Source organism: Nesterenkonia marinintestina (assembly GCF_025420485.1).
GTDB classification, from domain to species: domain Bacteria; phylum Actinomycetota; class Actinomycetes; order Actinomycetales; family Micrococcaceae; genus Nesterenkonia; species Nesterenkonia marinintestina.
In genome coordinates, this window is sequence record NZ_JAOEFD010000013.1 from 1 (window position 1) to 57,671 (window position 57,671).

Below are 57,671 nucleotides of genomic sequence, written 5' to 3' on the forward strand. Positions count from 1 at the left end.
GCTAGGTTGCCGCAGGCGGCACTGCCGGGACTCGATCCGGCGCATTCACCGCGCTGACCCTCAGCGGTGTGCCTCACCACGGAGAGCCGATCCGGGTTATAGGTCATGAACGTGTTGCTGGGTGGGTCTGGTTCTCGGTACTGGGGCGGCTGGATGAGGTTCGGCATACTCTGAGGCGTATATCCCTGAAGGGGCACGTGATCTATACCGGAGCCTAGACCGGAGGAGCGGCTCTGAGAGTAAAAAATGAGGGCCGCTGATCCAGGAAGAATCCTGGTCAGCGGCCCTCTCTCGTTGCGGGGGCAAGATTTGAACTTGCGACCTCCGGGTTATGAGCCCGGCGAGCTACCGAACTGCTCCACCCCGCGTCGGCCTGATCAACTTTACCGGGCGATGACCGCCGCACAAAATCCTGGGGTCGCCGGCGGCACGTGATCTTCGGCATAGGTCATGGCGCACACCGGAACGGCCCCGACGACGACGGCGGCCGTCGGTCCCCGACAGGGACCGACGACCGCCGTCTCATCGCTCTCTACGGAGGGCTCAGTCCTCGGAGTCGTCTCCTTCGAGCTCCTCCTCCGCAGCCACGGCGTCCTCGACGGCCCGCAGCAGCTCGGCCTGCGCGTCACCGTAGGCCTCGTAGTCGCCCTCGTCGAGCGCGTCCTGCGAGTCCTGCATGGCCTGGCTGGCGCGGCTGAGCGCGTCGTTCAGGCGCTGCTGGGCGTCGCCGTCCGGGGCGGGGGTCTCCTCGTCCTCCGCCTCCTCATCCTCCGTCTCGTCGACGTCCTCCTCCTCGACGCCGGGGTCCTCGTCCTCAGGAGTCGTGGCCGGCTCCTCGCCGTCCTCGACGTCCTCGAGGTCGTCCTCCACGGCGGCGCCCTCGACGCCGGCGCCCTCGGCGACCTCGGCCCCGGAATCGCCTCCGAAGACCTGGTCGAGCGCCTCGGAGAGGCTGTCGGCGAAGCCGATCTCCTCACCGTAGGAGACCAGCACCTTCCGCAGGAGCGGGTAGGCGGTGTCACCGGTGGACTGGACGTACACCGGCTGCACGTAGAGGATGCCGTCACCGGCGGGCAGGGTGATCATATTGCCGTTGATGACGTCGGAGGCACCCTGACGCAGCAGGTTCAGCGACTGCGAGATCTCCGAGTTGGAGTCGAAGTTCGCCTGGGTCTGGCCCGGCCCGGGCACCGCGGTGTCACGCGGCAGCTCGAGCAGCCGCAGCGAACCGTAGTCCTCGGCCTTCTCCCCGTCCTCACCGGTGCCGGCGTCGCCGTCGGCGGCGAGGAACCCGTAGAGCACGTTGCGGGTCTGGGTGTCCTCGGTGACCTGCGGGATGAACGTCGAGGTCAGGGAGAACGAAGGCTCCTCCTCCTCGGGCAGCTGCAGCGTCATGTAGTACGGCGGCTGCGCGAGGTCCTCACCGTCGACCGTCGGGTCGTCGGGCACCGACCAGGCGTCGTTGTTCTCGTAGAACGCCCCGGAGTCGGTGACGTGGTACCGGCCCAGCAGCTCACGCTGCACGCGGAACATGTCCTCCGGGTAGCGGACGTGGTCCATCAGTTCGGCACTCATCTCCGAGTACGGCTCCACCGAGTCCGGGAACACGTTCTGCCAGGACTGCAGGACCGGGTCCTCGTCGTCCCATGCGTAGAGCGTGACCGAGCCGTCGTAGGCGTCGACGGTGGCCTTCACCGAGTTGCGGATGTAGTTGATCTGACCCGACAGCACGTCCCCGCCCTCGGTGAGGGCGTCGGTGGTCGCCGACTCCAGCTGCTGCTGCATCGAGTACGGGAAGGCGTCGGAGGTGGTGTAGCCCTCCACGATCCACTGGACCCGCCCGTCGACGATCGCCGGGTAGATGTTCTGGTCCACCTCCAGGAACGGCGCGACCTTCTGCACGCGCTCCCGCGGGTGGCGGTCGTAGAGGATCTGCGACTCTTCGTTCATGTCCCCGGAGAGCAGGATCTCCGCGGACTGGAACTGGATCGCGTAGATCAGCCGGTGGAACATGCTGCCCACGTCGGGACCGCCGTCACCGCTGAAGGTGTAGGTGGCGTCGTCCTCGCTCTGCGAGGAGGCCGGACGGTCCAGCTCCCGCGGGGTCGCGTCCTCGGGGGCGCCGACGATCGAGTACTGGGGCGCATTCTCACCGAAGTAGATGCGCGGCTCGTAGTCCTCGTCGGAGGCCAGATCACCCTGGGTCGGGATGTTCTGCAGGGTGAAGTCCGGACGGCCGTCGGCCGAGACCGACGAGGCGTTGGCGGCGACGAGCCCGTAGCCGTGGGTGTAGATCAGGTGCTGGTTCACCCAGGACTGGTCCTGGGAGACGTTGACCTCACGGGCGGCGATGACGGTGTCCTCGACCTCGCCGTCGATCTCGTAGCGGTCGAAGCTCAGGGTCTCCGGGAACGCGTAGTACTGACGGAACTGCTGCAGCTGACCGAAGGCCGCAGAGACCAGGTTCGGGTCCAGCAGTCGGATGTTCTCGGTGTTCGCGGTGTCCCCGGCCAGCGCGCCCTCGGTGACGTCGACCTCGGCGTCGTAGTCGGTGCGGTCGAGGTCGTCGATGCCGTAGGCGAAGCGCGTGTTCTCCATGTTGCGCTGGATGTACTCGTCCTCGAGCGTCTGCTCGGAGGGCTGGACCTGGTACTCCTGCACCAGGTAGGGCACCAGGGCCCCGCCGACCAGCGCGGTGACCACCAGCACGGCGGCACCGATGAGCGAGAACCGCCACCGTGCGGTCACCGCGGTGACGATGAAGACCGCCGAGACCAGCACTGCGGCCACGGCGAGGATCGTCTGGGCGGGGATCACGGCGTGGACGTCGGTGTAGAGGGCACCGGCCCAGTTGCCGCCCTGGCTCTGCAGGGTGGCGTAGCGGTCGAGCCACCAGTTCACACCCTGCAGCAGCACGAACAGCGCCGCGGTGACGGCGATGTGCCAGCGGGCGGCCTTCTCGACGACGAAGCGTCCCGAGGGTTCGATGCGGATCGCACCGTAGAGGTAGTGGCAGACGATGCCGGCGATCCCGGCCACCAGGACCGCCGAGACGATGAACCCGTTGAGGAACGCCAGGAACGGCAGGGTGAAGACGTAGAAGGCGTAGTCCAGGCCGAACTCCGGGTCGGCCTGGCCGAAGGGCTCCTGGTTGAAGAACAGCAGCACCGTCTCCCAGCCCCCGGCCGCGGCGGTCCCGGCGAAGAGGCCCAGCAGCGCGGGCAGGCCGAGCATCAGCAGGCGACGCATGGAGGTGATGGTGCTCTGGTACCGCTGCACCGATTCGTTCAGCTGCCGGTCCAGGGTCTGAGGCCGGTTCCGGAAGGCCACCCACAGGCTCAGCCACACCAGGGCGCCCATGATGAGGAAGGCCACGGCGCCGACGCCCCAGCGGCTCAGCCGCTCGGTCCAGAAGATCTCCGAGTAGCCGATCTGGTTGTACCACTGGATCTCGGCGTAGAAGCCGGAGAACAGGACGAAGGCGCCGATCAGTGCGGCGATGATGACGATGGTGATGACGAGCGCCGACGGGCGGCGCGGACCCTGCCGGTCGGTGCGCTGACCGGTTCCGCCGTCGCCGCCGGAACCGTCGGACCCGTCACCGCCGGATCCGCTGCTGCGGTCCGAGTTCCCGGAGCCGAACAGGCCGGAGCCGCCGAAGGGGTTCTGGGAACCGAATCCCTGGGAGAAGCTCACGTATACCCTCTCTTCGCCTCGACCGCGTCCCACTGACGGCGGAGCTCGGTGCGAGTGTGCTGCTGTGCGAATGTGCTGCTGTGCAAGTGATGCGTATTCGGTTGTCTCGGTCGTGGGCGGGTGCTCGGTCCGGCGTCCGGTCCGCAGGCCCGCGCTCTGCTCAGTCTCCGCAGGTCTCGAGGCCCCGGAGGTGGTCCTGGTCGTCGTCCCTGACGGCTTCGACGACCCCGCGGGCCTCGGAGACCGTCTCGACGCCGTAGACGTCGATGTCGTCGGGGATGCGCCCGTCCAGCTCCGCGCAGTTGTCGCGCGGGGCCAGGAAGTGCGCGGCCCCCTGCTCCCGGGAGGCGTCGACCTTCTGGGCGATGCCGCCGATCGGACCCACGGTCCCGTCGGGATCCACGGTGCCGGTGCCGGCCCACTCCTCGCCTCCGGTCATGGAGTCCTCCGTGAGGGTGTCCACGAGCCCGAGGCCGAACATCAGACCGGCGCTGGGGCCGCCGACGTTCTCAAGCCGGATCTCGACGTCGACGGGGAAGTCGAAGGACCCCTGGAGCATGATGCCCAGATAGTACTCGCCGTCAGCCTCCTGGTAGGTGGGGATCTCGACCTCGAGCTCCTCACCGTCCCGGACCACGGTCAATCCTACCGATTCCCCGGCGGCCTCGTTGACCACGCTCCGAAGGCCCTCGAGGCCGGTGATGGGCTCGCCGTCGGCCTCGAGGACCTGGTCACCGCGCTGCAGAAGCTCGTCCACATGCTCGTCCAGGGCCTCGGGGGTGAAGTCCACGACCATCAGCTGCTGCTCGAAGTCGATGTCGAGCTCGTCCAGGGCGGCGGCCACGGCCAGGTCCTGGGAGCTGGTCATCGCCGCGGTGTTCAGCTCCTCCACCTGGTCGGCGGTGGTGCCCGACGGGTAGATCAGCTCCTGCGGGGTCATGTCCACCGTCGGGGAGAACCAGCCGCGCACCACGTCGGGGACCCGCACCGTGGAGGTGGGGGCGCCGTTGACGTAGACGGTGGTCAGGTTCAGCGCGCCGTCGGTCTCATAGGTCTCACGGCCGTCCACGGTGATGATGGGGTCGCCCTCGGCCTCGCCGGTGGTGTTGAACAGCGGGCCCGGGGCTTCGGTGATGTAGGCGCTGGGCGCCAGCAGCGAAGCCATGGCCAGGATGAGCGCGCCGGCCCCGGAGGCCAGCCGCAGCGTGCGCCGCAGCGTCCAGGGGGCGGCGTCTGTCCCTGCGAGGAGGTCCTGCTCACGGGGCTCCTCAGGGAGCCCGTGGGCAGGCGCGTCGGCCCTCGGCGGGGAGGGCTGGGCGTGTGGCTGGTGCGGCTCCGTCATGGTGATCGGGGACCATTGTCGCACCCGAAACTGGACGCACAGCCGCCGTGTCGCCGTGATGTCGCGGTGATGTCGCACCGAGGTCTCGGTGCGTCCACCCAGCGCGAACTGGAGCCCCGCACAGGGACGCGGCCCTCGCCTGCCCAGTAGTCTGGAGTCTCCGAGACCACGCCGGATCGGTGCCGGAGCGGCGCCGGAGGCGAGCCGCCAGACGCCAGGGAGACATTGCGATGAACGCCGAGAACTCCGACCGCCGCGACGACGAGGGCCAGGATCCGATGGAGGAGATGTTCCGCCGGCTCTTCGGTCAGGGCGACGAGGCCTCCGGATCCGACGGCGGCTCCGACGGCTCTTCGGACAGAGGCCCCTCGATGGGCTTCACCGGCCGTCCCGGCTCGGGAGGCCAGGGCGGACAGTCCGGCCAGAACGGGCAGGGCGGATTCCCGGGGATGCCCGAAGGGTTCGACCCCGCTCAGATGGGTCTGCCGCCGATGGACCCGCAGATGATGCAGCAGATCATGGGTCAGGTGCAGGCCATGTTCACTGCGATGCAGAGCTCCTCCGACGAGGACCGGCAGGGCCCGGTGAACTGGACGATGGCGAAGCAGGCCGCCCGGCAGGCCGCCGCCGGCGACGACCCGTCGGTCTCCCCCGCCGAGTCCCGCGAGATCGACGAGGCGCTGCGCCTGGCCGACATGTGGCTGGACTCGGCCACCAGCTTCGAGTCCACCGGCCAGCTGGGACGCGCCTGGTCGCGCGCCCAGTGGGTCGAGGAGACCTTCGAGGCCTGGAAGCAGCTGACCGAACCGGTGGCCGGTTCGGTCTCCGAAGCGCTGTCGAAGGCGATGAAGGACCAGCTCGGCGACGGCGAGGGCCTCGGCGCCGGGCTCCCCCCTGAGCTGCAGTCGATGATGGGCGGCGCCGGCGCGGACCAGCTGACGGGGATGCTCGAGCAGATGGGCGGTATGGCCTTCGGCATGCAGCTGGGCCAGGCCGTCGGCGAGCTCGCCAAGGAGGTCCACTCCTCCTCCGACATCGGTCTGCCCCTGGCGGGCAAGAGCACCATGGCCCTGCTGCCGAAGAACATCGCCGAGTTCGGCCGCGGACTTCAGGTCGACCGCCGAGAGGTCATGCTCTTCCTGGCGCTGCGTGAGGCCGCACGGATGCGCCTGTTCGCCCAGTCCCCGTGGCTGGAGGGCGATCTGTTCACTGCGGTGGCGCAGTACGCCGCGGGGATCCACATCGACATGGGCCGCATCGAGGAGGCCGCCTCGCAGGTGGACCCGTCCAACCCCGAGTCGATGCAGAAGGTGATGCAGGAGGGGCTGTTCACCCCTGAGCGGACGCCGATGCAGGACGCGGCGCTGCGCCGCATCGAGACCACCCTCGCGCTGGTCGAGGGATGGGTCGACGACGTCGTCTCCCAGGCCGCCGAGCATCTGGAGTCGCTGGGCGCGCTGCGCGAGACCATGAATCGCCGCCGCGCCACCGGCGGCCCGGCCGAGCACGCCTTCGCCGGGCTCGTGGGCCTGGAGCTGCGGCCCCGTCGTCTGCGTGACGCCGCCGCCCTGTGGGCCCACCTGCGGGAGACCCTCGGCGTCTCAGGACGCGACGAGGTCTGGTCGCACCCGGACGTGCAGCCGGAGGAGCAGGACCTCGACGACCCGCAGGGCTTCCAGGCCCGCCGCGCGGAGCGCCAGGCCGAGTCGGAGAAGTTCGAGGAGGAGCTGCAGAAGCTCCTCGACGGCGGCTACGACGGTTCCGACGGGGGCGACGGCTCCGACGGTTCCGGCGGCGACGGCTCGGACGCCTCCGGCGGCTCTGAGGGCGAGGGCCCCCGCAGCTGAGGCGATACGACGCAGGTGCACCCCGGGTGACGCCCCAGAGGCTGTTCGGTGATGCGCCCCTGCTCGTCGACGCTGAGCATCGCATCGGCGACGGCGGGTCGGAGGTGACCGGCGAGCAGCAGGTGGATCTGCCGCGCCGCGACGGCGGCGACGATCCCCCGCCCGGCCCACGGCACTACGTCCTCCGGCGGCCCGTCGGCCTCAGGAGGGCTTCCAGTCACATCTGTCTCGGGCGTCGACGGTCCTGTCCGAGGGTTCCGCGGCTGATCGGCCACGTGCAGCTCCAGGCATTGTGTGCAGGGTCCGCGTCCCGGGGCGAGCAGCGGTCCGATGCGGCCGCCGCCGTGGTCGCTGCGGCTGATCGGCAGCACGGCTGAGGCGACGCCCAGGGCCTCCTCGAACCGCACCAGGTCCTCGTCGGCGAGCCGATGCGCGGACGGATCGCACATGACATGGACGTCGATGTCGGAGGCCGTGCCGTCCGGCGGGCTGACGAACACCGGCGTCTCAGGCCGTCGGCGGGTGAGGATCTCGCGCATCGCGTGGGCCCGGTTCCGGCCGCGGTGCACGGTGCCGCCGAGTCCGGCGAGGTCCGCGTCCGGTCCGACGGCTTCGACGGGGTGCGGGTCGTCCAGCACGAGTGTGCCGAGTCCGACGCCCGCGAGCTGGTCGGCCAGATGCGCTCCGACCTCGTCCAGACCGTCGATGCGGACCCGCGCCAGACTCAGGCGGGCACGGTGCTCCAGATCCGGGTGGAGGTCCACCAGTCGGTGACGCCAGAGCGTCCGGACCGTCTCGGGGGCCTGCGCGGCGGGCACGCCGCATCGCAGCGCCTCCAGCGCCGCCCGGCTCTCGGCGACCGGACCGTGGAGCAGGACCGAGGAGTCCCCGCGGCGCAGCCGCACCGTGCCGGCGTCGACGTCGGCGACGTGGACGTCCTGGCTCAGCCGGTAGGTGCGCAGGGTGGGGTCGGGCGTCGGCGTCTCGGTCTCACGCGTCAGAGTGCTGTCCATGCCGGCCATCCTGGCAGGGCCGTCGGACTGCGGCCGTTCGTTCTCCACAGGCCGGCACCCGTCCACAGGTGATCGCGGGCTCCGGGGCGGAGAGCCCGCCGGCGGGTCTAGAATCGGCCCGTCGGGGACAGCAGGAGCAGGACTTCCCGAGGATCGGAGCGTGATGCAGCACCAGGAGCAGCTCGAGGTCGACGGTGAGCCGGTCATCGTGATCCGTTCGTCGCGGCGACGCCGGACGGTGACCGCGGACCGGATCGACGGCGTCCTGCGTCTGCGGGTTCCGCTGCGGATGAGCGCGCGCGAGGTCTCCCGCCACACCCGCGACTTCCGGGCCAAGCATCGGCGGCGCAGCGCCCGGAACACCCGAAGCGATGCCCAGCTGCTGGCTCGTGCGGCGCGGTTGGACGCCGAACTGTTCGAGGGCAGGGCCCGCCCGGTCTCCGTCCGGTGGACCGACCGGCAGACCACCCGGTGGGGGTCCACGACCTCGGCGGACGGGTCCATCCGGCTCTCCTCGCGGATGAAGGCGATGCCGCAGTGGGTCCAGGACTCGGTGCTGGTCCATGAGCTGGCGCATCTGCTGGAGCCGGGCCACGGTCCGGACTTCCGAGCGCTGGTGGGACGCTGGCCGCACACGGCGGAGGCCGATGCGTATTTGGCCGGGGTCAGCTTCGGGTGGAACAACCCCCGGCTGCGGGACTGATCGGTCCGTCGAGACCCAGGAGCTCGGCGCCGTTGTGCCAGAGCACCCGGCGCATCCATCCGTCGCCGAGCCGCAGCCGGTGCAGAGCGCGCAGCTGCTCGGCATAGGGGTAGGGGATGTTGGGGAAGTCGCTGCCGAGCAGCACCTTGCGGCCCAGTCCGGGCAGCCTCTCCCGGTAGCCCTCCGGTATCGGGGCGAAGGACTCGGTGAAGTCGGTGAACACCATCGTCGTGTCCAGGCAGACGTGCTCGTACCGCTCGGCGAGGTCGGCGAACACGTGATACTCGGGCATCCCCATGTGCGCGATGATCAGGGGCAGCCTCGGGTGCCGCTCGAGCACCTCCTGCACCGGTCCGACGCCGGTGTGACGACCGCGCAGCGGTGCCGATCCCGCGTGCAGCACGGTGGGGATTCCTGCCTCGGCCAGCTGGGCCCACACCGGTGCGAGCAGCTCGTCGGTCGGTGACCAGCCGCCGATCTGTACGTGGGCCTTGAACAGGCGCGCACCGGCCGCGATCTGTTCGGCGACGTCGTCGACGGCCTGCGGTTCGGGGTGGAATGTGCCGGTGAGGACGACGTCGTCGTGTGCGGCGGCGAACTCTCGGGTCCAGGCGTTGAGCCAGGAGGCCATCCCCGGCCTGTGCGGGTAGTTCAGCGGCACCGCTGCGGCCGCTCCGAGCTCACGCAGCGTCTGCAGCCGTTCGGCCTCGGAGGTCCGGTAGGTCACCGGCCAGGCGATGCCGTAGTGCTCCTCGGCCCGGTCGAAGTACGCCCAGACCTTGTCCAACACCTGCTGGGGCATGAAGTGGGTGTGCACGTCGGCAAGTGCCGGGATGCCCAGCTCCTCGAGGTATCGGGGCACGTCGGCGTCGTCGGACGGCGCATCGACCATGTGGGGCCCGGTCATCGGCCGCCTCCGGCGCCGGCGGCCAGCTGCTCCTTCAGGTCCTCACCGTGCTTCTCGAGCTTGCGGGGCCCGACGCCCGGCACCTTCAGCAGCTCCTCGTCGGTGGTGGGTCGCCGTTCGGCGAGGACCTCGAGCGTGGCGTCGGTGAAGATGACGAACGCCGGGACCTCGAGCTGGCGGGCGAGGTCGGCGCGCCAGCCGCGCAGCTGCTCGAACAGCTCCTCGTCGTACCGCGGCGGACAGTCGGCGCAGCGTCGCCTCTTGACCTCGGTGCCGTCGGTGAGCACCGTCCCGCAGGTTCCGCAGGTCGCGGTCCGCTTGGCGGACCGGGCGTTGGGGCTCGGCCGGCCCTTCGACGGGGCGATCTTCCGGGTGGGCTCTTCGAGGCCGAGCTCGCGGCGCAGCGGCTTCAGGAATCGGGACGGGGTGCGCCGCCCGCGGCCGCCGGCGTGGCGCGAGCGCGCCGAGGTCAGATACAGGTGACGGCGGGCGCGGGTGATCCCGACGTAGAGGAGCCTCCGCTCCTCGTCGACCTCCGCCTGGGTCGAGGCGAAGGTGATCGGCATCAGTCCCTCGTGGAGCCCGGCGAGGAACACCGCGTCCCATTCGAGCCCCTTCGCCGAATGCAGGGAGGCCAGCGTGACGCCCTCGACGGTGGGGGCGTGCTGGGCCGCGGAACGCTCGTCCAGTTCGGCGATGAAGTCCCGCATGGTCAGCGCGTCGCGGTCCTGGTCCAGGTCGTCGGCGAGCCCGATGAGCGCCGACATCGATTCCCACCGCTCACGCACCGCACCGGTGGACTGCGGGGCCTCCTTCTGCCATCCGTGGGAGGAGAGGATGTCGCGGACGATCTTCGGCACGCCGTCCTCGGATTCGGCGACCAGGGAGGAGGTGCGCAGAGCGGCCATCGCCTCCCGCACCTCAGCCCGGGCGAAGAACCGTTCCGAGCCTCGCAGCTGGTAGCTGATCCCTGCGCTGCTCAGCGCCTGTTCGAAGGCTTGGGACTGCCCGTTGGTGCGGTAGAGGACGGCCACCTCGCTGAGCGGTGTCCCACTCTCGTGGAGTGCGCCGATCTGCTCGGCCACCCAGGCGGCTTCGGCCTCGTCGTCGTCGTGCTGGGTGATCGACGGGGTGGGCCCGTGCTCCCGCTGGGAGACCAGGCGCAGCGGATCCGGCCAGGGGGCGGGTTCCCTGAGCCGGGGCTGTTCGCGGGTCCGATCGGCCAGCAGGACGTTGGCCAGCTGGACCACCTGCGGGGTGGACCGGTAGTCGCGGATGAGTCGGACCACCTTGGCCTGGGGGTGACGGCGTGTGAAGCTCAGCAGGTGGTCGGGCGTGGCACCGGTGAACGAATAGATGGTCTGTGCGGCGTCTCCGACGACGCAGAGCTCGTCCCGTCCTCCGAGCCAGAGATCGAGCAGCCGTTGCTGCAGCGGTGAGACGTCCTGGTACTCGTCGACGACGAAGTGGCGGTACTGCTGGCGGACCTGCGCGGCCACCCTTTCGTCGTCCTCGAGGATCCCCACGGTGAGCAGCAGGACGTCTTCGAAGTCGATGAGGTGCCGATCCAGCTTGAGGTCCTCGTAGGCCTGGTAGAGCTTCACGAAGCTGCGGTGGTCCACGCCGCCGGGCTCGGCGCGCCCCTCAGAGGTCTCCAGGTACGACTCGGGGGTGAGGGTGGAGACCTTGGCCCATTCGATCTCGGAGGCGAGGTCCCGCAGGGCGGCACGGTCGGTGGTCATCCGCAGGCGGCGGGCGGCCTCGGCGATGATCCGCACCTTGTGGTCGAGGATCTCCGGAATGGTGCCGCCGACAGCCACGGGCCAGAAGTACTGCAGCTGCCGCAGCGCGGCGGCGTGGAAGGTGCGCGCCTGGACCCCCGGGGCACCGAGGGTGCTGAGCCGCGAGCGCATCTCGGCGGCCGCGCGGGCGGTGAAGGTGACCGCCAGCAGCCGGTGCGGGTCGTAGATCCCGGCGCGGACGCCGTAGGCGATCCGGTGGGTGATGGCGCGGGTCTTGCCCGTCCCCGCCCCGGCGAGGATGCACAGGGGACCCTGCAGCGTGGACGCGGCCTCACGCTGTTCGGCGTCGAGTCCGGCGAGCACCGCTTCCGGGGAGGACGGGTCGGGGCGGAACTCCAGCGGCGCCTCGGGGTCGCCGCGGCGGCCGGCGGTGTGCGAGGTCATCCGGCGGGCTCCTCCTCGGCGTCCGGCATCGGCCCTCCGTACCAGTGTTCGATCAGGGCACGGGAGATCGAGGACCTCGACGGGATCCACAGGCGTCCCGAGGCGACCTCGTCACGCAGCTCCTCGCGGGTGAACCATCGGACGTCGCGGATCTCCTCCCGGTCGGCCCGCGCCTGCTCGGGGCGGGAGGTGCGGGCCAGGTAGCCGAGCATCAGGGACCGCGGGAACGGCCAGGCCTGGGACCCCAAGTACCGGACGTCGTCCACCTCGACTCCGGCCTCCTCGGCGACCTCTCGGACCACGGCCGCCTCGACCGACTCGCCGGCTTCGACGAATCCGGCGAACGTCGAGTATCGGTGGGCGGCCCATCGGTAGGCGGAGCCGAGCAGGATCCGTCCGGCGTCGTCGACGACGGCGGTGATCGCCGCCGGATCGGTGCGCGGGAAGGTCTCGGTGCCGCAGTGGGGGCAGCGGCGCATCCACCCGGAGCTGCGGACCTCGGTGCGGTGTCCGCACCTGGTGCAGTGCGGAGACGACCGGTGCCAGGTCGTCACCGCCACGGCCTGGGTCAGCAGGGCGGCGTCGAGCGCGCCGAGGCGATGCCCGACGTCGCGCAGGTCGAGCCATTCTGCGTCGGCGGCGGGACCCTCGAGGTGGTCTCCGTCGGCCGCATGCGCCGGCGGGGTCTCGGCCGAGAGCGGCATCTCGGCCTCGGCGGCGGCCCCCTGGGGCGATCCGCTGAGTGAGACGGCGACCAGATGGCCGGAGTCCTCCCGGAACGATCCCAGGTAGACGGCGGTCTCCGGCAGGGGGCCGGCGGCAGGTGTCAGCACCAGACGGTGGTCGCAGGTGGGGGCGAGCCCGTCCCGCAGGGAGAGGACCCGGGTGTCGCGAAGCGACCATACGTGGTCGAGCCAGTCGGGCCGCTGGCGCTGCTGATCCTGGCGGTGGAGCCCGGCGTCGGCGAGCGGCAGCTCCAGCGGGCCGGGTCGGTCGGGCTGCGCGGCCTGGGGATCTGGGGTGGGCATGTGTCCACGGTAGCCGGAGCCGCTGACATGTGTCCCCATCGGCCTCGCACGCTGTGGAGGGGCGCGGCTCAGCCGTCGCGGCGGGCCCGCCGTCATGGTCCGGTCCAGCGCGTCGGGGAGGCCCCGCACGGTCCCACGGCCTAGGCTGGTATCCGTGCGATGGACTTCGATGGAACTGGCGGCTCTGGCCACCGCCGCCGTGCCGGGGCTCTCCCCCACCGGTGTGGCCGCGGCCGCCGATGACGCCCGGGCGTTCACCTCAGCGGTCATCACCGACGCCGAGGGGAACCGCTGGCGTGTGCGGGCGCCGCAGCATCAGGAGGCCGCGATGCGGCTGGAGACCGAGCTGCAGGTGCTGCGCGGGTTCACCGCCGCGATCCGCGCCGAATTGCCCTTCCGTGTGCCTTCCGTGGCGGGCGCCGTGCGCCGCGGCGAGCTGCGCACCTTCGTCTACAACCACCTTCCGGGCCGGTCCCTGGACCTCGATGAGCTGACGGCAGGGTCGGAGCAGGTCGCCGACGACGTCGGCCGCACGATCGCGGCGATCCATGATCTCGACGCCGCCGTCGTCGACAACGCGGACCTGCCGCGCTATTCGGCCGAGCGGTTCCGTCAGCGCCGGCTCAACGAGCTGGACCAGGCTGCGACGACGGGGCAGATCCCGTCCACGCTGCTGCGCCGATGGGAGCATGCCATGGAGGAGCGTGAGCTGTGGAGCTTCACGCCCGTGGTGACCCACGGCGATCTCCACGAGGACACCATGCTCATCGAGGGTGAGCGTGTGGTCGCGGTGACCGGGTGGACGGATCTGCACATCGGGGATCCGGCCGACGACTTCGCCTGGCTGACCGCCGCCCCGGACTTGGACTTCTCGGAGGCCGTGGTCGAGGCGTACGACCGTCATCGTCGTGGTGACGCCGATCCGCATCTGATGCGTCGGGCCGCCCTGGCGGCGGAGTTCGCGCTGGCCAAGTGGCTGGTCCGCGGGCGCGACGCCGGCAATCAGGAGATGGTCGACGAGGCCCTGGACCTGCTCCGGCAGCTGGAGGATGACGTCGAGCTCCACGGTGGCCAGCCGATCGCGCTGACCCCGATGGACGCCTCCCCCGAGCCTGCTCCGGCGGTCGGCCCCGCCGCTCCTGCGGTCGCCGCCCCGGTGAGTCACGAGGGCGCATCCGGGCAGGCCACGAGCGCGCCGACCGCGGACACCCCCGATGAGCCGACCGTCGCCGAGCATCCCGCCACCGAGGATTGGGAGGACGACGAGCCTGCGGTGATCACCGATGCCTCGGTCGATGAGGAGGCCGTCGGTGACGCCTCCGAGGACGACCGGGGGTGGACGGCACGGGAGGAGCCGACGCCGGCCCGGGACGAGGTCGCCGAGGACTCGGTGATCGAGGACCCCGTGCCGCACGACGACGCGACGTCGCCGCCTGAGCCCGAGTCCGACGATCAGCCCACGGACCGGATCGACACGACTGAGACCGCGAGTCCCGGACCCGAGCAGACCGAACCTGTGCAGGATGAATCGGAGCCGTCCGCACCGGAGCAGCGGGATGCTCCGGACGGCACCTCGGACGACCTCTCCGACGAGACGACCGAGATCGAGACCATCCGCGACGAGGCGCCGGATGAGAGCTCGGAGGACGCCCCCTCGGAGACATCGGGATCGATCTACGAGCGTCACCCCGGGCTGCGCCCGCCCGGCGCGTGATCCGAGACTGAGCGTCAAGCTCCGGCCCACTTCCCCCGGACCGGAGCGGGGTAGGCTGGTCGATCGGGGAATTCTGCACAGTGTGGTGCCGTTCGAGGAACGATGTGTCGTCCCGACACAGCCAGCAGCGATCGGTGGAGCATCGGGGAGTGACTGTGCAGACTTCGGAGCAGGGGACGCCGCCGAGCGTCGAACAGCAGGCGCGCCAGGAGGGTGAGCTCTCCGCCGGCCGCATCGTCCTGGCCATCATCGCCCTGTCGATGGGCGGCTTCGCCGTCGGCGTCACCGAGTTCGGCATCATGGGCCTGCTGCAGGAGGCGGTGGCCGATCTCGAAGTCTCGATCCCGCAGGGAGGCCACCTGGTCAGCGCCTACGCGCTGGGTGTGGTCGTGGGCGGTCCGATCCTGGCGATCTTCGGGGCGAAGCGCGAGCGGCGCACCTTCGCGCTGATGCTGCTGGGCGTGTTCGCCGTCGGGCACCTGCTGAGCTTCTTCGCCCCCAACTACACCACGATGCTCGCCGCCCGGTTCCTCTCGGGTCTCCCCCACGGCGCCTATTTCGGCGTGGCCGCCCTGATGGCCGCGCAGATGGCGGGCCCGACGCGGCGCGCCAAGGCGATCTCTGCCGTGCTGGCGGGCCTGGCCGTGGCGAACGTGGTCGGCGTTCCGGCGGTGACCTCGATCGGGCAGATGTTCGGGTGGCGGTGGATGTTCGCCATCGTACTGATCCTGGCGATTGCGACGATGGTGGCTGTGCGGATCTTCGCGCCGCGTCAGGTACCGGCCGCCGGGGCGTCGATGCGTGGCGAGCTGAAGGGTCTGCGGACGCGGCGGCTCTGGGTCGGTGTGGCCCTGGCAGTCATCGGGTTCTCCGGGATGTTCGCCCTGTATTCGTACATCTCCCCCGTCATGACCGATGTCGCCGGACTGAATCCGCAGCACCTGCCGTTCGTCGTGGGCCTCTACGGAGTGGGCATGGTGATCGGAAACTTCATCGGCGGGTGGGCCACGGACAAGTCGGTCCTGGGGACCGTGATCGTGGCGATGAGCCTGGTGGCGGTGTTCCTCTTCGCCTTCGGCCTGATGGCCGGCGCCCTGGTGCCCGCGCTGATCTTCATGTTCCTGGTGGCGGTGACGTCGTCCATGCTCAGCCCGTCGATGCAGACGCATCTGATCGATACGGCTCCGAATGCTCCGAACGCGGCCGCGTCCATCCATCATTCGGCGTTCAACGGCGCCAACGCCCTCGGAGCGATCCTGGGCGCCCAGGTGATCGCCTGGGACTGGGGACTGCGTGCCCCCAGCATGGTCGGTGGAGTCGGCGCAGTGATCGGGGTGCTGATCGCGCTGTACGCACTCAAACTGGCGCGGGAATCATCAATGTCACAGCCCTACAACGCCTGAGGTAGTAGTTCGCTTCTACGTCAATGATCCGGTCTACTAGTCGGCGTCCTCGTAAGCCGGTACGCCCTGATCGTCACCTACTTCCGCGAGGACCGGATGAAAGTAGTCGTAAAGCGACTGTTCGATAGGTGAACTAAACACTAGCCGCGTTCTCACAACATTCAGGGGTCGACCGTTCTTGTCGGACATGGTCGCTTGCTCTGCGTATTCACATGTGGCGTCACCCAAGAAGTAAAAGTCAGACCCTTCACTGTCATCCTTCTTCACAAAGACGAAAAGCCGGACATCGTTATTGGTGATAGCTTGAACTTCATCACTCGCCAATGTGCGACGGCTTCGCGTGTACCACCTCATGTGAGTTGTATCGATCAATTGATCCTCGTACGCCACTGAAGCTTCGACGCTGTCATCCTTATGCAGTGTGACGAAGATCGGGCAGACTTGCTGTTCCCGGTAAACTTTGTATCCGTAAACCGTCGAAGCAGACTTCGGGTCGAGGCCCAAGAGTCTCAGAGCGTCTTTTCGCGAGTACTGGCGTCCTACGGTGAATGTCGACGTATTGTCATAACGATCGATAGTCAACGCCTTTCCAGTCCGAATGACGTCGTTGACGGCTTCAGCAAAGACAACCTCCGAACGAATCGCCTCACGGAACTCGGCAGTCAGGCTCACATGGCTCTCAGACACCTCAACTATTCCTGGGCCAAACTTCAGCTGATCGTTCTGAGTAGACCGGCCAAGGGTGAAAGTAGAAATGGCACTCTCTAATACGGCTGTCGTCGAGAAAATATCCGCACTATTGAATCGTTGGATAAGGTCGTCATGAGTCAGCTCGTTGGTCTCCAATAGTGCCTCGATTATGAGAAACTCGTGAAGGCGCTTACTCGGCAGCACCTCGTGACAGAGTAAGCTCAGTGCACGGTCTGCGGCCTGGGAGATCGGCCGCTCAATCCCCAGGAGCTTGTCACTCAAGGCCAAGTAGTTGTGGCGACCATTGACAGACTTCGTCGCTAGCACGATCGGGTCAGCTGATCTGAATCGGTAGAAGTCCCATAGATGCGGAACTTGCCCGACACGGTGATACATGTCCTGCAGGGCTTCCTTCAATGTCTTCATGTGGTCGAGCTTTGTCGTTGCGATCGAATCAAGCACCCGGGAGTGAGCGATGCGATCGAATCTCACACTAGACAGGCCCGATATGACCCCAACCTCCTCCGCGATCACTAGATTCTTCCTGAGGGACTCCTTATTTAGTGAATTGTCACCAAATAGGGCCACTGGAATCATGTAGTTATTTGCATAATTTCCAATGAAGTCGATTACTACCAAGTACTCTTTCCCTGAGGCAAGCCTCAGACCGCGACCCAGCTGTTGAACAAAGACGATAGATGACTGTGTCTGGCGCAGCATGACAACTTGATTCACCGTCGGAATATCAACGCCCTCATTGAAAATATCCACGGTCAGAAGGTAATGGAGCTGCCCGGCCTCCAACTCCGCCACCCGTCGCTCCCTCACCTCAGGAGAATCGGATCCTGATACCACTGCAGTGCGCAGTGGACGTCCTGCAAGCGTTGAATTATTCATGGCCGAGGAGATACCTCGCGCCTCATCCACACGACTGCAGAAGATCAAACCACGAGGTGGCACCCCCGCCTGACCGTAAGTTCGGAGCGCTTGCAGCAGGTGCTCTACTCGCTCTGGCGACACAAGCCCTTGAAGCTGTGTTGATTCATCTACCGCTCGAACGACACCGTCTTCGAACGTGGCGTCAGCAATGCCGTAATAGTGGAACGGAGCCAGCATCTCAGCCTCGAGGGCGTCGTGGAGCCTGATCTCATACGGCACATTGAAATCGAACTGCTCGAATACGTTGAATCCATCACCCCTTTCAGGAGTGGCAGTCATACCGAGCAGGAACGCCGGCGTGAAGTAGTCAAGTATCTTCTGGTACGACGCTGCTCCGGTGCGATGTGCTTCGTCAATCAATATGTAGTCGAACTCATCCGGGCGATAAGTACTCAGGACACGATCCTGAGACATCGTCTGCATGGTCGAGAAGAGGTACTTACTACCAGAGTCGTCGTGGGAGCCGACACGTTTGCCGAACGCCTCCTGAGGTTCCTGAAGCACGGCCCGGTAGGACTCCACACTCTTATCCAGGATCTGTTCCCTGTGTGCGAGAAAGAGCATTCGCGCGGGCGCGAATTGTTGAACATCGAGGGCCGAGAGAATCGTCTTGCCTGTCCCCGTTGCGGAGACAACCACAGCCTTCCTCTCTCCAAGCTCTCGTACCTTCGCGATCGCTTCGAGAGCTTCAGACTGCATTCGATTGGGGATGATGTTGACGTCCGCAAGAGCCGACAACGCCGCACTCACGTGCTTGCGCGACGTCTGGCCCCACTGTGGAGGGACATACCGCTTCTCATACTGAGTGATCCATTCAGCGGTGAGGGGTTCCGACAGTCGATACTCCTCGCGGCGAGCGTTCCAGATTTGCCGACCGAGGTCGCCCTCACTTCCGACGCTCACCTTGAGGTTCCACTCATGGTTACGCGTGATTGCGTACTTCGTGAGGTTCGAACTTCCCATCATGGCAGTGACGACTTGATGCGGATGATCGAATATATACCCTTTTGGATGAAAGGACGAAGAGGAATGAATGCGTACATTAATTCCGATATGGCTGAGGTTAAGAAGTTCCCAGAATGCTTCGGGATTATTGAAGTTTAAGTAATCTGACGTTATGATGCACCCGTCCCCCTGGTACTGGACGAGATCCTCCTTCAGGACAGCGATTCCTTCTGGAGAAACAAAAGCTACAGAAAATACGAAGGACGAGGCGTGTTTCAACTCTTGACGGAGTATCCTGAGCACATGGTCATCGGCGCGATTGGTGACGACTCGGGGAGCGTAGTGTTTTGGGACCCGCGCGAATCCTGGGAGAGGTTCTCTCGTCGAGTAGTTACCGCCGAAGAAGAAGCTCAGGTCAGGGCTACTCACGCTCTCAGTCACGCCTGGACGCTACCCTCGATAAGGTGAATTGCTGGTATATCGGCGGGCGCCCAATCAAGAGCTCGTAGTTCCTGCTTGGGGTACCAGGCCACTTCAGCGTGCTCTGTCAGGACCGGTTCGCCACTCACTAGGCGACAGAAGTATGTGGTGAGTACAACGACCGCGAAATCATACTCGTATCGAGTCGTGGTGATTCTTTCTCCCACCTCGACGACACACTCGAGTTCTTCGTCGATCTCACGGATAAGTGCTTCGCGAGATGATTCATCCGGCTCGATCTTGCCCCCGGGGAACTCCCACTTGTGCGGCAATGAGCCTGTTGGCCCGCGTTTGGCGCACAGAATCAAACCGTCGCGCTGGATTACAGCACCAACAACGTGGACCTCTTTTTTCATCGACAGCAGCTCCTGTCATCCCTTGCCATGCGACAGCACGTCGGTACGGTACGGACCCTACCTGAAGTACTCCCGTGCCCCACGAACCACGGCATCCAGCTCATCCGCCTCGGGCAGATCCTCCGCCTCGACCACGTGCTCCTGATCGATGTAGTAGAACGCCGCGGAGATGTTCTCCAGCGGGACGCCGAAGTTCCGACTGAAGGCCAGTCGGTAGACGGCCAGCTGCAGCTGCTTGTTCGCCAGATCTCGGGGCACCTGCCCGGTCTTCCAGTCGACCAGCTCCCACGTGCACTCCCCCATGGCCGCGTTGCGCTCATCTCGTGGCAGCGCCTGCCAGCGATCGAAGTCTGAGACCTCCACATCGATGCCCCCGGGCTTGCTGCCGAACACCGCGTCGATCCGACCATTGACGGTCACACCGTCCACGGCGGTCATCAGGCCGATCTCCATGGCGGCCATCTGACGATCACCCCACGGCGAGGCCTCCAGAGAGGCCCGCACCCGCGAGATGCCGAACTCCCGGCCCAGATGCTTGTCCCCCTGCAGCGGATCCTCGACTCCCTCCAGCCCCGCTCGGTGGCCGTAGAAGTCCTCGATGAATCCATGCACCGCGGTACCCCGGCGCATCACGTGCGACGGCTGTTTGGGCACCGGCCGCCGGTACCGCTCCGCCACCGCACGACCGTCGGCGTCGAGCTCCACGAATCGGGAGGTCGACATCGTCGCCGGCAGCCCGGGCGCCCCCAGAGGCGTCCTCGAGGCCAAGAACCGGTCCACCGCCCACTGCGCCTCCTGCTCGACGTCCGACTGCCCGGACTCCAGACCCTCGCCCATCGAGACGTCCACACGCTTCGCCGCGGCCTCCACCGCCGGTCGACGGGTGTGCACCTGCGGCTCCTCATCGATCGGCCGCCGTACCGCGGGCCGCCACGGCTGGCCCTCGTACGGCTCCTCCACGTACAGGCGCAGCGGGGTCTCCACCAATGGATCGAACGGCCAGGCCGCACCCCAGAGCTCGGAGGCCTTGGGGTTCTCCTCCTTCCTGTACTCCTTGACCGCCGCGAGCAGCTCCTCATCGGTGCTCGACTCGATCGCCGGCGAGGAGACCTCCTCCGGCAGGGACATGGCGGTCATCTCACCCGACGTCACATCCAGCACCACCAGGGGCTCCACATCGTCGACGAGTGCCAGCTCGCGCAGGAACTGCGAGGGGATCTGTCCGCCCTTCGCACTCCCGGAGTACCGGGAGCCGGTGGCCAGCAGCAGCCGCTCGGCGCGAGTGAACGCGACGTAGGCGAGACGACGCTCCTCCTCCCGTCGGAACTCCGCCACCTGCTCCGTGAAGTTCAGCACCGGAGCGTCCTCACCGAAGCCTGCGGCCTCTCGCACCGCCTCGCGCCATCGCTTCGCCTGGCCCTCGCCGGCGGTTCCCAGGGCCGCTGCCCAGAAGGACAGGTACGGCTGGTCGCTGTCCCACTGGGGCAGGCTCTCGGCGTCGCCGCGCAACGGCCACGGCAGCGTGCCGTTCGATCCGATCCACCTGTCAGACATGCTGCTGGGGAACGTGGACTCCCGCAGCCCGATCACTGCGACGACCTCCCATTCGAGGCCCTTGGACGCATGGACGGTCAACAGCTGCACAGCTCCGGCACGCGGCTCGGCGGCCGCCTGGCCCAGCCCCTGTTCGCGCTCCTCGGCCGCGTCCAGCCACTCCAGGAACCCCTCCAGGTCACCGGCCGTCCCCGAGGCGGAGGAGTAGCTGCGGGCATGGTCGAGCAGCGCCTCCAACTGTCGCCGCGCCGTGTGCTGCTCGTCGCCGGGTCGGACGAGGACCTCGACACCGACCCCACTGACCTCGATCACCCGTTCGATGAGTGTGGGCACATCGGCGGTGGCCGACCGGGCCAGCATCCTGACGTCCTTCTGGGCACGCAGGAGCCGCCGGTGCCCGTCCTCGGAGAATCCCTCCGCCCGCTCCTGGGCAGGGTCCTCCGGCACGGCGAACAGCCCCTCCACGAGGGAGGACAGTTCGGCGGCCTCCTTCAGCGGAGCCTCGGACTTCGGCAGCGAATGCCGGGCGAGCCTGTTCAGACGCATCAGGTCTCGGGGACCGATCTGGTACTTCGGGCCGGCGAGCAGACGCAGCATGGCATCGCCGCGGGAGGCGTCGGCGATCACACGGAGATAGGCGATGACGTCGGCGACCTCGGGCACATCGATGAGCCCCGCCAGGCCGAGGAACTCGTAGGGCACCCCGCGCGCGTCGAGCGCACGGGCCACGCCGTTGAGCTGCTTACGGGTCCTCGACAGGACCGCCGCCGTCGGAGGTGCTGCGTCGGAGACCGCCAGCTCGTCGGCCAGTCGGTCGGCCACCGCGGCCCATTCCTCGTCGTCGGAGGTGAACCACCCGCAGTGGACCTCACCGGTCGCCGTCTTGCCCGCCGTCAGGGCGGAGATCCGCTTCTCCTCCTGCTTGTGGCGCTTCCACGCAGGAGCCGTCACGTCCTGCCGCTCGCGCAGCGGAGCCACGGCACGGTTGGCGACGTCGAGGATGGCGGTCCCGTTGCGCCAGGCCTTGGTGAGTTCGAGCCTGCGCGGTGCGAACCACTCCCCCGACTCCGGATCCTGCCTGGTGAACCTGTCGATGAAGCTGAACAGCTGGCCGGCCGAGGCACCGCGGAAACCGTAGATGGACTGGTTCGGGTCACCCACTGCAGTCACTCCCGGCCCGTCGGTGTGGGCGAACAGGGCTGTGAAGAGCTCCAACTGCGCATGCGAGGTGTCCTGGAACTCGTCGAGCAGCACCAGCCGGTACTTCTGCCGCTCCTGCTCCGGGGCATCGGTCTCACGGACGATCCTCACCGCACTGATCAGCAGATCTCCGAAGTCCATCACCTGGAGTTCGCGCTTCCGCGTCCGGTAGGCCTCCACGACGTCGACGACCAGACGCCGCACCGCCATGTAGTCGAGGGTCTTCCTGTCCGTGGCATTGAGTTCCTGCTTCGCACGCTTGGCGCCCGGCTGATCTGCGGGAATCTTGTCGACCCTTGTGACCTCCTCATCGAGGAACCGACGGATCTCGTCCAGATCGTCGATCAGGTGCTCGGCGCATTCCGAGGTCAGCTTCAACGCATGCGTCGCCAAGGTCTTCAGGGAGACATCGAGGTCCAGCAGCGCCTGCTGGTGAGCGTCTCCGTATTCGGCGGCGACCCGGGTCATGATCTGCCACGCCTCCGCGTCGGTGATGACCCTGGTCTCGGGCTCCAGGCCGATCTGCAGGCCGTAGTCCCGGACGAGGGACTGAGCATACGCGTGGTAGGTCGAGACCTCCGGGGCCAGCAGGTCCATCAGACCGTCCGGGTCCACCACCCCCGCCCTCTCGTCCTCACCGAGCAGGTCCTCGACCGCCAGGATGCGCCGTTCCTCCAGCCGCCTGAGCTTGCCGACGATCCGTTCGCGCAGCTCTCCGGCGGCCTTCTTGGTGAAGGTGACGCCGAGCACCTGGTCCGGCTTCACGGCCCCGACGGCGACCTGGTAGAGGACACGGTCGGCCATGGTCGCGGTCTTCCCGGAACCGGCACCGGCGACGACGAGCATCGGCTCCAGCTCATGTTCGATGACCGGTGCCTGCTCGGCAGTGGGCGGGTTGAACGAACCCTCGAGAGGCTCATGCAGCAGCTCCAGCAGCTGCTCCGCCGAGTACCTCTCGCCCGGACCCGGACGGCGGTGGGATTCAGTGGTGGTCATGAGTGTGGTGACCTCATTCCGCGTTCGGCTGTGTGACTGTGCCTGCGCCGGGACAGATCGGGCAGAGCACGCCGGCGCGGCAGCTCTGACCGGGCACGTGGTGGACCATGAATCGGCGACCGGTGACTGTCGCGGCCGCCTCGATGAGCAGCAGGTCCGGCCACGCCTGCGCCTCGGCGGGCCAGTCCTCTCCGGGCTCGACATCACCGACGGCCTGCTGGCGGTACTCGATGCCCTCGAGATTCTTCGCCACGCTCCCCAGGTACAGCAGGCCGGCGCCGGCGGTCTCGCCGGAGAGCTCCACCTCGTCCTCCCCCCGGACGACGACCTTCTGCTCCCCCGGAGTCGCCACGAGCCGCTGATAGAGGCCCAGCTGCGCGTGGCCGCAGATGCCGCATTCCTCGGGCGAGGTGGAGGTGCTGCCCTGGGGATGCGCCGGGCAGCGGCGCGGACCCTCCTTACCGGTCTTGTGGTCGATGATGTAGTACCGGCCGTCGTCCTCGCGCTCCAGGCGATCGATCTTCCCCGAGACCGTCACCTCCCGCGGCGTGCCGCGGACGGGCAGTCGCGCGGACACCGTGAAGTGCGCCTCCGAAGCGACGTGGGTACGCCCCTGGTCGTGGGCGGCATGCAGGTACCACGCGAGACGTCTGACCATGGCCTCCGCGCGGACGAACTCCTGCCGACTCTCGAAGGAGTCCGGGGCCATGCCCAGTTCGGGCCACCGGTCGGCCAGCACTGCTGTGAGCCTGTCCCCGGTCTGGCCCTCCGTCGCACCCTCGTCCGGCTCCGGATGGTCCTCGGCGATGGAGTGGATCAGCATCCCCAGCTCCCGGCGGCGGTCCGTCTCCGGTTCGCCGCCGACGGCGCCGACGAACCAGCTCAGCGGCTGGTCCTGCGCCGTGCCCGCCGACGACGGGGAGACCCGGATCTGTGCGCCCTCATCGAGCTCGTCCTCGGTGATGAGCTCCTCGAACTGCTTCGGATCCACCAGTCCCCACCAGTCCGAGGGTGCCGCGCCGGTGATGCTCTCCCCCGTGGTCTCTGCGTAGGCGTTCCCCAGCACGGCCAGCGCACGAGCCGCGTCCTCGGCGACGTCGTCGGGGATCCGGGAGTCGCCTGAGGCGTGGGACTCCAGGGTCCGACGCAGCTCGGCGGCGAGGGTCGGGGCCGTCATGGGGCGCGGACGTGCCAGCTCGGGGGACGGACGCTCCACGGGCGGCACGATCAGATCGATCAGCAGACTCGGAGTCTGATCGGTGCTGGTGACGCCGATGCCGACCAGCCGTCGTCGTGCCCGCGAGACTGCGGCGGCGAAGAGCCGGTACTCGTCCTGCAGCACCTGCATCCGCTTCGCCCGAGCTGATCTGCCGCCCCGGTCCGCGTCTCCCGCGGCGAGGTCCGCCAGCCGGGAGGAGGCCAGCAGCTCGCCGCGGGGCCTCAGGTCGGGCCAGACCCCGTCCTGCATTCCGGTGAGGATCACCGTGTCGAACTCGCGGCCGGCGGCCGTGGCCGGGGTGAGCACGCTGACGGCGTCGCCGACGGTGGAGGTCTCAGCCAGGGTGTCCATCGGCAGCTCCATCTCCTCGATATAGGTGACGAAGTGACCGATGCGTTGACCCGGCAGCTGGTCGGTGTAGCGCTCGGCCGCCTCGAACAGCGCGACGACGGCGTCCAGGTCCCGGTTCGCGCGCCGTGCCTGTTCACCGCCGCCCTCAGACTCCTCCACCCAACGGCGCTGACGACCTCCGGCCGTCCACAGGGCCCACAGCACATCGCCCGGCCCGGCGCCGGGAGTCTCCGCGGATCCTCGCGCGGCCGCGACCATCCGCGCGATGCGCCGCAGCCCCGTCAGAGCCCGGTGCTCCGACTCGGCGGCCCGGACGGACACGGGGTCCTCCGGGTCTTCGACGGCGGCCAGCAGCAGCGCATCAGAGCCTCGCGCTCCCCCGACGTCCTCCCCGGCCTCGGCGATCCGCTCCCGCTCCAGCGCCAGCAGGACCCGCCGGATGCGGCGCAGCGTGATCGCGTCGACGCCCCCGTACGGACCGGCGAGGAGCCGCTGCACCGTGGGCACGTCCAGACGGTCCTCCGCCTCGGTGCCTGTCACCGCTCGCATGATCCGCAGCAGAGGCGCGACTGCGGTCTCCCGGCGCAGGACGACCTCACTCATGGATCGCTCCACCGCCAGACCGTGGGCGGCGAACAGACGCATCAGGCGGTGGACGTCGGTCCCGCTGCGGGTGATCACGGCGATCTCCCCCAGTGGCACCCCGGCGCCGTCGGGACCTCCCCGGTGATGCCGCTCCAGAACCTCCTGCAGGATCATCTGCTCGCCGTGATCCTCAGACCCCACGATGCTGACCGAAGACCCCCGCGCCGACGTGTCCGTCCCGGCCGGGAAGTTCCGGTGCGGCCCGGGCTTCGCACGTGACCCGTGGGCGTGGTCCTCCTCCCGGCGGGTGCGCTGGGCGGCGACAAGTTCCTCGAGCTCCTGCGACCGGTCCACGGCCAGCAGCTCCCATCGGCTCCGATACAGCTGCGAATCTCCGACGGCGCCGATGCGCCGGACCACACGCCCGTAGACAGCGCCGACCTCGTCGGACATCCTGTGGTCCTGCACCAGGCTGAGGACCTCCGGATCCCGGCCGGCGGAGACGTCCGTCGGGCGCATCGAACCGCGTCGACCACGGAGGCGCGTGCCGTCGGGCAGACTCTGGTCTCCGCCGTCGGCGGCCCAGTTGGCCAGCAGATCCGGACGAGCTCCGCGGAAACCCTGCACCGCCGCATCCGGGTTGGCGAAGGCCACCACGGGACCCCCGGCACCGATGAGGCGCAGCAGACGGTGGACGTTCGGGTTGGCCTCCTGGAGGTCGTCGACGAGGATCAGCCGAAGGCGCCCCCGTTCGGCCTCGAGCAGGGCGGCGTCCTCCTCCAGGACGTCGCAGGCGCGGGCGATGAGTCCCGACGGGTCGAACGCGTTCGGAGCCTGCTGCCCCAAGACGTCGAGGTAGAGGCCGTACAGCTCACCGGCAGGCTGCCAGGCCGGGTGCCCGGGGCCGCGTCCGGCGGCGGCCTCCCGGCCCCACTCCGTCAGCTCCTCAGGACCGACCCCGTATTCGGAGGCGCGGTCGAAGAGCTCACGGATCTCCTGACGGAAGCCGGAGGTCCCCGCGGCCTCCCGCAGATCCGCACGCACGATCTCCCGTGTCCCCTCCCCGGTGGACGGGTCCACGACGCGCCAGTCGATCCTGGTCTCCTCGGAACTCAGCAGGGCGGCGATCTCCCGGTCCTGTTCGGCGCCGGAGAGCAGACGGGGAGCACGATCGGCGAGGTCGAGCAGGCCGCGGCGCCGGGCCTCACCGATGATCCGGAAGGCGTAGGAGGCGAACGAACGGGACGGCTGATCGGTCAGCGTCCCGTCCCGAGGGTCCTGCGCCCAGCGGGACTCGACGGCGTCGCGCAGCCGGGCCGATGTGCTCCTCGTCGGAGACAGCAGCAGGAGCTCGTGGGAGTCATGGCCGCTCTGCAGGAACCGCAGCGCCAGGTGCGCCGCCGTCGTCGTCTTCCCTGTGCCGGGTCCGCCGAGGACCAGCAGGGGACCGTGGTCGCCGGATGCGACCCGCTCGAACACCTGCTGCTGGGCCTGATCAGGGGTGAACACCTCTGCGCGCTGTGCCATGGAACCATCCAACCAGACCCCTGTGACACGGTTCCTCCGCGGACGCTGTCAGAGGGACGCGCTACGGTGAATCCATGGAGAATCCCGCGCTGTTCGATCTGGAGCCCGCTCCCGACTCCTGGCACTCGTCGCGCCGCATCGGCTTCGACCTCGAGACCACCGGCCGTGACCCGCGCACCGCGCGGATCGTGAGCGCCGCCGTGGTGGTCCGGGACCCCGCAGAGGCCGGCCCCGCCGACGGCGCACCGCGCATCGCAGAATGGCTGGTGGATCCGGGGGTGGAGATCCCCGAGGAGGCGAGCGCCGTCCACGGCATCACCACCGAGTACGCGCGGCAGAACGGATCCCCGGCCGACGAGGCGGTGCCGCAGATCCTGCACCGGATCATCGAGGAGCTCGATGCCGGCACAGCCGTGGTGATCTTCAATGCGCCCTACGACCTCTCCGTCCTCTCCGCGGAGGCCGCTCGGTACGGAGCGGATCTGCCCTCGCCCCGACCGATCATCGACCCCCTGGTCATCGACAAGCAGGTGGACCGGTACCGCCGGGGCAAACGAACACTGGGCCACATGGCAGAGCACTACGGGATCGTCCTCGACGACGCCCACTCCGCCGCACCGGACGCACAGGCCGCCCTGGAGATCGGCGACGCCCTGGCGCGGCGGTTCCCGCAGCTGCGGATGTCCGCCGAGGAGCTCCATGATCTCCAGATCGGGTGGAAGGCGGAGCAGGCGGCATCCCTGCAGGAGTACTTCCGTCGGACACGTCCCGACGCCGTCGTCGATCCGAGCTGGCCCCTCTGAGGCACCGCCTCGTCACGATTCGCACCGGCCCGATGGTGATCACGATCTCATCACATGCTTGAACGCTCAGCGTCTCACCTGTTGGACTGAGTGGATTGGGTACACAACAGATGAGGTGATGAGAATGGGTTCGAAGACCCTCGAGACGTCAGAACGGACCGCAGGCCGGGAACGGGCCTTCTTCGCACTCGGAGATGCCGTCGGCATCGAAGAGGAGGGACGCCCCGCGCTGGGAAGTCCTCACCATCACCTGGCCGGTCTGGCCCTCGTCGCCTCGATGACCGCGCTGGTGACGGTCGCACAGCCCTCGAACGCACTGGCCCCGTTGGACTGGGCGTTCGGGTGGACCCTAGCAGCCGTAGTGCCCGCCGCAGGTCTCACCTGGGTCTGTGCCCGCTACTACTGCAGAGCGTTCGGGCTGCCGATCCGTGCAGGCGTTCCCCTTCAGATGGGCCTCGGTGCGACCGCATTGGCCGGAGGTGTGGCCCTCGGCGGCGTACTGCCGGGCTACGCCGAATCCGTGGACAGCTTCCTCCTCCAGGTCATCGGCGCCCTCTCCGTGGTGGTCATAGGTGTGGCACCCGTCCACGGAGTCCTCTCGACGCTGCTCATGAAGCACGAGCGCGGCTATGCCGACTGAGTCCCCGACGAACGCCTTCCCGCCTCCCCACGTGCGTGAGCCGGCACCTGTGCCCTCCCGGGGCAGGGCGATGGTTGCCACGGTGTTCCTCACGGCCGTCTTCTTCGGAGTCAGCACCGCGCGCGATCACGAAATCGCCGGATGGGCCAGCCTCGCAGTCGCCGTGGTCTGCATACCTGCTGTGGTCAGCTTCTACCGTGCGTCGCGTGACCGGCTGTCGGCCGGCCGCGCCGCCGCGTACGGAGCCGTCGCCGGGGGACTTCCCCCGTTGGTCCTCTGGCCCCTGGTCGGATACCTCGACCACCTGCCGCTGTTCGCGCTCATCTGCGCGCTCGTGGCCGCCGGGCTCGTGTCCCTCCTCCACCGTGCCCTCCTGGAGACCGACAGTCCGTCCCGCACTGCGGAGACCTCTGCGTCCGAATGACGACGCCTATAGGTCACAGCGGCTCGAGGTGTGAAGCGAGGAACACGCGCAGGGAGGTGCAGTCACCGGTGATCGCCCGCAGACGGCAGCGTCGCAGAGAGTCGACGTCGACGTCCTCCCAGCGCAGCTGGTATCCGGCGCGCCAGGCGAGCATCGTGACGAACACGCTCTGGGACCGGGTGTTCCCGTCGTGGAACGGGTGGATGTCGGAGAGGTCTCCCCACCGCAGGGCCAACGCCTCGGCGAAGTCCTCCGACCCGAGACCCCTCAGGTGGTCCTCCTCCGCCAATTCGGCGAACAGCCGCTCCAGCCGGTCACGGATCTGATCGGGCGGGCAGTAGGTGACCGCGGTTCCCGTGGCCTTGGCGCCCACCGTTCGGAGCTCACCCGCGAAGTCGAAGAGCTCCCCGAGCATGCGCCGATGGATGCTGCACAGATAGGCGAAGTCAGGCACCTCGGGCGGCCCCTCCCGCACCAGGCCCGCGATCGCGAGGCTCACGAATTCGTTCATGGCCTCATCCAGACGCTGGGCGCCCCGGATGCCGCGGCGGTTGCGCAGCACTCCCCAGGAATCCGGGTACGTGTACCTCTCCGGGGCGGTCATCGGTTCGGATACCTCTCCAGCACCTGGGAGCGCGCCTGCGCCTCCTCGAGGTCCCCGCTCAGCACCCGCTCAGCCCGAACCAGGGCCTGCGTCGACGGGTAGTGACCGGCCATCAGCTGCACACGCTCGACCATGGCCGCGGCACGCTTCGGATCCATCGGCGATACCGCCGCCTCAGCCCCCGAGACCTCGGATTCGGCCATGACGACGCTCCTTCCCCCCCCTGCGTCGATCTTAGCGTCGTCCTCACCGGCGTCGAGGGTCGGGAGCATCCCCGGCAGATCAGGATCAGACGTCGGCGGCCAGGCGGAAGCCGGTGTGTCCGAGCGAGGTGTTCGGCTCCGGAGTCGTCCGCGCGGAGGTCCTGTAGCGCCGACAGTACGAGTCGTGACACATATAGGACCCGCCCCTCAGCACCGCCTCGGAGGTCCACTCCCAGACGTTGCCGGTCGTCTCGTACAGGCCGAATCGGTTCGGCGGGAACGAGCGGACGGCCACCGTGCCAACCTCGCCGTCGGGCGCGTCCGGGAACTCTCCGACGAACGTGTTCATCAGCCGTCGGCCCTCGGGCTCGCGGACGCCGCCCCAGGGGAACGGCTGCTGGGAGAGTCCGCCCCGGCAGGCGTACTCCCACTCCGCCTCGCCGGGAAGTCGGGCACCGACCCAGAGGGCATAGGCCGAGGCGTCCCGGTGCGAGACATGGGTGACCGGATGCGCCTCCCGGCCGCGGACCGTGCTGCCCGGGCCCTCCGGGGCGTACCAGCAGGCTCCTCGGACCGCTCGCCACCAGGGGGCATCCCGCACCTCGGGCTCGCCACGGCGCGCCGCGGGACCCAGCAGCCCGGAGAAGACCAGAGAGTCGCCGTGGACCTCAGCGTCGGTGCGGTGACCGGTCTCGGCCACGAAGACTGCGAAGTCGGCCACCGTGACCGTAGTCGCCGCCGTCGCGAAGGGGGCGACGTCCGTCCGGCGCACGGGCCCCTCACCGTCCTCGGGGTAGGCCCAGGGATCCTCGGAGCCCATCAGGAACCGGCCGCCCGGCAGACCGACCAGGGTCAGCTCGCCGGAGGCCGCGGCCCCCAGCTCGTCCAGCAGCCGACGCGGCGCCGTCGTCGTGCCGTGCGCGGCATGACCGTGGAGTCCGGAGGACGGCGCGCAGCAGGTTCGTCCCCTGGGTGCGGTCATGTCATCTCCTCCGGTTAGCCTGGTCTTCGACCACCGTACTCGGACCAGGAGGAGACCCGGTGAGCAGCCCGGCGCAGCAGAACGGCGGAGCGTCCCGCCGCCCGAACATCGTCATCGTGCAGGCCGACCAGCTGGCCCCCGACGCGCTGGGCGCCTACGGCAACGACGTCGTCGACTCTCCCCACATCGACGCGCTCGCCGAGGAGGGTGCGGTGTTCGACCGCGCCTACTGCAGCACTCCGCTGTGCGCACCGTCCCGGGCCTCGATGATGACCGGGCGCCTGCCCTCGGAGATCGGCTGCTACGACAACGGCGACGACTTCCCCTCCTCGACGCCGACCTTCGCCCACCATCTGCGTGCGGCCGGGTACCACACCGCGCTGGTCGGCCGGATGCACTTCATCGGCCCCGACCAGCACCACGGGTTCGAGGAGCGGCTGACCACCGACGTCTACCCTGCGGACATGGACATGGTCCCGGACTGGGATCTGGACGCGCGGACGAAGCTGCAGTGGTACCACGACGCCGACAGCGTCTTCACCGCCGGGGTCTCGAAGGCCACGGTGCAGCTGGACTTCGACGAGGAGGTCGGATTCCACACCCTGCGACACCTCAATGATCGGGTCCGCGCGAATCGGTCCGCCGAAGGCCGCGGCGAACAGCCGCAGCCGTTCCTGATGGTCACCTCGTTCATACACCCCCACGACCCCTACGAACCGCCGCGGGAGCAGTGGGACCGGTACGACGGCGTCGACGTGGACTCCCCCGCCCACCCCCAAACCCCCGACGCCGCGACCGATCCCCACACCCACCGGCTGCGGGCGATGAGCGGGTTCGACGTCCGACAGCCGGACCACGAGCAGACGCTGCGGGCCCGACGCGCCTACTACGCGGCGGTGAGCTACATCGACGACCACGTCGCCCGGATCAGGGCCCGGCTGCGGGAGCTGGACCTCGAGGACGACACCGTCGTCATCGTGACCTCGGACCACGGCGACATGCGGGGAGAGAAGGGGCTCTGGTACAAGATGTCCCCCTACGAGCAGTCCGTCCGGGTGCCGCTGATCGTCTCCGGACCTGAACACCTGGTGCCCCGCGGCCGGTTCCGTGCCCCCGTCTCGCTGCTGGACCTGCTGCCCACCGTGCTGGGCCTGGCCGGGGCCGAAGACCCCGAGGCGCCGGGCACCTCGCTGCTCACTCTGGCCGAGCAGGAGCGGGCGGGCACGCTGGGCCCTCAGGACCGCGACGTGGTGGTCGAGTACCTCGCCGAAGGCGTACACCACCCCCAGCTGACCCTGGTCCGCGGCTCACACAAGTTCGTCCTGTGCCCCGGCGATCCGGACCAGCTCTTCGACCTCGACGCCGACCCGCACGAGCTCACCAACCTGGCCGCCGACCCGGAGCACAGCGCCCTGGCGGCCCAGCTGCGCAAGGAGCTGGAGACCCGCTACGACCTCGACTCGCTCGAGGCCGACGTCCGCAGCTCCCAGCACCGCCGACGGTTGGTCAGCCGGGCACTGGCCACGGGCAGGACCCGACCGTGGGATCTGGTGCCGGAACCCGCCTCGCGCTACGTCCGGGGCGACTTCTGGTCGGCCCTCGAGCACGGGACGATCCCGGACCCCGAGCGCTGAGCGGCTCCGAGCGGAGTCCGGCGGGCTTCGGGTCAGCCGGCGGGCTGGGCGTCCGCCGCGGCGCGCGCCGCGCCGGGCAGGGCGTCGAGGATCTGCCGCACAGCGGCGTCGTCGTGGGCGGCGGAGAGGAACCAGGCCTCGAAGACGCTCGGCGGGAGGAACACTCCGGCGTCGAGCATGGCGTGGAAGAACGGCCCGTAGCGGAAGGACTCCTGGGCCTGCGCGTCCGCATAGCTGTGCACCCCGGCGCGGGAGGTCCCGAAGGCGACGGAGAACAGCGACCCGACCTTCTGGATGCTGTGGTCCACACCGGCCTCGTCGAGTGCGGACCCGAGCGCGGAGGCGACGACCTCGGCCTGAGCATCGATGTGGGAGTAGACCTCCGCGGTGGCGTGCTCCAGGGTCGCGGTGCCGGCCGCCATCGCGACCGGATTCCCGGAGAGCGTGCCTGCATGGTAGACGGGCCCGGTGGGCGCCAGGTGCTCCATGATCTCCCGTCGTCCGGCCAGCGCAGCGGTGGGCAGACCTCCGCCGATGACCTTGCCGAAGGTGAACAGGTCCGGCGTCCACCCCTCCTCCCGGCCGGAGGCGCCCCAGTACCCGGCCTCGGTGATGCGGAACCCGGTCATCACCTCGTCGAAGATCATCAGGGCCCCGTGACGCCGGGTCAGCTCACGGATCAGACCGTTGAACCCGTCGGCCGGCGGCACCACGCCCATGTTCGCCGGGGTCGCCTCGGTGATGACCGCGGCGATCGAGTCGCCGTGCTCGGCGAAGACCTGCTCCAGTGCGGCGGCGTCGTTGTACTCCAGGACGATGGTCTCGGAGGCCTGGGCCTCGGTGACCCCCGCGGAGCCGGGCAGGCCCATCGTGGCCACCCCGGACCCGGCGGCGGCCAGCAGTCCGTCGGAATGTCCGTGGTAGCAGCCGGCGAACTTGACCACTAGGCTGCGTCCGGTGGCGCCGCGGGCCAGGCGGACGGCGGTCATGGTCGCCTCGGTGCCGGTGGAGACCATGCGGATCATCTCCGCACCGGGAACCCGCTCACGCACCAGCTGGGCCAGCCGGGTCTCGTCCGGGTGGGATGCTCCGAAGCCGAGGCCGTGGTCCACCGCTCGGTGCACTGCGGCCGTGACCTCCGGGTGGCGGTGACCCAGCAGGGCAGGGCCCCAGGAGCCGACGAGGTCCACATAGCGCCTCCCCTCGGCATCGGTCAGGTTGGGGCCCTCCGCGTCGACCATGAAGGCCGGAGTGCCGCCGACCGACCCGAAGGCCCGCACCGGGGAGTTCACCCCGCCGGGCATCAGGTCGCGGGCGGCGTCGAACAGCTGCTGATTCGTAGGCATCGTGGGGGCTCTCCTCACCTCGGTCTGGGTCTGGGGCTGGGTCGTCAGTCTTCGCGCAGCCAGCCGGCGATCTCGGCCGCGTGGTAGGTCAGCACATTCTGGGCTCCGGCGCGGCGCAGCGACGTCATAGCCTCGAGCACCACGGACCGGCGGTCGATCCACCCGTTCGCGGCCGCGGCCTCGATCATCGCGTACTCCCCGGAGACGTGATACGCCGAGACCGGCACGTCGCTGACCTCGGCGACGTCGGAGACGATGTCGAGATACGCCAGGCCGGGCTTGACCATGACCATGTCAGCACCTTCGGCCAGGTCGGCCCCGACCTCGCGCAGCGCCTCGGTCCGGTTCGGGGCGTCCATCTGGTACTGGCGCCGGTCGCCCTGCAGCTGGGAGTCCACGGCCTCGCGGAAGGGGCCGTAGAACGCCGAGGCGTACTTCGCCGCATAGGCGAGGATCGGGACGTCGTAGTGTCCGGCCTCGTCGAGGGCCTGACGGATGACCGCCACCTGGCCGTCCATCATGCCCGACGGGGCGACGACGTCGGCGCCGGCCTCGGCCTGGACCACGCCCATCTGTGCGTAGAGCTCCAGCGTCGCATCGTTGTCCACCTCGCCCAGCTCGTCCAGGACGCCGCAGTGACCGTGGTCGGTGAACTCGTCCAGGCAGAGGTCGCTCATCACCGGCAGATCCTCGCCCACGCGGTGCTTCACCGCAGTGATCGTCCGGTTCAGGATGCCCTCCGGGTCGAGCCCGGCCGAGCCCGACGAGTCACGTGAGGCCGGGATGCCGAAGAGCATCAGGCCCCCCAGACCGAGGTCACGGGCCTGCTCGGCGGCGTCGAGGATCGACTCCTCGGTGTGCTGGACGACCCCGGGCATGGAGCTGATCGGCTGCGGCTCCGTGATCCCCTCGCGCACGAAGGCCGGGAGGATGAAGTCTGCCGGATGGAGCCGGGTCTCGGCGACCAGCCGGCGCATCGCCGGGGTCCTGCGCAGACGGCGCGGGCGGCGGGCGGGGAACGTCACTGTGGGGCTCCTTACAGGGGCGGTCTGACGGGGTGGTGCGCCGGCTGCACCTGGGGCGCGGCAGGCGCGGACGCCGCCTTCCAGTCTAGTGGCCGGTGCTGCGCGATGCTCAGGCCGCTCAGCCGGCGAGCGCCTCACGCACCCCGTGGGCCGTCGGGTTCGGCAGCACCGCGTCGGCGGCCTCACCCAGAGCCTCCAGGGTCGCCGCAGTGGGTGCGCCGATGGCCAGCACCCGGTGCGGCCGCAGCCGGGCGTCGCCGATCCCGGCCCACACCTCGGCGGCGGTCGAACTGGTGATGAGCACGACGTCCTCGGCTCGCAGGTCCTCGGGCCGCAGCGCGGCGCCGTCGTCGGGGATCAGCCGCCGGTCCGGGCTCAGCCGCGCGGCCTCCGGTCCGCAGCGCGCCACCGTCCGATAGGCGGGGACGTGGTCTACGCTCCACCCCTGATCGGTGAGGCCGGAGGCGAGATCGCTGCGGGCCTGGAGCGACTGCGGCAGCAGCGCCCGGGCGCTCGTCCGCGGTGGCGGCAGCTCCCGCAGGATCCCGGCGGCCGAGGCCTCGGCCTTCGGACTCCAGGTCTCGGTGAGGCCGGTGAGGTCCTCCAGCGCCAGCGCCGTACCCGCTCCGGTGACGACGACCCGCGTCGTCGGATCCGCGGCACCGTCCCACCCGGCCCGGCACAGGGCGCGCACCGTGTTGGCGGAGGTGAGCAGCAGCACCTCGTAGCGGCCCTCCCGCAGGGCGACGAGCCCGCGGCGCAGCTCGGCGTCGTCCTCGAGCACACGCTGTTCGGTCAGCGGCATGTGGGCGACCTGGTGCCCGGCGTCGAGGAGCTGGACCTCCAGGCGTCCGGCCGCCGCGCCGTCACGGGTGACCACGATCCGTCCCACAGTGCCCTCCTCCTGCGTGTCTGGTGTCGACGGCGGTCTCAGGTGTCGACGACGGTCTCAGGTGTCGACGACGTGGGCGAGCAGCCCGAAGTCCTCCGCCAGCAGCTGCTCGGCCACCGTGGCCCCCAGCTGGGCGGCCAGGGCGACGGCCGCGGCCCGCGGGGCCTCCGGTGTCATCTCCACACTCGCCTCGGCGGCCTGTGTGCGGGACCCGTCGGGCGCACAGACCTGGCTGTGCAGCCGCAGCACTCCCGCGACCTCGTCGAGCCTCGCCAGTCCGCCGATGGGAGCCGAACAGCCTGCGTTCAGGCGTGCGAGCATCGCCCGCTCGGCGGTGGTCTCCACGCGTGCGGCGAAGTCGTCGCACCGTTCCAGCGCCGGACCGAGCGGGGCCTCCGGTCCGGCCTCGGCGGCGCGGACCTCCACGGCCAAGGCCCCCTGACCGGGCGCGGGGAGCATGACCTCGGGGTCGACGAGTTCGGAGATCTGTGCGTCCAGCCCCAGCCGCTGCAGGCCTGCGCCGGCGAGCACGACGGCGTCGAGGTCGCCGCGGGCGGCGTCCGGAGCCTGCGTCGAGGTCTCCGCGGCGTCCTCCCGCCCACGGACGCGGGCCAACCGGGTGCCGACGTTCCCGCGGATGTCTATGACCTCGAGGTCGGGGCGGGCGGCCAGCAGCTGTGCCCTCCGTCGGGGGGAGCCTGTCCCGACCTTAGCGCCCTGCGGCAGCCGGTCCAGGGGCAGGTCGCCCGCGGAGCAGAGCGCGTCGCGGACCTCGGCCCGGACCGGGACCGCGGCGACGGAGAGTCCCTCGAGGTCCTTGGCGGGCAGGTCCTTCAGGGAGTGCACGGCGACGTCGCAGCGTCCGTCGAACAGGGCGCTGCGCAGCGCGGCGGCGAAGACCCCGGTGCCGCCCAGCTGCGACAGCGGCCCGGTGAGCACGTCGCCCTCGGACCTGATAGTGATCAGCTCGAAGTCCGCCCCGGAGTAGGCCGCGAGCGCCTCGGCCGCGCCGGTGGTCTGGGTCAGGGCGAGCCGGCTGCCGCGGGTGCCGACGAGGAAGCTCTCCATCAGCGCAGCGACTCCGGCGGGGTCACCTCGGCGTCCACCGCCGAGGTCGTCGGCTTGACGGTCCCGTCGCGCATGACCTTGGCGCAGCAGTTGGGCCGGCAGACGTCGAACCAGGGGCCCAGGTCCGTCATCCCGGCCCGCTCGGGCCGCTCATCGAGCTGGGCCAGCCGCTCGGAGACCATGTCCACCAGGCCGGCCACGAAGTCGCGGTGGGTGCCCGGGGTGTCCGTCCGCACGAAGCGGATGCCCAGCTCCTCTGCGGTCTCGGCGGCCTCGGTGTCGAGGTCCCAGATGACCTCCATGTGGTCGGAGACGAAGCCAAGCGGCACCACGACGGCGGCCTCGACCCCGTCGTCGGTGACCTTCTGCTCCATGGCGTCGGAGATGTCGGGCTCGAGCCACGGCACCGAGGGCGGTCCGGAGCGCGACTGGTAGACCAGCGACCAGCCGACGTCGGAGCCCTCCTCGACCATGGCCATGAGCAGCTCGGCGACGGCCAGGTGCTGGGCGGAGTAGACGTCGGAGCCGTTCTGCTCCCCCGGCTCCGCACCGGTCTGCTCCCGCAGCGCCTCGGCCAGAGGACGAGGCCCGGCCGCGGCGGCGTCGGCGTCGGGGATGGAGTGGGTGGCGAAGAACACGTGGGTCTTCTCGGCACCGACGGCGGCGACCATCTCCCGCAGGGCCTCGCTCAGGCTGGGCAGGAAGGAGCGGACGAAGCCGGGGTGGTCGAAGTACTGGCGCAGCTTGTCCACGGCCAGCTCGTCCTCCAGCCCGGTCTCCCGCAGGGCGACGCCGAAGTCCTCGCGGTACTGCCGGCAGGAGGAGTAGCTGGAGTAGGCGGAGGTGGTCACCGCGAGCACGCGGCGATGCCCGTCCCGACGGATCTCCCTCAGGGTCTCCGGGATGTAGGGGCTCCAGTTGCGGTTGCCCCAGTAGACCGGCAGGTCGATCCCGCGGGCGGACAGCTCCGCCTCCAGGGCGGCCTTCAGCTGACGGTTCTGCTCGTTGATGGGGCTCACCCCGCCGTGGGCGCGGTAGTGGGTGGCGACCTCTTCGAGGCGTTCGTCGGGGATCCCGCGTCCGCGGGTGACGTTGCGCAGGAACGGAAGGACGTCGTCCTGCCCCTCGGGTCCGCCGAAGGAGGCCAGCAGCACCGCATCGTAGTGCTTCGGGGCCATCACGCCGTAGGCGTCGTAGTCGGGGCCGGGCTCGGCCTGAGCACCGGGGATCGGGTCGGTCGGGCTCTGGACGGTCACTGCAGCACCTCGGCGATCTCGGCCGCGGACTTCAGCCGCCGGCCGGTGTAGAAGGGGGTCTCGTCACGGACGTGGTAGCGGGCCTCGGACTCCCGGAGGCGGCGCATCATGTCCACCAGGTCGGTCAGCTCCGGGGCCTCCAGTGCGAGCATCCACTCCCAGTCGTTCAGGGCGAAGGCGCTGGTGGTGTTGGCCAGCACGGTGGGGTACTCCTGGCCGAGCTGTCCGTGGTGGCGCAGCATCGCGCCGCGCTTGGCCGGGTCCATCAGGTACCAGTCGTAGGAGCGGTTGAACGGGTAGACCACCAGCCACTCCTCCGGGTCCGTGCCGAGGGCGAACGCCGGCACGTGGCGGGTGTTGAACTCGGCGGTGCGGTGGACGCCCATGGCCGAGAAGACGATGGTGGTCCCGGCCAGCAGACCGGTGCGGCGGAGCCGACGGAGCCCCGCCTGGAGGTCCTCGGCGGCGTGGCCGGTCAGCCACGTCATCACGTCGGCGTCGGCGCGCATCCCGGAGACGTCGTAGGTCCCGCGCAGGCTCACGCCCTGGGACTCGAGCTCCTCGACGAGCTCCTCGAACTCGTCGAAGTCCGCCCGGTCCCACGCCCCGACGCCCTCTCCCGAGCGGGCGAAGACCGTGTAGAGGGTGTAGTAGTCCAGCCCCGACTCGTTGACCTCGTCGGCGGTGCGCGTGGCGGTGCTGCCGTAGCTCATCGGATCCTCCGCGTTCGTCGTCGGCGGCCCGTCTTAGACCGCGGTGTCCAGCCTATCGCCGACGGTCGGCTCGGGTCGGCGGCTGCTTCTACATTGCGTAGAACTTCAGGCGTCCCCCGCGAGCATCCGCGCCGCCGTCTTCCGTGCATCGGGGACCACCCGAGAGAGCCCGGTGCCGGCGAACCAGGTGCCGACGGCGTGCAGCCGTTCGCCGTGGGGTCCGCGGCGGGCGGCCAGTCGACTGCGCAGCCGGGCCGCGCGTCCGGCGTGCTCGGGCCCGGAGAGCGGGACGGCGCGGCGCCATCGGACCACGTCGGCGTGGGTGACCGTCTCACCAAGCCCGGGGAGACCGAAGAGCTCGGCCACGTCCTCGGATGCGGCGGCGATGAGCTCCTCGTCGGTGCTGCGGGCCCCGGTGCGCTCTCCTCTGCCCGTCGCGGAGTCGCCGACCCGTCCGTAGGAGAGGCGCACCAGGTGCCTCGACGGCCCGAAGGCCTCGGCCGCCCAGGCCCATTTGGCGGTCACGTGCGTCATCGCCTTGGCCGCGACCGAGTCGACGGCCGGAGAGACGAGCATCCCCGTGCCGCGGGGAGCGGAATCGAGCGCCGGCGACTCCAGGACCATCGTCACCAGGGCGACCCCCGGCCCGAGGGCCTCCTCGGGGTCGTTCATCGGCCGGTCAGGCGACCCGCCGACTGACCCGTCGGTCCACGACAACCCGGCCAGTCGCGCCGCCTCAGGTCCGTCGACAGCGAGCACGATGTCATCGACCTCGGAGTCGTCACCTGTCACATCCGTCAGCGCTCGGACCCATGTGTCGGTACGGACGCTCACGCCCAGCTGGGCCAGTCGGTCGAGCAGGGCGCCGATCACCCCGTGCATCCCTCCCCGCAGGGAGCGGACCGCCGAACCGGCGGGGGCCTGGGCCCGACGGGCGGCCACCGCCCGGGCCAGCGAGCCCTCCCGGAGCATCAGGGAGACGAGTCCGGGGGCGACGGCCTCCACGTCGAGGTCGTCGGCGGCCGCCGAGTGCACGCCCGAGACGATCGGAGTCACCAGACGGTCGACGACGTCGGGGCCCATCCGGTCCGCCACGAGTTCGGCGAGGCTGATGCGGTCCTGACCGGCACCGACCGCCTCCCAGCGCTCCCTCCACTGCTCGGGCGACGACACCAGGTCCTCCGCGGCCCGCGCCGCCGCAGCCTCTCCGAGGAGCGCGACGACGTCGTCGGCGGTGGGATCGCCGGGGATGCCCAGCAGGCCGGTGGCCGGCAGCGGTGCGGCCAGCTCCGGGAGCTGCAGCCAGGCGCCGGCCGGGTTCGGAGTCACCAGACGATCGGCGAGGCCCAGCTCGTCGATCAGCCGCGCCACCGCCTCGGACTGGACGGCGAACGCCTCAGCACCGGCATCGGTGGGCAGCCCTCCGCGGTCCCGGGACGCGAGGGCTCCTCCGCAGGCCTCCTCGGCCTCGACGACGGTCACCTCGGCGCCGCCGACGGCGAGGTCGTAGGCGCACAGCAGCCCGGCGACTCCCCCACCGACCACCAGCACCCGGCGGGCGGGATCCGCCGCGGAGCCCCCGTGCCCCCGGCCCACCGTCAGGACTCCGCGCTGGGATCTTCGGCGGTCGGATCAGCAGGGCTGATCGAGTGGATGAGCTCCACCACTCGGGTGAGGACCTCCGGGTCCGCACTCGGCGGCACCCCGTGGCCCAGGTTCAGCACGTGGCCCGCGGCCCCCGAGCCGCCCTCGACGACCCGGCGCACGTGGTCCTCCAGCACCGAGGGGTCGGCGTCGAGCAGGGCCGGGTCGATGTTCCCCTGCAGCGGGGTCTCGGGTCCGAGGCGGCGGGTCGCCTCCGACAGCTCGATGCGGTAGTCGATGCCCAGCACGTCGGCTCCGGCCGAGCGCATCAGATCCAGGATCTCGCCCGTGCCGGTGCCGAAGTGCACCAGCGGAGCGCCCAGTCCGGCGACATGGTCGAACGCGGCCGCCGAATGCTGGTGCACGTGGTCGGCGTAGTCCGTGCGGCCGAGCGAACCCGCCCAGGAGTCGAAGAGCTGGGCCGCCGAGGCGCCGGCCTCGAGCTGGGCCCGCATGAACCGGCCCGAGACGTCGGCGGCCCAGGAGGCCAGCGCATGCCAGGTGTCCGGCTCGGCGTGCATCATGGTGCGCGGCCCCAGGTGGTCCCGCGACGGACGTCCCTCCACCATGTAGGCGGCGAGGGTGAACGGCGCGCCGGCGAAGCCGATCAGCGGCGTGCTGCCCAGCTGCTCGACCGTGCGTCCCACGGCCTCGGCGATGGGGGCGAAGGCGTCGTCGTCGAGCTCCGGCAGCGCCTCGACATCGGACCGAGAGCGCACCGGCGACCCCAGGACCGGGCCCACGTTGGGCACGATCTCCACGTCGACGCCGGCCAGTCGCAGCGGGATGACGATGTCGGAGAAGAAGATGGCGGCGTCGACGTCGTGGCGCCGCACCGGCTGCATGGTGATCTCGGAGGCCATCTCCGGGTCCAGGCAGGCGTCGAGCATCGAGGTGCCCTCACGCAGGCGGCGGTACTCCGGCAGCGAACGGCCGGCCTGCCGCATGAACCACACCGGTCGGCGGCTCGGCGCCGCCGGCGCTCCGGAGGAGTCCCGGGAGCCGCGGTACTGGTTCAGCAGCGCGGAGTCGGCGGTCCTCCCCGATCTCAGCGGATGATCTGCGGGCAGGGTGGTCTCAGCCGTCGAAGATGCCATGCCACGATTCTGCCTGCTCGCTCGACAAGTTGTAGAATCGGCATCGTCGTGGCACTTTTCTCACTGGTGGCAACCCACGCCGACCTCGATCTCGAGACGCTCGGCCGGATGAGTTCAGGAGCGGCCGACGTGGCCGGCTCCGTAGACCTGCCTGCCGTCACGCTGGCGACCTGCAACCGCCTGGAGATCTACGCGGAGACCGCCACCGAGGACCCGGCCGAGATCGACGCGGCCCGCACCCGTCTGCTCGACGCCGTGGCCCGGGAGTCGGAGCTCACCCACGACGTCATCGCCTCCTCCTTCCGCACACTGTCCGAGGACGAGGCCGTCACCCACCTCTTCGAGGTCGGCGCGGGCCTCGACTCCGCCGTCGTCGGCGAGCGTGAGATCGCCGGCCAAGTGCGCCGCTCACTGACGGAGGCCCAGAGCGCCGGCACCGCCTCGGGCACCCTGACCAAGCTGTTCGAGTCCGCCACCCGCACGGCCAAGGAGGTCGGGACCCGCACCGCGCTGGGCTCCCGGGGACGCTCCATCGTGTCCGTGGCCCTCGACGTCGCCGGAGACATGCACCCGGACCCGGCCGCGTTCTACCGCGACGCCTCGGTGGTGCTGGTGGGCACCGGCGCCTACGCCGGCACCTCCCTGGTCCAGCTGCACGAGCGCGGCGTGCGCGACATCGGCGTGTTCTCCGGATCCGGGCGTGCCGAGCAGTTCGTCGCCGAGCGCGGCGGCGCCGCCGCACTGCGGATGGAGGACCTCTCGGAGGCCTTCGCCCGCGCCGACGTCGTCATCGGATGCTCCGGCGGCAGCCGGCGGATCAGCGCCCGTGAGATGAGCACCCTCACCGGGATCCGACCCGGACAGGACCCGACCCGCGAGCTGACGGTCATCGACCTGGCCCTCTCCCACGACTTCACCCCGGACGTCGCCGACCTTCCCGGGGTCGAGCTCATCACCCTGGAGTCGGTGAAGGTCGCCGCCCCCGACGAGGCCCAGGCCTCGCTGGAGCAGGCCCGCGAAGTGGTGCGCGCCGCCGTCGGCGAGTACCAGGCCGAACGGGCCGCCCGCAGCGCCGACGACGCGATCGTCGCCCTGCGCAGGCACACCCTCTCGCTGCTGGACGACGAGATGGAGCGCATCCGCGCCCAGCACGGCTGCACCGCGGCCTCCCAAGAGGTGGAGTTCGCCGTGCGCCGTCTGGTGCGGAAGCTGCTGCACACTCCGACGGTGCGTGCTCGGGAGCTGGCCGCCGACGGCCGCGGTCAGGACTATGTGCGGGCACTGGAGGACGTCTTCGGACTCGAGGTCACGCCTCGGGAGAAGCCGGAGCGCTCGGCTCCGGCCAAGCGCCGCCGCCTCGAGGAGTTCGACGCCGCGGAGCTCGCCCAGATGGCGGCCTACCTGCAGCAGGTGCCCGACGGCGGGTTCTGCCGGCACCACAGCACCGGCGAGTTCCGGGTCGAGCGGCTCGACGTCGCCCGCGGCCTGGGCCGCCGCGCCTCCTGAGCCCGGTCTCACCGCTCCCCTTCCCCGCTTCCCCGCGCCTCTCCGGTCTCCCCTCCCTGCCACCCGTCTCGACCCCCCTTCACGATGACTCTGGAGTTCGTGCTGCTCTGAGCCCGATTCGGGCGTCAGAACGACACGAACTCCAGAGTCATCGGTGGGGTGGGGCGGTTCGGGTGGGGCGGCTCGGGTGGGGGCAGGACCGGGCGGCCGAGCGGGGAGCGTGCCCTCAGTCGACGAGGCCCTCGGACTCGAGCCAGTCGCTCGCCACCTCGGACGGGTCGGACTGGTCGTCCACCGACTGGGTGTTCATCTCCAGCAGCGCCTCCTGGTCCAGGGCCGCTGAGAGCTCGTCGAGGGCGGCCCGGGCGTCGTCGTCGACGGCGTCGGAGACGATGGGCACCACCTGCTGCGGCAGGATCAGATCCTCCGGGTCCTCGAGCACCACCAGGTCGTTCTCCTCGATGGCGGGATCCGCGGTGTAGATGTCGGCCACCTGCACCTCCCCGTCGGTGAGGGCGTTGACCGTGAGGGGCCCGCCCGAGTCCTCCACGGCGTTGAGCGTCAGCTCCACCCCGTAGACCTCCTCGACCCCGTCCGGACCGTAGGGCCGGGTCTGGAACTCGGAGTTCGCCGCGACCGAGAGGTCCTCGTCGACGTCGGCCAGGTCGCCTATCTCGGTCAGATCGTGCTCCTCGGCGAACTCGGCGGTGACCGTGTAGCTGTCCTGGTCGGTGGCCTCGGCGGGCTCCAGGGCGGTCAGGCCCTCCGGCATCGCGTCCTCGAGGTCGGAGGCCACCTCCTCGGAGTCGGAGGCCTCCGACTCCGAGTCCAGGTACTCCAGGAAGTTGCCGGTGTATTCGGGGAAGACGTCGATGGAGCCGTCCTCCATCTCCGGGACATAGACCTCGCGCTGCCCGATCTCGAACTCCCGCTCGACCTCATAGCCCTGATCCTCCAGAACCTGGGCGTAGGCCTCGGCGATGATCGTATTCGAGTAGTACTGCTGCGAGCCGACCACCAGGGTGCCGCCGTCCTCGTCCGCGTCACCGCCCTCGCCGCCGCCCATCGGGTCGTCGGTGCCGCAGGCCGTGAGCAGCAGCAGGGCGGCGGCACCCAGGCCGAGCCCACGTCCCGCGCCCCGGAGGCGAGCCGGTCGGAGGCCGGCGGTGGGGACCCCGACGGGCCGGGTTCGACGGATCTCTGCGGAGATGTGACTCATGATGTTCCTCTCAGGGCGCGGCGCAGCACTCGCTGGACCAGGGCGAAGACGACCTCCAAGGTGATCGCCAGGACGATGACCACCAGGGAGGCGGCCAGGAGCAGGGGGTAGTCGTAGGTCCGCAGACCCAGGAACAGGGGCGCGCCGAGTCCGCCGGAGCCGACGTAGGCGGCCAACGTCGCCGTCGCGACGACCTGCAGCACCGCCAGCCGCAGACCACCGATGATGATCGGCAGACCGAGGGGGACCTCCACCTTCCACAGCACCTGCCAGGTGCTCATCCCCTGCGCGGAGGCGGCGTCGACCACCGGGGCGTCGACCGACCCCACCCCGGAGTAGGCGCCCGCCAGGATGGAGGGCACGGCGAGGATCACCAGGGCGACCATCGGGGCGGTCAGCCCGAGTCCGGCGAACAGGGCGACCAGGGTGATCAGACCCAGGGTCGGCAGGGCACGCACCACACCGGTGATCATCACCGCCGGACCCCGGCCCACCCCGGAGTGGCCGACGGCCAGCCCGATCGGCAGGGCGATCAGCGCGGCCAGGGCGACGGCCAGCCCGGTGTACTGCAGGTGCTGCAGCAGCCGCGCCCCCATGCCGGTGGCCCCGGTCCAGGTCTCCGGAGTCAGCAGCAGCTCGACGGCCTCGATCAGCTGGTTCATCGGCCCCGCCCCCGTCCGACGGGCCCCGCCGAGGTCCGGGCGGTCTGCGTCCACGGCATCAGCAGACGGCCCAGCAGCACCAGCAGCAGGTCCATGAGCAGCGCGAGGAGCGCCGTGGCGAGGATCCCGATGACGATGGAGGCCACGATGCTGCGCTGGAACCCGTCGGTGAACAGCGAGCCGAGGGACTGCACGCCCAGCACCGCGCTCACCGAGACCAGGCTGATGGTGCTCACACTGACCACCCGCAGCCCGGCCAGCATCGCCGGACCGGCCAGCGGCAGATCCACTCCGATGAAGCGTCGCCACGGGGAGAAGCCCTGCGCCGTGGCCGAGAGCCGGATGTGTTCGGGCACCGCCGCCAGTCCGTCGGCCGCCGAGCGCACCATCAGCGAGATGCCGAACAGCGTCAGTGCGACCACCACGTTGATCATGTCCCGGACACCGGTGCCCAGGATGATCGGCAGCACGATGAACAGCGGCAGCGAGGGCATGGCGTAGAGGAGCCCGGTGCCGGAGACGATGACCTCACGCAGCGGACGCAGACGGTTGGCGGCCGCGGCGATCGGCACCGAGACCAGCAGCGAGGCCAGGATGGCCGGAAGGCTGAGGCGCAGGTGTTCGAAGGTCAGCATCAGCACACGGTCCGAGTGGTTCAGGCCCCACCGGACCCAGTCGAGGATCTCCACCACGCTCAGCCCCGCGGCTCCGAGGACCCCTCGGGCGGGTCCTCCAGCACGCCGACGGGTCGCCCGCCGCCGTCGACGACGGTGTGCCCGCCTCCGGGACGCGGCACGGTCTGCAGGCTGCGCCGACCGGAGTCGACTCCGAGGAACTGCGCCACGAAGTCGTCGGCCGGGGCCTCCACGATCTCCTGAGCCGTCCCCACCTGGGCCACCTCTCCCCCGGTCTTCAGGACCACGATCTGGTCGCCCAGGGCCAGCGCCTCGTCGATGTCGTGGGTGACGAACATGATGGTCTTCTCCACCTCGGTCTGGATCCGCCGCAGCTCGCGCTGCAGCTCCATCCGGACCAGCGGGTCGACCGCACCGAACGGTTCGTCCATGAGCAGGATGTTCGGATCCGAGGCCAGGCCGCGGGCGACGCCGACGCGCTGCTGCTGGCCCCCGGAGAGCTGGCCGGGGTACCGGGAGGCCAGTGCGGCGTCGAGGCCGACGAGCTCCATGAGCTCATGGGCCCTGCTGTGCGCCTCCCGCTTCGAGACCCCGTTGAGGCGTGGGACGGTGGCGATGTTGTCGATCACCCGGCGGTGCGGAAGCAGCCCCGAGTTCTGCATGACGTAGCCGATGCGGCGCCGCAGGGCCACGGGCGGGACGGAGGCGAGGTCCTCGTCGTCGATGAGCACCTGCCCGGAGGAGGGGTCGACCATCCGGTTGACCATGCGCAGCAGGGTGGTCTTGCCGCAGCCCGAGGAGCCGAGCAGCACCGTGGCGGTGTGTGAGGGCACGGTGAGGCTGAAGTCCTCCACGGCGGTCGTCCCGTCGGGGTAGGTCTTGGCCACATGGCGGAATTCGATCATGGTTCCGTCCGAAACTCCTGGTCAGCGGGCATTCGCAGTGCTCCCACGATCTCGTGCGGGCGGGGTTCCACCGAGCGTACGGGTCACGGGCGCCGATGGGAAGCCGGCCCCCGCTCACGGACGGCGCAGCACCTGGGCATGTGCGCCCAGCCGCCGCTCCATGACCTCGATCGCCTGAGCGGAGGAGTCGATGCACACGAACCGTCGGTCGGTCTCGACGGCGGCGGCGCCGAGGGTTCCGGACCCGGCGAAGAAGTCGAGCACCCAGTCTCCGGGCCGCGAGGAGGCCTGGACCATGCGGCGCACCAGTCCCACCGGCTTCTGCGTGGGATAGCCGGTGCGCTCACGTCCGGTGGGCGAGACGATCGTATGCCACCACACGTCGGTGGGCAGCTTGCCGCGGGCGGCCTTCTCCGCGGTCACCAGCCCCGGGGCCATGTACGGCTCGCGGTCCACCGCCTCGGCGTCGAAGTGGTAGTCCCGAGCGTCCTTCACGTAGACGAGGATGGTCTCGTGCTTGGTGGGCCAGCGCCGCCGGGAGCGACCGCCGTAGTCGTAGGCCCAGATGATCTCGTTGAGGAAGCAGTCACGGCCGAACAGGGCGTCGAGCATGACCTTGACGTAGTGCACCTCGCGATAGTCCAGATGCAGGTACAGCGTCCCGGTGCGGTGGAGCAGCCGGTGGGCCTCGACGATCCGCGGATGCAGGAACTCCCAGTAGTCGGCGAAGGTGTCGTCGTACTGGGCCAGGGTCTCCCGCACTGTGTGGTAGCTGCGCCCGGCGAAGCCCACCCGATTCCCGTCGCCCTCGGGACGACGCTCGTTGGTGGTGCGCACCCGCCGTTGGGCGCGGCCGGTGTTGAACGGCGGATCCAGGTAGATCATCGCGAACGACCCGTCCGGAAGGGATCCCAGGTGTTCGAGGTTGTCCCCCTCGATGACCAGGGACCCGCCGGACGGGTCGAAGACGGCGGAACGTGAGCTCACTGACGGGTCGGGACCGGCCGGAGCCTCAGGACTCCGAGCGGTTGACGCGACGACGCCGACGACGCCGGCCGCCCTGGGAGCCGCCGCCCTGGGAGCCGCCGCGCTGCTGACCGTCGTCGCCGTTCTGACCGTTGCGGCCGCCCTGTCCGCGCTGGCCGCCCTTCTGGCCGCCGCCGGATCCGCCGGAGCGTCCGCGGCCGCCTCCCGAGCGACCGCCGCCCGAGCGACCGCCGCCGTCCTCGCCGCCGCGGCCGCCGCGCTTCTCGTCCCCGGGTCCTCCCAGGTCCTCGAGCTCCTCGTCGGCCAGTCCGGTCTTCGAGCGCTTGTGGCGCGGAAGCCGCCCCTTGGTGCCCTTCGGGATGTCCAGGTCCTCGAAGAGGTGCGGCGAGGAGGAGTAGGTCTCCGCCGGCTCAGGCTGGCCGAGGCCGAGCGCCCGGTCGATCAGCTTCCACTTCGGCACGTCCTCCCAGTCCACGAAGGTCACCGCGGTGCCTTTCTGGCCGGCGCGGCCGGTGCGGCCGACCCGGTGGAGGTAGGTCTTCTCGTCGTCCGGGCAGTTGAAGTTCACCACGTGGGTCACGTCGGTGACGTCGATGCCTCGTGCGGCGACGTCTGTGGCGACCAGGACGTCGATCTTCTCGTTGCGGAACGCCCGCAGCGCCTGCTCGCGCGCTCCCTGGCCGAGGTCGCCGTGGATGGCGCCGGCGGCGAACCCGCGGGAGATCAGCTCCCCGGAGAGCTTGTCGGCCTGCCGCTTGGTGCGGGTGAAGATGATGGTGCGTCCGCGGCCCTCGGCCTGGAGCAGCCGGGCGACGATCTCGTCCTTGTCGAGCTGGTGGGCCCGATAGACGACCTGACGGATGTCCTTCTTCGTCACGCCCTCGTCGGTGGGGTCGGCCGCCCGGATGTGCGTCGGCTTGGTCATGTAGCGCCGGGCCATCGAGACCACGGGACCCGGCATGGTCGCCGAGAACAGCATGGTCTGACGGACCGTGGGCACCGCCGCCAGCAGCGTCTCCACATCGGGGAGGAAGCCGAGGTCGAGCATCTCGTCGGCCTCGTCGAGGACCACGATCTCCACGTTGGAGAGCTTGAGGTGACGCTGCCGGTGCAGGTCGATCAGTCGCCCGGGCGTGCCCACGACGATCTCGACGCCGCGGTTCAGCTCCTCGATCTGGGGCTCGTAGGCCCGTCCGCCGTAGATGGTGGAGATGCGGATGCCGCGGCGGGCGCCGGCGACCTTCAGGTCTCCGGCCACCTGGACGGCGAGCTCACGGGTCGGTGTGACGATCAGCGCCTGCGGCGCGCCGGGGACCGGAAGCTCCGAGAAGCCGTCGTCGTCGGGGGTGACCACCCGCTGGACCGCGGGGATGCCGAAGCCCAGCGTCTTGCCGGTTCCGGTCTTGGCCTGGCCGATAATGTCGTAGCCGCCCAGGGCGATGGGCAGGGTCTCGGCCTGGATGGGGAAGGGGCTGGTGATGCCCCTGTCCTCGAGCGCCGCCACGATCTCCGGGCGGACGTCGAAGTCGGCGAAGCTCACCGTGTTCTCTTCAGTCATAGATTCTTTCATTCGGCGACCGCGGCGAATCCCACGGTCTGCTTGGTGTTGGAGCCGATCTCCACGTATCCGATGGTGGACGCCGGCACGACCACGCGCTTGTCCCGGCGGTCGGTCAGTGTCAGCAGGGTCTTTTCGCCCTCGAGCACCTCGGCGACGGCCTTCTCGACGTCCTCGGCCGAGGCCTCGGTGTCGACGACCAGCTCTCGCGTCACGTGCTGGACACCAATGCGTACTTCCATGCCACTCCTTGTGAACGGGCGGGGCACACAGCGGTGCACCCCTGCAGATCGGTGGGTTCGTTCCTGTCCCCGATACTACCCACTGGCCCCCCACGACGCCGAGACGACGCCGCAACGACGTCGCGACGACGCCTGGACGACGATCAGATGCGGTCCGGCCGGCTCCTCAGGCGGAGGACCCGGCCGGGGGCGCCTCGGCGTCGAGCGGGAATCCCGAGATCCCCCGCCAGGCCAGTCGGGCGGTGATCTCCGAGGAGACCTCCATGTCCGGACGCTCAGAGAGGCTGATCCAGTGGCGGGCGGAGGTGACCGCCATCCCGATCAGCCCGTGTCCGAGCATGCGGGCGGCCACCATCGGCTGCCCGGTGTCCTCGGCGATGACCTCGGCGATCGCGTGGGCTACCGCGTCGAAGAACCGGCTAAGGCGCAGCTCGACCTCTTCGTCGTTGTCCATCCCGGAGGTGAACAGCAGCCGGTACGCCTCGTCCTTCCGGGCGATGAACTCGTAGAACGCCGAGACCGTGCCGGTCACGCGCTCCTTGTTGTCGTCGGTGCGCTCCAGGGCCTCGGTCAGCATCGCCTGCAGCTGGTCGAGGTGGGTGCCCAGCAGGTCGAGGAACAGCTCCCGCTTGCCCGGGAAGTGCTGGTAGAGGACCGGCTTGGAGACGCTGGCGACGTCGGCGATCTCATCCATCGAGGCGCCGTAGTAGCCCTTGGCCACGAAGACCTGCAGCGCGCAGTCCAGCAGCTGGCGCCTCCGCTGCTCCCGCGGCAGACGCTTGGCCCGCCCGTTCGGGGCGGTGGGCGCGGCCTGCTGGTCCTGACTCATCGGTCACAAGTGTACGAGACGGCACCGGAGGGCGGGACCATATCGGCGGCGCGCCGAAGGTGGGCGGACGGCGGGATCAGGCCCCCGCCTGGTCGATCAGCGCCTGCACCGTCTCCGGGTCCGTGGTGTTCTCCCCGATCACGTTCGGCTTGCCGGCCCCGTGGTAGTCCGAGGACCCGGTGACCAGCAGGTCGTGGCGTGCGGCGAAGCGGAGCAGGAACTTCCTGCCCGACTCCGGGTTGTCCCGGTGGTAGACCTCGACGCCGGCCAGTCCCGCACGGACGAAGGACTCGAGCTGCTCCTCGGAGACGGTGCGCCCGCGGGAGTCGGCCATGGCATGGGCGATCACCGGCACTCCCCCGGCCTCTCGGACCAGTCGGACGGCGCGGGTGGTCCCGATGTTCCGCTGGAAGACGTAGTACGGGGAGTGCTTGTGCAGCAGCCGGTCGAAGGCCTCCTGCCGATCGCCGACGACTCCCCGGCTGACCAGGGCGTCGGCCAGGTGGGGGCGTCCGACGGTGGCGCCCTCGGCGATCTGCGCGGCGACGTCGTCCCAGGTGATCGGGAAGTCCTCCGAGAGCCGTTCGGCCATCCGGCGTGCCCGCTCGGTGCGCCCGTCGCGCGCATCGGCGATGGCGTCCCGCAGACCCGGATGGTCCGGGTCGTGGAGGTAGCTGAGCAGGTGGACGCTGATGCCGTCGTCGGTGAGGGTGGTGATCTCGGTGCCCGGCAGGAACTGCATCCCCAGCTCCTCGGCCGCCAGCGCGGCCTCGGTCCACCCCGCCGTGGTGTCGTGGTCGGTGAGCGCCAGACCCGTCAGCCCGGCGCGCGCCGCCTCGGCGACGACGTCGGCGGGACGCTCTGTGCCGTCGGAGATCAGCGAATGGGTGTGCAGGTCCACGCTCATGCTCCTCACTGTATCCTCACAGCTTCCGCGCACCCTGTGAGGGGCCCTCCGGGTGCATGATTGACTGGGCACCATGACTTCAGAGCAGACCGGCGCAGAGGACCAGCAGAAGCTCCAGGACAGGGGTGAGAACCGCTCTCAGCGGCCCACCTCGGAGGCGTTCAAGGCGTTCATGGCCTCCGACTGGGCCCAGGACGACCGCCCGGAGCCGACCCGGGACGAGGTCGCCGACTACGCCGCCCGGCGCCGCCGCCTCGTCTCGGAGCGCTTCCCCGGCGAGCGTCTTGTCATCCCGGCCGGACCGCTGAAGGTCCGCTCCAACGACACCGACTACCGCTTCCGGCCCCACTCGGCCTTCGCCCACCTCACGGGACTGGGACTGGACCATGAGCCCCACGCCACCCTGGTCTTCGAACCGACCGAGCCCGGCGAGGGCGACGACGGCGGCGACCACGCCTGCACCCTGTACTTCAAGCCGACCGCGGGCCGGGACACCGAGGAGTTCTACGCCGACGCCCGCTACGGCGCGTTCTGGATCGGCGAGCGCCCGACGCTGGGCGAGTTCCGCGGCCGACTGGGGCTGCGCACGGCGCCGGTCGACGAGCTGGAGGTCGCGGTCACCAAGGACGCCGGCGCGGTCGAGGTCGGCGGCACCCGGATCCGTCTGCTGCGGGAGGTCGACCTCGACGTCGAGGCCCTGGTGGACACCTCTCGGATCAACACCGGAGTGGACCTCGAGGCGTCAGACTCGCTGGACGCGGAGCTGACCGAGTTCGTCTCCGAGATCCGCCTGGTCAAGGACGGGTGGGAGCTCGAGCAGCTCCGCGGCTCGGCCGAGGCGACGATGCGCGGATTCGCCGACGTCGTCGCCGCACTCCCCTCGGCGGTGGGCCACCGGCGGGGCGAACGGATCGTCGAGGGCGCATTCTTCGCCCGGGCGCGCCTGGAGGGCAACGACCTCGGATACGACACCATCGCCGCCTCCGGGAACAACGCCACGGTCCTGCACTGGATCCGCAACACCGGTGAGGTCCGCGAGGGGGACCTGCTGCTGCTCGACGCCGGCGTGGAGGCCGACTCGCTCTACACCGCCGACATCACCCGCACCCTGCCGGTCAGCGGCACGTTCTCCGAGGTGCAGCGGAGGGTCTATCAGGCGGTGCTCGACGCCGCCGACGCCGCGTTCGACGTGGTCCGCCCGGGGGTGCGGTTCCGGGAGATCCATCAGGCCGCGGTGCGCGTGCTGGCCGAGCGGCTCGACGAGTGGGGCCTGCTGCCCGCGCCGCTGGAGGAGGTCCTCAGCGAATCGGGCCAGCACCACCGTCGGTGGATGCCGCACGGGACCTCCCACCACCTGGGCCTCGACGTCCACGACTGCGCCCAGGCCAAGAGAGAGCTGTACCTCGACGGCGTGCTCGAGGAGGGCATGGTCTTCACCATCGAGCCGGGCCTGTACTTCAAGAAGGAGGACCTGGCCGTGCCGGAGGAGTACCGCGGCATCGGTGTGCGCATCGAGGACGACGTGGTGGTCACCGCCGACGGATACGAGAACCTGTCCCGGGACCTGCCGCGCACCCCCGACGCCGTCGAGGCGTGGATGCGGGACATCTGGGCCGACCGCGGCTGACCGACGGTCCGCACCTCATCGGTGCGCCGAGCGCCGGCTCCCCTCAGGTGCGGGAGTCGGTGCTCTCGGCGTCGACGTCCTCGGCGTGGGTGCTCGAGGCGTCCGTGTTCCCAGCCTCCGTGTTCCCAGCGTCTGCCGCCGGTGCCCGACCGGTCGGCGCCGAGGACCGGTCGGCGTCTACCCGGACGCCGAACCGGGGTCGACCGTCGGGCAGATCGTCGTATCCCGAGCCGGTCTGCGACGACGCACGATCCGGAGCGGGCCGCGGTGCGTCGTGCGGGGCGGAGTCCTCACCGGGCGGAGTCTGATCCGCCGCCCCGGGCGCCGCCCCAGGCCCTGCCGCAGGAGCGGAGGACGGAGTCGAGGTGGGATCGTCGTAGAGTCCGAGGCTGACCACGCCCGCCCCGGGGACCAGCCGGCGCGCGTGGACGGCGACGCCGAAGTCGCAGACCACGTCGAACGTGGTGGCGACCAGCTGGGAGGACGAGGCGAAGTCGCGACGCCCCTTGCGCACGGAGTATCCGATGACGCCGATGATCATCCAGATCGCCATACCCATCAGCACCGCCATGACGATGTCCAAGGGTGTCGAGTCGGGGCTGAACGTGAAGATCAGCAGGCCGATGAACGCGCCGAAGAGCGCACCCTGCGCCGCTCCGCCGAGCGCCACCCGAGGGTAGGACAGGCGGGTGCGGATGTGTTCGACCGTGCGGAGGTCGTTTCCGACGATGCTCAGGTTCTTCACGTCGAAGCCCTCGGAGGAGGCCAGGTGTTCGACGACCTTCTGGGCATCCTCGTAGCTGCGGTACCGCCCGAGCAGCTCACCGCGCGGCAGCCCGCCGTTCTGTCCCTGGAGCATCGGTGCGTTCATCGACATGCTCCCCATTGTGCCGAACCTGCGCCGAATCCGGCCGGGCATCGGAGGGGAGTTCGCTGAGAGCCTCTGACCCTCCGGCCGAGCTCAGTCCTCGATGAGCCCGTGCTCGACCCGGTAGGTGGTGTGCACCATGCCGACGTCGGTGGTGTGGCTGGCCAGCAGCGTCAGGGGGATGTCCCGGTCCGCGTCCCCGAACAGGCTCAGGCCTCCACCGATGAGGACCGGGGCCCAGCAGACGGTCAGCTCGTCGATGAGACCGCGGCGCAGGAAGTCCTGCACGACCCGGCCGCCGTCGACGTACACCTGACGGGCACCGCCGGTCGAGAGGAGCTCCGCGGCCTCCTCAGCCCCGCGCACCACCGCGATCCGGGGGTCCTCGGTCGTCAGCTCGGAGGACAGGACGATCACCGTCCTGCTCCGATACGGCCACTCGCCGAACGTGAGGAGCTTCTCGTAGGTGCCTCGGCCCATCACCACGTGGTCGACGGAGTCGAAGAACGTGTCCCACGACTGCGCGGCGGCGCTGCTGATGATCCGGGCGTGGTCACGCCCGGTCGGCGGGTCGGTCAGCCAGTCGATGTCGCCGTCGTTCCGGGCGATGAAGCCGTCGAGGCTGACGCCGATGAAGACCCGTCCGGTCCAGGTTCTGTGGTCACGCATGTCCGCGGCTCCGAGGAGGTGTCGTCGTGGATCGCATCGTAGCGCACACCGGCGCCCATGCCGCGGGCCGGGATGCGACCGGGGATGCGGCCCCTAGACTGGTGGGATGCCTGATCCGAGTGTGAGCGACAGTCCCGCCGAGCGCGTCCGCGGCCGCCTCAGCGAGGTCCTCGACCCTGAGATCCGCCTGCCGATCACCGAGCTGGGGATGGTCTCAGACGTCGACGTCGACGACGCCGGCATCGCCCGCATCGGGATCAAGCTGACCATCGAGGGGTGCCCGATGCGCTCGCGCATCGTCGCCGACGTCACCGCCGCGGCCGTCCGCGCGGAGGGGGTGGCCACCGCCGAGGTCGACCTCGGGGTGATGACCCCCGAGGAGCGCGCCGAGCTGAAGGAGCGGCTGCGCGGCGGTGCCGGCGCGAAGACCAACCCCTTCGCCCAGCCCGACTCACTGACCCGGGTCTACGCCGTGGCCTCGGGCAAGGGAGGGGTCGGGAAGTCCTCGGTGACGGTGAACCTGGCCTGCGCCATGGCGGAGCAGGGGCTGAAGGTCGGCATCGTCGACGCCGACGTCCACGGATTCTCGGTGCCGTCGCTGATGGGCATCACCGAGTCGCCGACCCGTCTCGACGAGATGATCCTCCCCCCGGTGGCGCACCGGGTGAAGACGATCTCCATCGGGATGTTCGTCCAGGACAACCGTCCGGTGGCGTGGCGGGGACCCATGCTCCACCGCGCCGTCGAGCAGTTCCTCACCGACGTCCACTTCGGCGACCTCGACGTCCTCCTGCTCGACCTGCCTCCGGGCACCGGGGACATCGCCATCTCGACCGCTCAGCTCCTCCCGGGGTCCGAACTCCTGGTGGTCACCACCCCGCAGGCGGCCGCCTCGTCGATCGCCGAGCGCGCCGGGGCCCTGAGCACCCAGACCGAGCAGAACGTGGCCGGGGTCATCGAGAACATGGGACCGATGACGATGCCCGACGGCTCCACCTTCGAGCTCTTCGGCGCCGGCGGCGGACGCACCGTCGCCGAGCGTCTCTCGGACACCCTGGGCGGCCACATCCCGCTGCTGGGCTCGGTGCCGCTCGACCTGGGGCTGCGCGAGGCCGGCGACGCCGGGGATCCGGTGGCGCTCTCCGCTCCGGACTCCCCCGCGGGATCGGCCCTGCGTAGCATCGCGGCGAAGCTGTCCTCCCGGCCCCGCGGCATCGCAGAGAGGCGGCTTCCGGTCACTCCCGCCTGAGCTCGGGATGCTCGGGCGCGAGCGCCAGCAGCCGCGCGCGGAGCGCGGCCTCGTCCCACTGCGGGTCCTCGGCCGCCTCGCGGCGGATGAGCAGGATCGCGGTGTTGAGGATGTGTCGGTGCATGGCCGCGGCGGCCGCACCGGGGTCCCCGTTGCGGATCCCGTCGAGGATGTCCCGGTGGTCTTCGATGAGCTCCTGGAGGGACCGGGTCTGCGGGACGGTGGCGATGCCCCGGCTCAGCACGGTGTTGCGCAGGTCCTCCAGGACCTTGACCAGGCGCGGATTGTCGGCGAGCGCTAGCACAGCCAGGTGGAAGTCGCGGTCGGCGCGCAGGACCCCGCCGACGTCGTCGCGCGCCGCCGCCCGCTCCATGGCACGGAACCGGGACTCCACCTCCCCGATGCCCTCCGCGTCGACGACGGCGGCCGCCCGGCCCGCGGCGGGCGCCTCGAGCATCAGGCGCAGCTGGAAGCAGTCCACCACGGCCTCCAGGGAGGTGGGCACCACCGTGACGCCCCGGTTCTTCTCGATGCGCACCAGGCCGGAGCGTTCGAGCTCGAGCAGCGCCTCCCGCACCGGTGTCCGGGAGACTCCGAATCGTTGGGCCAGCCCCCCGGCGCTGTAGCGCTCTCCGGGGACCAGAGTGCCGTCGAGGACGGCGGCACGCAGCTGAGCGGTGATCTGTTCTGTGAGGGTCGCGTGGCGGTCGACCGAGGACATCGTCACGGCATCATCCCCCCACACCGCTCAGGGCCCGCTCGACGATGTGCTCGGCGATGGCCGGTGAGCTCGTCGCACCGGGTGACGGGGCGTTGCGGACGTGGACGACGGGCCCGGCCGCGCTGATCACGAAGTCGTCCTCGAGCCGGCCGTCGGCGCGCATCGCCTGGGCCCGGATGCCCCGCGGGCCGCGGCTGATCCGTGCCCCCTCCAACTCGGGCAGCAGTCCGGCCGCCTCCTTCACGAAGGACCGCCGGCTCAGCACGGTGCGGATCTCCCGGAGCGCGGCGGCCGAGTTCGAGCGTGCGAATCGTCGGAACCCGGGGTGACGGAGCACCTCGGCCAGGTCGCCGACCGCGATCCGCCCGGGGGCGTACCGTTCGCGGGCGAAGGACAGGAACGCGTTGGGTCCGAGGTGAACCTCTCCGCTGATGTGGCGGGTGATGTGCACGCCGAGGAACGGGTAGCGCGGGTCGGGGACCGGGTAGATGAGTCCTCGGACGAGCTGATCGTGCGGGGCGGCGACGACGAAGTAGTCGCCGAAGAAGGGGACGATCGCCGGGTCCTGGTCGTCTCCCCCTGCGCGGGCCAGACGGTCGGACTGCAGTCCGGCGCAGGTGATCGCCAGATCGACGTCCTCGGCGTCCCAGAGGGTGCGGACCCGGACCCGGCCGCCGGGGATCTCCTCGAGGGCGGTCACCTCTCGGCTCAGACGCACCTCTCCCCCGGACTCGGCGATGAGGGCCGCCAGGGCGCGGGCGACGCCGCCGTAGTCGATGATCGCCGTCTGAGGGGAGTGCAGCGCGGCCCGTCCGGAGGCGTGGGGCTCGACGTCGCGCAGCCCGTCCGGGCCGAGCATCTGCACCCCGGGCACGCCGTTGGCCTCCGCGCGTGACCGGATGTCGACCAGGCGGCGCTCTTCGGCCGCGTCGCGGGCGACGAGCACCTTGCCGCACTCCTGGTAGGCGATGCCATGGGCGTCGGCGAACTCGCGCAGCTCCTCGACTCCGCGGCGGCACAGCTGGGCCTTCAGGCTGCCGGGTTCGTAGTAGAGGCCGGCGTGGACGACCCCGGAGTTCCGACCGCTCTGGTGCGCGGCGACCCTGTCCTCCTTCTCGAAGACGATCACCTCGGCGCCCGGTCGCCGACGCAGGACCTCGGCGGCCACGGAGAGGCCGATGAGTCCGCCGCCGACGACGGCGACCCGGAATCCACCCACGTGATTCCCCTCTCACCAGCCCTGTTGTGACACACAACATAACCCTGTTGCATGTTGCATGCAACCATGCATAATGGTGTTACTTGCATCACACTACGCCGCTGCGGCTCCCGTGTCGGCCGAGAGGGGACTCTGATCACGATGACGTTCACCACCAGCCCCGACGCTTCCGCGAGCGGAGAGAACCCGGCCCTGCTGCGTCGCAGCCACTTCGGCCGCGGCATCGGACTCGCCGCCGCGGCGGCCCTGGCCCTGACCGCATGCGGCGGCGACGACGGTGACGGTGACGAGAGCGCCGACGCCGAGGACGTCGGCGACCAGGACACCGAGTTCCTGACGGTCGCGACTGGAGGCTCCTCCGGCGTCTATTACCAGATCGGAGCGACTCTTGCCGATCTTCTGGCCTCGGAACTCGACTCGGATGCCTCAGCTCAGGCCACTGGGGCCTCTGCTGAGAACATCAATATGCTCACCGATGGTGACGCAGAGCTGGGATTCACGATGGGCGACACCAACGTCCAGGCCCTGGAGGGAACCGGGCCGTTCGAGGACGACCCCCGCGAAGACCTCATGGCCATCGCAGCCCTCTACCAGAACACAGTCCAACTGGTGGCGACGGAAGAGTCCGGCATCGAGTCGGTGGAGGACCTTGAGGGGAGTCGGGTGGCGGTCGGCGATGTCGGCTCCGGAACCGAGATGAACGCCAACGTCGTGCTTGAGGGTCACGGTCTGAGTTATGACGATATGACTGCGGACTACCTCTCCTTCGAGGAGGCGGTCGACCAGATGGCCAACGGCCATGTGGACGCCGCCTTCGTCACCTCGGGGTTGCCCAATCCGGGACTGACTGAGCTGG

The 57,671-nt window shown here is 69.8% G+C and carries 46 protein-coding genes and 1 tRNA gene (1 of these 47 running past the window's edge); 12 read left to right on the forward strand and 35 right to left on the reverse strand.

Annotated elements, in window-relative coordinates; genetic code table 11:
• Positions 1-294: 294 nt before the first annotated feature.
• The 3 genes from N7E59_RS09955 to N7E59_RS09965 all read right to left on the reverse strand — a co-directional run bounded on the left by N7E59_RS09955 (position 295) and on the right by N7E59_RS09965 (position 5,038).
• Positions 295-368, reverse strand: a tRNA-Met gene (locus tag N7E59_RS09955).
• A 175-nt stretch (positions 369-543) separates the two neighbouring features.
• Positions 544-3,696, reverse strand: coding sequence for a UPF0182 family membrane protein (locus N7E59_RS09960; protein ID WP_261624784.1), 3,153 nt, complete (start codon positions 3,694-3,696; stop codon positions 544-546).
• 160 nt (positions 3,697-3,856) lie between these two features.
• Positions 3,857-5,038 carry a YlbL family protein gene (locus N7E59_RS09965; RefSeq protein WP_261624785.1) on the reverse strand — a complete coding sequence of 394 codons (1,182 nt, stop codon included), beginning with the start codon at positions 5,036-5,038 and terminating at the stop codon, positions 3,857-3,859.
• 230 nt (positions 5,039-5,268) lie between these two features.
• Here N7E59_RS09965 and N7E59_RS09970 point away from each other — a divergent pair, with 230 nt between their 5' ends.
• Positions 5,269-6,885: a zinc-dependent metalloprotease gene (locus tag N7E59_RS09970; RefSeq protein ID WP_261624786.1), complete on the forward strand. Its 1,617-nt coding sequence runs from the start codon at positions 5,269-5,271 to the stop codon at positions 6,883-6,885.
• Here the strand turns inward: N7E59_RS09970 and N7E59_RS09975 are convergent.
• Positions 6,789-7,898 (reverse strand): TOMM precursor leader peptide-binding protein, encoded by a 1,110-nt coding sequence (locus tag N7E59_RS09975; protein ID WP_261624787.1) that lies wholly within the window; start codon positions 7,896-7,898, stop codon positions 6,789-6,791. The genes N7E59_RS09970 and N7E59_RS09975 overlap by 97 nt on opposite strands.
• Positions 7,899-8,061: 163 nt before the next feature.
• Between N7E59_RS09975 and N7E59_RS09980 the strand changes: the two genes are divergently transcribed.
• Entirely contained in the window at positions 8,062-8,601 is a 540-nt protein-coding gene (locus tag N7E59_RS09980) for a M48 metallopeptidase family protein (RefSeq protein ID WP_261624843.1), read from the forward strand.
• Here N7E59_RS09980 and N7E59_RS09985 read toward each other — a convergent pair.
• Genes N7E59_RS09985 through nudC form a run of 3 tightly spaced genes read right to left on the reverse strand, consistent with a single transcriptional unit; the run spans position 8,564 to position 12,722 of the window.
• On the reverse strand, positions 8,564-9,508 hold the full coding sequence (locus N7E59_RS09985; RefSeq protein WP_261624788.1) for an amidohydrolase family protein: 945 nt from the start codon (positions 9,506-9,508) through the stop codon (positions 8,564-8,566). The two genes, N7E59_RS09980 and N7E59_RS09985, sit on opposite strands and share 38 nt — an antisense overlap.
• Positions 9,505-11,694 (reverse strand): ATP-dependent DNA helicase UvrD2, encoded by a 2,190-nt coding sequence (locus tag N7E59_RS09990; RefSeq protein ID WP_261624789.1) that lies wholly within the window; start codon positions 11,692-11,694, stop codon positions 9,505-9,507. Before N7E59_RS09990 ends, N7E59_RS09985 begins: the two co-directional genes overlap by 4 nt.
• Positions 11,691-12,722: an NAD(+) diphosphatase gene (gene nudC / locus N7E59_RS09995; RefSeq protein WP_261624790.1), complete on the reverse strand. Its 1,032-nt coding sequence runs from the start codon at positions 12,720-12,722 to the stop codon at positions 11,691-11,693. The genes N7E59_RS09990 and nudC overlap by 4 nt, the downstream gene beginning before the upstream one ends.
• A gap of 154 nt (positions 12,723-12,876) precedes the next feature.
• Here nudC and N7E59_RS11855 point away from each other — a divergent pair, with 154 nt between their 5' ends.
• Together N7E59_RS11855 and N7E59_RS10005 are read left to right on the forward strand one after the other, a co-directional pair.
• Complete coding sequence (locus N7E59_RS11855; protein ID WP_315943016.1) at positions 12,877-14,436, forward strand: phosphotransferase; 1,560 nt, start codon at positions 12,877-12,879, stop codon at positions 14,434-14,436.
• 149 nt (positions 14,437-14,585) lie between these two features.
• Positions 14,586-15,839 (forward strand): MFS transporter, encoded by a 1,254-nt coding sequence (locus tag N7E59_RS10005; protein WP_261624791.1) that lies wholly within the window; start codon positions 14,586-14,588, stop codon positions 15,837-15,839.
• Between the two features lie 36 nt (positions 15,840-15,875).
• On the opposite strand, the gene N7E59_RS10010 is transcribed toward N7E59_RS10005, so the two are convergent.
• Genes N7E59_RS10010 through N7E59_RS10025 form a run of 4 tightly spaced genes read right to left on the reverse strand, consistent with a single transcriptional unit; the run spans position 15,876 to position 26,681 of the window.
• The gene (locus tag N7E59_RS10010) at positions 15,876-18,854 is read right to left on the reverse strand and encodes a DUF3427 domain-containing protein (RefSeq protein ID WP_261624792.1); all 2,979 of its coding nucleotides are present in this window, start codon (positions 18,852-18,854) and stop codon (positions 15,876-15,878) included.
• Positions 18,851-19,249: a (deoxy)nucleoside triphosphate pyrophosphohydrolase gene (locus N7E59_RS10015; RefSeq protein ID WP_261624793.1), complete on the reverse strand. Its 399-nt coding sequence runs from the start codon at positions 19,247-19,249 to the stop codon at positions 18,851-18,853. The genes N7E59_RS10010 and N7E59_RS10015 overlap by 4 nt, the downstream gene beginning before the upstream one ends.
• Positions 19,250-19,306: 57 nt before the next feature.
• On the reverse strand, positions 19,307-22,999 hold the full coding sequence (locus N7E59_RS10020) for an ATP-dependent DNA helicase (protein WP_261624794.1): 3,693 nt from the start codon (positions 22,997-22,999) through the stop codon (positions 19,307-19,309).
• Between the two features lie 13 nt (positions 23,000-23,012).
• Positions 23,013-26,681, reverse strand: coding sequence for a UrvD/REP family ATP-dependent DNA helicase (locus N7E59_RS10025; protein WP_261624795.1), 3,669 nt, complete (start codon positions 26,679-26,681; stop codon positions 23,013-23,015).
• Between the two features lie 74 nt (positions 26,682-26,755).
• Between N7E59_RS10025 and N7E59_RS10030 the strand changes: the two genes are divergently transcribed.
• The 3 genes from N7E59_RS10030 to N7E59_RS10040 all read left to right on the forward strand — a co-directional run bounded on the left by N7E59_RS10030 (position 26,756) and on the right by N7E59_RS10040 (position 28,548).
• Entirely contained in the window at positions 26,756-27,484 is a 729-nt protein-coding gene (locus N7E59_RS10030) for a 3'-5' exonuclease (RefSeq protein WP_261624796.1), read from the forward strand.
• A 124-nt stretch (positions 27,485-27,608) separates the two neighbouring features.
• A complete protein-coding gene (locus tag N7E59_RS10035) occupies positions 27,609-28,124 on the forward strand; it encodes a hypothetical protein (RefSeq protein WP_261624797.1) in 516 nt (171 codons plus the stop codon).
• On the forward strand, positions 28,114-28,548 hold the full coding sequence (locus N7E59_RS10040) for a hypothetical protein (protein WP_261624798.1): 435 nt from the start codon (positions 28,114-28,116) through the stop codon (positions 28,546-28,548). The genes N7E59_RS10035 and N7E59_RS10040 overlap by 11 nt, the downstream gene beginning before the upstream one ends.
• A gap of 13 nt (positions 28,549-28,561) precedes the next feature.
• On the opposite strand, the gene N7E59_RS10045 is transcribed toward N7E59_RS10040, so the two are convergent.
• From N7E59_RS10045 to N7E59_RS10055, 3 genes are all read right to left on the reverse strand, one after another.
• The gene (locus N7E59_RS10045) at positions 28,562-29,152 is read right to left on the reverse strand and encodes a Fic/DOC family protein (RefSeq protein WP_261624799.1); all 591 of its coding nucleotides are present in this window, start codon (positions 29,150-29,152) and stop codon (positions 28,562-28,564) included.
• Positions 29,149-29,355 carry a hypothetical protein gene (locus N7E59_RS10050; RefSeq protein ID WP_261624800.1) on the reverse strand — a complete coding sequence of 69 codons (207 nt, stop codon included), beginning with the start codon at positions 29,353-29,355 and terminating at the stop codon, positions 29,149-29,151. The genes N7E59_RS10045 and N7E59_RS10050 overlap by 4 nt, the downstream gene beginning before the upstream one ends.
• An 85-nt stretch (positions 29,356-29,440) precedes the next feature.
• A complete protein-coding gene (locus N7E59_RS10055) occupies positions 29,441-30,337 on the reverse strand; it encodes a formylglycine-generating enzyme family protein (RefSeq protein ID WP_261624801.1) in 897 nt (298 codons plus the stop codon).
• A gap of 59 nt (positions 30,338-30,396) precedes the next feature.
• On the opposite strand from N7E59_RS10055, the gene betC reads away from it, so the two are divergent.
• Positions 30,397-31,971, forward strand: a complete 1,575-nt coding sequence (gene betC, locus N7E59_RS10060; RefSeq protein WP_261624802.1) for a choline-sulfatase — start codon at positions 30,397-30,399, stop codon at positions 31,969-31,971.
• A gap of 32 nt (positions 31,972-32,003) precedes the next feature.
• Here the strand turns inward: betC and hemL are convergent, their stop codons facing one another.
• The 8 genes from hemL to hemE form a co-directional block, all read right to left on the reverse strand.
• The gene (gene hemL, locus N7E59_RS10065) at positions 32,004-33,317 is read right to left on the reverse strand and encodes a glutamate-1-semialdehyde 2,1-aminomutase (protein WP_261624803.1); all 1,314 of its coding nucleotides are present in this window, start codon (positions 33,315-33,317) and stop codon (positions 32,004-32,006) included.
• A gap of 44 nt (positions 33,318-33,361) precedes the next feature.
• Complete coding sequence (gene hemB / locus N7E59_RS10070) at positions 33,362-34,342, reverse strand: porphobilinogen synthase (RefSeq protein WP_261624804.1); 981 nt, start codon at positions 34,340-34,342, stop codon at positions 33,362-33,364.
• Positions 34,343-34,460: 118 nt separating this feature from the next.
• The gene (locus N7E59_RS10075; protein ID WP_261624805.1) at positions 34,461-35,234 is read right to left on the reverse strand and encodes a uroporphyrinogen-III synthase; all 774 of its coding nucleotides are present in this window, start codon (positions 35,232-35,234) and stop codon (positions 34,461-34,463) included.
• 57 nt (positions 35,235-35,291) lie between these two features.
• Complete coding sequence (gene hemC / locus N7E59_RS10080) at positions 35,292-36,302, reverse strand: hydroxymethylbilane synthase (protein WP_261624806.1); 1,011 nt, start codon at positions 36,300-36,302, stop codon at positions 35,292-35,294.
• Positions 36,302-37,480 (reverse strand): ferrochelatase, encoded by a 1,179-nt coding sequence (locus tag N7E59_RS10085; RefSeq protein ID WP_261624844.1) that lies wholly within the window; start codon positions 37,478-37,480, stop codon positions 36,302-36,304. The genes hemC and N7E59_RS10085 overlap by 1 nt, the downstream gene beginning before the upstream one ends.
• 74 nt (positions 37,481-37,554) lie before the next feature.
• The gene (hemQ, locus tag N7E59_RS10090) at positions 37,555-38,271 is read right to left on the reverse strand and encodes a hydrogen peroxide-dependent heme synthase (RefSeq protein WP_261624807.1); all 717 of its coding nucleotides are present in this window, start codon (positions 38,269-38,271) and stop codon (positions 37,555-37,557) included.
• Positions 38,272-38,376: 105 nt separating this feature from the next.
• Positions 38,377-39,867 (reverse strand): protoporphyrinogen/coproporphyrinogen oxidase, encoded by a 1,491-nt coding sequence (locus N7E59_RS10095; RefSeq protein ID WP_315943017.1) that lies wholly within the window; start codon positions 39,865-39,867, stop codon positions 38,377-38,379.
• A 2-nt stretch (positions 39,868-39,869) separates the two neighbouring features.
• Positions 39,870-41,012 (reverse strand): uroporphyrinogen decarboxylase, encoded by a 1,143-nt coding sequence (hemE, locus tag N7E59_RS10100; protein ID WP_261624808.1) that lies wholly within the window; start codon positions 41,010-41,012, stop codon positions 39,870-39,872.
• 48 nt (positions 41,013-41,060) lie between these two features.
• On the opposite strand from hemE, the gene N7E59_RS10105 reads away from it, so the two are divergent.
• Positions 41,061-42,518, forward strand: a complete 1,458-nt coding sequence (locus tag N7E59_RS10105) for a glutamyl-tRNA reductase (RefSeq protein WP_261624809.1) — start codon at positions 41,061-41,063, stop codon at positions 42,516-42,518.
• 226 nt (positions 42,519-42,744) lie between these two features.
• On the opposite strand, the gene N7E59_RS10110 is transcribed toward N7E59_RS10105, so the two are convergent.
• The 9 genes from N7E59_RS10110 to N7E59_RS10150 form a co-directional block, all read right to left on the reverse strand.
• The gene (locus N7E59_RS10110; protein WP_261624810.1) at positions 42,745-43,737 is read right to left on the reverse strand and encodes an ABC transporter substrate-binding protein; all 993 of its coding nucleotides are present in this window, start codon (positions 43,735-43,737) and stop codon (positions 42,745-42,747) included.
• On the reverse strand, positions 43,734-44,453 hold the full coding sequence (locus tag N7E59_RS10115; protein ID WP_315943018.1) for an ABC transporter permease: 720 nt from the start codon (positions 44,451-44,453) through the stop codon (positions 43,734-43,736). Before N7E59_RS10115 ends, N7E59_RS10110 begins: the two co-directional genes overlap by 4 nt.
• On the reverse strand, positions 44,396-45,091 hold the full coding sequence (locus N7E59_RS10120; RefSeq protein WP_261624811.1) for an ABC transporter permease: 696 nt from the start codon (positions 45,089-45,091) through the stop codon (positions 44,396-44,398). The genes N7E59_RS10115 and N7E59_RS10120 overlap by 58 nt, the downstream gene beginning before the upstream one ends.
• A 2-nt stretch (positions 45,092-45,093) precedes the next feature.
• Entirely contained in the window at positions 45,094-45,939 is an 846-nt protein-coding gene (locus N7E59_RS10125) for an ABC transporter ATP-binding protein (protein ID WP_261624812.1), read from the reverse strand.
• A gap of 114 nt (positions 45,940-46,053) precedes the next feature.
• Complete coding sequence (locus N7E59_RS10130) at positions 46,054-46,926, reverse strand: DNA-methyltransferase (protein ID WP_261624813.1); 873 nt, start codon at positions 46,924-46,926, stop codon at positions 46,054-46,056.
• A gap of 25 nt (positions 46,927-46,951) precedes the next feature.
• A complete protein-coding gene (locus N7E59_RS10135; protein ID WP_261624814.1) occupies positions 46,952-48,496 on the reverse strand; it encodes a DEAD/DEAH box helicase in 1,545 nt (514 codons plus the stop codon).
• Positions 48,493-48,726: a DUF3107 domain-containing protein gene (locus N7E59_RS10140; RefSeq protein ID WP_261624815.1), complete on the reverse strand. Its 234-nt coding sequence runs from the start codon at positions 48,724-48,726 to the stop codon at positions 48,493-48,495. The genes N7E59_RS10135 and N7E59_RS10140 overlap by 4 nt, the downstream gene beginning before the upstream one ends.
• Positions 48,727-48,892: 166 nt before the next feature.
• Positions 48,893-49,555: a TetR/AcrR family transcriptional regulator gene (locus N7E59_RS10145; RefSeq protein WP_261624816.1), complete on the reverse strand. Its 663-nt coding sequence runs from the start codon at positions 49,553-49,555 to the stop codon at positions 48,893-48,895.
• 76 nt (positions 49,556-49,631) lie between these two features.
• The gene (locus tag N7E59_RS10150; protein ID WP_261624817.1) at positions 49,632-50,462 is read right to left on the reverse strand and encodes a PHP domain-containing protein; all 831 of its coding nucleotides are present in this window, start codon (positions 50,460-50,462) and stop codon (positions 49,632-49,634) included.
• A 73-nt stretch (positions 50,463-50,535) separates the two neighbouring features.
• Between N7E59_RS10150 and N7E59_RS10155 the strand changes: the two genes are divergently transcribed.
• The gene (locus N7E59_RS10155) at positions 50,536-52,089 is read left to right on the forward strand and encodes an aminopeptidase P family protein (RefSeq protein ID WP_261624818.1); all 1,554 of its coding nucleotides are present in this window, start codon (positions 50,536-50,538) and stop codon (positions 52,087-52,089) included.
• Between the two features lie 43 nt (positions 52,090-52,132).
• Here N7E59_RS10155 and N7E59_RS10160 read toward each other — a convergent pair whose 3' ends face one another.
• Together N7E59_RS10160 and N7E59_RS10165 are read right to left on the reverse strand one after the other, a co-directional pair.
• On the reverse strand, positions 52,133-52,966 hold the full coding sequence (locus N7E59_RS10160; RefSeq protein ID WP_261624819.1) for a DUF3021 domain-containing protein: 834 nt from the start codon (positions 52,964-52,966) through the stop codon (positions 52,133-52,135).
• Between the two features lie 84 nt (positions 52,967-53,050).
• Positions 53,051-53,626 carry a dihydrofolate reductase family protein gene (locus N7E59_RS10165; RefSeq protein WP_261624820.1) on the reverse strand — a complete coding sequence of 192 codons (576 nt, stop codon included), beginning with the start codon at positions 53,624-53,626 and terminating at the stop codon, positions 53,051-53,053.
• A gap of 106 nt (positions 53,627-53,732) precedes the next feature.
• Between N7E59_RS10165 and N7E59_RS10170 the strand changes: the two genes are divergently transcribed.
• Entirely contained in the window at positions 53,733-54,875 is a 1,143-nt protein-coding gene (locus tag N7E59_RS10170) for an Mrp/NBP35 family ATP-binding protein (RefSeq protein WP_261624821.1), read from the forward strand.
• Here the strand turns inward: N7E59_RS10170 and N7E59_RS10175 are convergent.
• Together N7E59_RS10175 and lhgO are read right to left on the reverse strand one after the other, a co-directional pair.
• The gene (locus N7E59_RS10175; protein ID WP_261624847.1) at positions 54,862-55,596 is read right to left on the reverse strand and encodes a GntR family transcriptional regulator; all 735 of its coding nucleotides are present in this window, start codon (positions 55,594-55,596) and stop codon (positions 54,862-54,864) included. The genes N7E59_RS10170 and N7E59_RS10175 overlap by 14 nt on opposite strands.
• 10 nt (positions 55,597-55,606) lie before the next feature.
• Positions 55,607-56,815, reverse strand: coding sequence for an L-2-hydroxyglutarate oxidase (gene lhgO, locus N7E59_RS10180; RefSeq protein WP_261624822.1), 1,209 nt, complete (start codon positions 56,813-56,815; stop codon positions 55,607-55,609).
• 141 nt (positions 56,816-56,956) lie between these two features.
• Between lhgO and N7E59_RS10185 the strand changes: the two genes are divergently transcribed.
• On the forward strand, positions 56,957-57,671 hold the 5' portion of the coding sequence (locus tag N7E59_RS10185) for a TAXI family TRAP transporter solute-binding subunit (protein WP_261624823.1). The gene runs 356 nt beyond the window's last position; 715 of the gene's 1,071 nt are visible here — the first part of the coding sequence; it begins with the start codon at positions 56,957-56,959; its stop codon lies off the right edge, out of view.

Coding starts and splice junctions, on each gene's coding strand:
- N7E59_RS10125 (WP_261624812.1), bottom strand. CDS start 45,939: ATGATCGAATTCCGCCATGTGGCCAAGACCTACCCCGACGGGACGACC.
- N7E59_RS09980 (WP_261624843.1), top strand. CDS start 8,062: ATGCAGCACCAGGAGCAGCTCGAGGTCGACGGTGAGCCGGTCATCGTG.
- N7E59_RS10025 (WP_261624795.1), bottom strand. CDS start 26,681: ATGGCACAGCGCGCAGAGGTGTTCACCCCTGATCAGGCCCAGCAGCAG.
- N7E59_RS10040 (WP_261624798.1), top strand. CDS start 28,114: ATGCCGACTGAGTCCCCGACGAACGCCTTCCCGCCTCCCCACGTGCGT.
- N7E59_RS10015 (WP_261624793.1), bottom strand. CDS start 19,249: ATGAAAAAAGAGGTCCACGTTGTTGGTGCTGTAATCCAGCGCGACGGT.
- N7E59_RS09990 (WP_261624789.1), bottom strand. CDS start 11,694: ATGACCTCGCACACCGCCGGCCGCCGCGGCGACCCCGAGGCGCCGCTG.
- nudC (WP_261624790.1), bottom strand. CDS start 12,722: ATGCCCACCCCAGATCCCCAGGCCGCGCAGCCCGACCGACCCGGCCCG.
- N7E59_RS10145 (WP_261624816.1), bottom strand. CDS start 49,555: ATGAGTCAGGACCAGCAGGCCGCGCCCACCGCCCCGAACGGGCGGGCC.
- N7E59_RS10165 (WP_261624820.1), bottom strand. CDS start 53,626: ATGCGTGACCACAGAACCTGGACCGGACGGGTCTTCATCGGCGTCAGC.
- N7E59_RS10050 (WP_261624800.1), bottom strand. CDS start 29,355: ATGGCCGAATCCGAGGTCTCGGGGGCTGAGGCGGCGGTATCGCCGATG.
- N7E59_RS09985 (WP_261624788.1), bottom strand. CDS start 9,508: ATGACCGGGCCCCACATGGTCGATGCGCCGTCCGACGACGCCGACGTG.
- N7E59_RS10150 (WP_261624817.1), bottom strand. CDS start 50,462: ATGAGCGTGGACCTGCACACCCATTCGCTGATCTCCGACGGCACAGAG.
- N7E59_RS10170 (WP_261624821.1), top strand. CDS start 53,733: ATGCCTGATCCGAGTGTGAGCGACAGTCCCGCCGAGCGCGTCCGCGGC.
- N7E59_RS10020 (WP_261624794.1), bottom strand. CDS start 22,999: ATGACCACCACTGAATCCCACCGCCGTCCGGGTCCGGGCGAGAGGTAC.
- N7E59_RS10135 (WP_261624814.1), bottom strand. CDS start 48,496: ATGAAAGAATCTATGACTGAAGAGAACACGGTGAGCTTCGCCGACTTC.
- N7E59_RS10085 (WP_261624844.1), bottom strand. CDS start 37,480: ATGGCCCCGAAGCACTACGATGCGGTGCTGCTGGCCTCCTTCGGCGGA.
- N7E59_RS09965 (WP_261624785.1), bottom strand. CDS start 5,038: ATGACGGAGCCGCACCAGCCACACGCCCAGCCCTCCCCGCCGAGGGCC.
- hemC (WP_261624806.1), bottom strand. CDS start 36,302: ATGGAGAGCTTCCTCGTCGGCACCCGCGGCAGCCGGCTCGCCCTGACC.
- N7E59_RS10030 (WP_261624796.1), top strand. CDS start 26,756: ATGGAGAATCCCGCGCTGTTCGATCTGGAGCCCGCTCCCGACTCCTGG.
- N7E59_RS10045 (WP_261624799.1), bottom strand. CDS start 29,152: ATGACCGCCCCGGAGAGGTACACGTACCCGGATTCCTGGGGAGTGCTG.
- hemL (WP_261624803.1), bottom strand. CDS start 33,317: ATGCCTACGAATCAGCAGCTGTTCGACGCCGCCCGCGACCTGATGCCC.
- N7E59_RS10035 (WP_261624797.1), top strand. CDS start 27,609: ATGGGTTCGAAGACCCTCGAGACGTCAGAACGGACCGCAGGCCGGGAA.
- N7E59_RS09975 (WP_261624787.1), bottom strand. CDS start 7,898: ATGGACAGCACTCTGACGCGTGAGACCGAGACGCCGACGCCCGACCCC.
- N7E59_RS10140 (WP_261624815.1), bottom strand. CDS start 48,726: ATGGAAGTACGCATTGGTGTCCAGCACGTGACGCGAGAGCTGGTCGTC.
- N7E59_RS10175 (WP_261624847.1), bottom strand. CDS start 55,596: ATGTCCTCGGTCGACCGCCACGCGACCCTCACAGAACAGATCACCGCT.
- N7E59_RS10110 (WP_261624810.1), bottom strand. CDS start 43,737: ATGAGTCACATCTCCGCAGAGATCCGTCGAACCCGGCCCGTCGGGGTC.
- N7E59_RS10155 (WP_261624818.1), top strand. CDS start 50,536: ATGACTTCAGAGCAGACCGGCGCAGAGGACCAGCAGAAGCTCCAGGAC.
- N7E59_RS10160 (WP_261624819.1), bottom strand. CDS start 52,966: ATGTCGATGAACGCACCGATGCTCCAGGGACAGAACGGCGGGCTGCCG.
- hemE (WP_261624808.1), bottom strand. CDS start 41,012: ATGGCATCTTCGACGGCTGAGACCACCCTGCCCGCAGATCATCCGCTG.
- N7E59_RS10055 (WP_261624801.1), bottom strand. CDS start 30,337: ATGACCGCACCCAGGGGACGAACCTGCTGCGCGCCGTCCTCCGGACTC.
- N7E59_RS09970 (WP_261624786.1), top strand. CDS start 5,269: ATGAACGCCGAGAACTCCGACCGCCGCGACGACGAGGGCCAGGATCCG.
- hemQ (WP_261624807.1), bottom strand. CDS start 38,271: ATGAGCTACGGCAGCACCGCCACGCGCACCGCCGACGAGGTCAACGAG.